A 57671-nucleotide genomic window follows, 5' to 3' on the forward strand; every position below is an offset into this window, starting at 1 on the left:
TGCAGTGCGGCGTGGGCCGGACCGGACGGCTTTTTGCACATGAATGGGCGGGCATCACTCCCGACATCATGATGGTCGCCAAAGGCATCGGCGGAGGGTTCCCTCTGGGTGCGGTTCTGGCCACAGAGGATGCGGCATCGGGCATGACCGCGGGCACGCATGGATCGACCTATGGCGGTAACCCGCTGGCCTGCGCAGTCGGCTGTGCGGTTATGGATCATGTGGCCGACCCTGAATTTCTGGACGGGGTCAATGCCCGTGCCGGCCTGTTGCGCCAAAAACTGGAAGGGTTGGTCGCGGCACATCCCGATATCTTTGAAGGTGTGCGCGGATCGGGCCTGATGCTTGGTCTGAAATGCAAGGCGACCAATATGGACGTGGTCAACGCCGGATATTCCGCCGAGGTGATCACCGTACCGGCAGCGGACAACATCGTCCGCCTCTTGCCGCCGCTCACGATCACCGAAGACGACATATCCGAAGCAATCACACGGCTTGATGCCGCTGCGACCATCTTGGAAAGCAATTCAAAGCCGACCTGAGACCGGTCTTTTCCTTCACTCGACAATATCGCCTGCGGTCCGGGGCCTGCCCCGAACCGCAGCCTGACAAAAGTATGACGCCATGAACCATTTTCTCGACATTCACAAAACTGACAAAGCCGATCTGCGCGCGATCATTGACGGCGCCCGTGACATGAAAGATCGCCGAAACGGACGGCCCAAGGCCGCGACAGACGACGAAACACCACTCAAGGATCATATGGTTGCACTGATCTTTGAAAAACCTTCCACACGCACACGCGTTTCGTTCGATGTCGGTGTCCGGCAGCTGGGTGGGCAAACCATGGTGCTTTCGGGCGCTGACATGCAGTTGGGTCACGGTGAAACCATCGCAGATACGGCACGGGTTCTTTCGCGCTACGTTGATCTGATCATGATCCGGACATTCGACGAATCCGTTCTCGAAGAAATGGCGGAATATGCCTCGGTCCCGGTGATCAACGGGCTGACCGACCGGTCCCACCCTTGCCAGATCATGGCTGACGTCATGACCTTCGAAGAACATCGCGGGCCGATCAAGGGCAAGAAAGTTGTCTGGTGCGGTGATGGCAACAACGTCTGCGCATCGTTCCTGCATGCCGCCGGGCAATTCGGGTTTGACCTGACCTTCACCGGTCCGGTGCAATTGGATCCGGAAATGGAGTTCGTGGGATTTGCACGCGGAGAAGGCAGCAAGGTCTTGATTGAGCGGGATCCATTCAAAGCGGTCGAAGGCGCAGATCTGGTACTGGCTGACACATGGGTATCCATGCATGACGCCCAATCAGCCCGCGAGCGCCGGCACAACATGCTGCGGCCCTATCAGGTCAATCGTGAGCTTATGGACGCGGCCAAACCGGATGCACTGTTCATGCACTGCCTGCCAGCGCATCGGGGCGAAGAGGTGACATCCGAGGTGATGGATGGGCCAAACTCGGTAATCTGGGACGAAGCCGAAAACCGCCTGCACGCCCAAAAGGCGATCATGCGCTGGTGCCTGAACAAATAGTCCAACTCACCGCAAATATGGCCCGCCCGCGAAACGGGGCGGGCCTTTTCTTTAGGCCTGCGAACCTGCGTTGCGATGCACATAGTCCAGCAATTGCGCGGTCGAGCCATCCTTGCCCTCGACGGCCTGCTCGCCTGTGACCATTGGGCCCAGTGCCGTTGCCAGTTCCTTGCCCAACTCAACGCCCCATTGATCGTAGGAATTGATGTTCAAGATCACTCCTTCGACAAAAACGCGGTGTTCATAGAGCGCGATGATCTTTCCCAGTGTTTCCGGGTCAAGCAGCGGATAGATCAGCGTCGTCGAAGGCCGGTTGCCGGGGAAGACGCGGTGACGTGCCTGCCGCTCCAGTTCATCACCTTTGAATTTGTCGGCAACCTTACTGCGCGCCTCGTCAAGGCCACGGCCACGCATCAAGGCCTCGGACTGCGCCAGACAATTGGCGACCAGCAAATGGTGATGGTGTTCTAGATCCTCTTCGTGACCCGCCGCGGCCAGCATGAATTCGCACGGCACAACGCGCGTTCCCTGATGAATCAACTGGTAAAAGGCGTGTTGACCATTGGTGCCGGGCTCGCCCCAGACCACAGGGCCGGAATGGCTGGTCAAATCTGCGCCATCCATGCTGACGCCCTTGCCGTTGCTTTCCATCTCGAGCTGCTGAAGATAGGCGGGCAGCCGCGACAACCGATTGTCGTAGGGCAGCACGGCGCGGGTGGCATAACCAAGCCCCTGATTGTGCCAGATTCCCACCAGCGCCAGCATCAGCGCCATGTTTTCCTCAGGCGCGGCATTCAGGAAATGCCGGTCCATCGCCTGTCCGCCACGCAGAAACGCGCGGAATGCTTGGGGACCAACGGCAATCATCAACGACAGCCCAATCGGACCCCACATGGAATAGCGCCCCCCCACCCAGTCTTCGAAGCCAAAGACACGGTCCGCAGGGATGCCAAAAGCTTCAGCCTTTTCAACGGCAGAGGACAGCGCGATGAACTTACCGTCCGCGCTAGTCCCGTGCGCGGCCAGCCAAGCCTTGGCCGTCCGTGCGTTGGTCATGGTCTCGATGGTGGTAAAGGTCTTGGACGCGACAATGAAAAGCGTTGTTTCCGGATCGCATTTGCGCAGCGTGTCCGCAATGTCGGCGCCGTCTACGTTGGACACGAAATGGCAACGCGGACCGTCGTGATAAGGTGCCAGCGCCAGCGTTGCCATGGCGGGTCCCAGATCTGAGCCGCCGATTCCGATGTTCACCACATCCTTGATGGCGCTGCCGCGCAACTCCTTGGCCAGTGTTTCCATCCGGTCCAGTGTTTCCAAAACCTCGGGCATGACGTCGGCGCCGTCCACGAGAACCGCATCACCATCAAGATTGCGCAGCGCCGTATGCAGAACCGCGCGGCCTTCGGTTTCATTGATCTTCTCACCGGAGAACATGGCTTTGGCCCGTTCGGCAACACCCGCGCGTTGCGCCATTGCAATAAGATCATCCCTGAGCGGAGCATCAATTTGTGTTTTTGAGTAGTCGAACAGCATCCCCAAGGCATCCACACTGAAGGTGCTGGCCCGCTGCGCATCATCTTGGAAAAGCGTTTCGATACGGCGCTCACCAATGCGGGCCGCTTGTTTTTTCAGATCATCAAACATGATGTGCCTCTGTTCTAATGTCTTTGCCCTATGAATTAGGCTGCCCAATGTACCTTGGCGCCGGAAAGGACCGCGTTGATCGGCGCGTCGCGTTCGCTCAGACCGCGTGCTCCGTCCAGTGCCGCGCGTTTGTCAGCACCGAAAATCAATACATGCTTGCGCAGCGCGCCATTCAGAACCTGTGCGCTGAGTGTCACACGCGGCTCTGGCGCGCCCGGCGCACGCATCGGGACCAGAATTGGTGCCTTGGGATCCAGTGCTTCGTCCAGCCTGTCGGCTTCAGGAAAGATCGATGCCGTGTGCATATCCAATCCCATACCCAGCAAGACCACACCCAAAGGCAATTCGTTCTTGATGGTTTCACCCAAAGCGGCAACGGCGGTGTCGCAGTCCTGACCATCTGCATAGAGCGGCAGCAACCGGGCCTGAGCGGCGCGTTCAACCAACAGCCGTTCACGCAGCAACCGTGTGTTTGAGCGTTCGCTTTGTTCCGGCACCCATCGTTCGTCGCTCAGCATCACATCGACGCGGCTCCAATCCAGATCGGCAGCACAAAGATCGTCGAACACCGGACCGGGTGACGTCCCGCCGGGAACCGCCAGCGCAACCCGGTCCTCGTGGCGCAAAAGCGCACGCAGATCGCCGGCAATCTGGTTGGCCAGATCAATGACCAACATTTCTCTGTCCGGGTACTCGATGAATTCATAGCTCATGGCGTATCGCCCTTGTTGTTGGCCAGGCCCCGAGCCTAGCTCAGTCCTTGATCTCGCGCCACTTGCGACCGTCGCGATGCATCAGCATCAGGGAATCCTCTGGCCCTGCACTGCCCACGTCATAGGGTTTGGGAAAGTCGCCACGCTTCTGCCAGCCCTCGATGATCGGATCCGTCCATGCCCAGGCTGCTTCGACCTCGTCGCCGCGCATGAACAGCGTCTGATTGCCTCGGATCACGTCCATGATCAAACGCTCATAGGCATCTGGTACTTCTTCGGCTTCGGGCCCGAATTCCTCGGCAAAGCTCATGTCCAGTGGAACATCCATAAGGCGCATCCCGCCCGGTCCCGGCTCCTTGATGGTGACCCCCAAGGTCATACCTTCGTTCGGCTGCAGGCGGATTGACAGCACATTGGAATGCCGCCCAGCCTCTTCTCCAAAGATCGAATGCGGCGCGTCTTTGAACACCACCGCGATTTCGGATGCGCGTGCGCGCAGCTTCTTGCCCGTTCTAATGTAAAACGGCGTGTTGGCCCAACGCCAGTTAGAGACATGGCATTTCATCGCCACAAAGCTTTCAGTGCTGGATCTCGGGTTTTCTACATCCGTGCGATAATCCGGTTCGTCGCCTTGTTTGGCGTATTGCCCCCGCACGATGTGGTGCGGCAGGACCGGATCCAAGGCACGGATCACCTTGAGCTTTTCATCGCGCACGGCATTCGGCTCGAACCGCGCTGGCGGTTCCATCGCAATCAGACACAGCAATTGCATCAGGTGGTTCTGCACCATGTCGCGCATGGCGCCCGATTTGTCATAGTAACCGCCACGCCCGCCGACACCGACCGTTTCAGCAACCGTGATCTGAATGTGATCGACATACTGGGCGTTCCACAACGGCTCGAACAGCATGTTGCCGAACCGAACGGCCATCAGGTTCTGGACCGTTTCCTTGCCCAGATAGTGGTCAATGCGGTAAATCTGTTCTTCGTCAAAATGCTTGGCCAGCGTGGCGTTCAGCGCCTTGGCCGTCTCTAGGTCATGACCAAAAGGCTTTTCGACAACGATCCGGCTTTGTTCGGACGCCAGACCAAAGCTGTGCAGACGTTCTGCCAAATCACCAAAAAGGCTGGGCCCAACCGAAAAATAGAACGCCCGGACCGGCACTTCGTCGCGCATCCGGCTGGCCAGTTCCTTCCAGCCGCCCTCGCCTTTGGCATCAACCGCAACATAGCCAACCCGCTCCAGAAACCCGTCCAGTGTTCCGTCATCGCAGGATCGGCCACCGCCGAATTCGCGGATCGCGGCGGCAACCATATCGCGGAAGCCAGCGTCATCCATATCCGTCCGCGCCGCGCCAATGATACGGGCGTCCGAAGGCATCTGCCCCGAACAATAGCGGCGAAACAAACCCGGCAGGATCTTGCGGCGGGCCAGATCACCGGTTCCTCCGAAAATGACCAGATCAAAGGGTTCTACGGGAATGACTCTCGAAACCATGCGGGTCTGCCTTCTGCTATCAGCAATGCGCCACCGACTCGGAATAGTTAGCGCTAACGGGTGCGTATTACCCCCTTCTGTCACCAATGTCTAACATGCAACTGCCCTTCACAATGGTGTCAGAGCAAAATTACAGCACTGGCCAAGAGCGCGCGCGCGTCCTAGCACTATCGCCAAGCAAAAGGATGAACGCGATGAAAGACCTTTCAGGCGCAAACTCAGGCAAATTTCAGGACCCGGCTCTTACGGCGACCGGAGAAGCCCGCGCGACGGTTGCCCTCAGCAACCCGCAAACGCTTTGGTTCAACACAGGCACCCTGTGCAACATCACCTGCGTGAATTGCTACATCGAAAGCTCACCAGAAAACGATCGCCTGGTTTATATCACAGCGGACGAAGTGCGCGACTATCTCGATCAGTTGGAAGCCCGCAATTGGGGCGTTCAGGAAATCGCCTTTACCGGCGGTGAGCCGTTCATGAACCCTCAGATGATCGAGATTACGCGCGCTTCACTTGAACGTGGCTATGATGTTCTGATCCTGACAAACGCCATGCGCCCCATGATGCGCAAGCGGGTCCAGAGCGGGTTGCTTGAACTGAACGAAGCCTTCCCCGGCAAGCTCACAATGCGCATTTCCGTCGATCACTGGTCGGCTGATCTGCATGACACCGAGCGCGGCAAAGGCAGTTTCGAAATCACGCTGCAGGGCATGCGTTGGCTGCGGGACAACAAGTTCCAGATGGCTGTTGCCGGTCGGACCATGTGGGACGAAACGGATCAGGGCAGCCGTGCGGGCTATGCGTCGCTTTTCGAAGCAGAAGGTTTTGACATCGACGCGACAAACCCCGGCCAAACGGTTCTGTTCCCTGAGATGGATGAAAATGTCGAAGTGCCAGAAATCACGACGGCATGTTGGGGAATTCTCAACAAGTCCCCGTCCGAGGTCATGTGTTCGTCATCGCGGATGGTGGTGAAACGCCGCGGCGCGGATAAGCCAACGGTTCTGGCCTGCACGCTTCTACCCTATGATCCGCAGTTCGAATTGGGCAGCACGCTGGAAGAAGCCGAACGGGACGTGGCCCTGAACCACCCCCACTGTGCCAAGTTCTGCGTTTTGGGCGGCGCGTCCTGTTCCGCCTAACCGCTGAACACCGCCGGTATTCGGCTCCTATCTCGCGCAAAGGCTAATTACACGGACCATTGACCGCATCACCGGGTCGGCAGCGTGCCGCTGCCCGTCGTCTGCGGCCTTGCGCCTGTTCGCAACCCATGCAAACTGCCCTCAAGCTGACAGGAGAGCCCATGCCCCCGCGTAAAATCATTATCGATACGGATCCTGGTCAGGATGATGCGGTTGCCATCCTGCTGGCACTGGCCAGCCCCGAAGACGTAGAGGTTCTGGGCATTACCGCCGTTGCCGGCAATGTGCCCCTGCCCCTCACACAGAAAAACGCACGCATTGTATGCGAGCTGGCGGGCAAGCCGGACACCCGCGTTTTCGCAGGCTGTGACGCGCCGATCGCGCGCCCCTTGGTAACGGCCGAACATGTGCACGGCAAAACAGGACTGGATGGCCCGGATCTGCCAGACCCGGTCATGGCGTTGCAGGACCAGCATGGCGTTGATTTCATTATCGACACGCTGCGCAATGAGCCTGAAGGCACCGTTACGCTCTGCCCGCTCGGCCCTTTGACCAATATTGCCACGGCGCTGCAACGTGCTCCGGATATCGCAACACGCATCGCGGAAATCGTTCTCATGGGCGGCGCTTACTTCGAAGTGGGTAACATTACCCCCGCTGCCGAATTCAACATCTACGTCGACCCCGAAGCCGCCGCTGTTGTTTTCGCCTGCGGCGCGCCCATCACCGTGATGCCTCTGGATGTCACGCACAAGGCACTGGTCACGGCTGAACGCAACAATACCTTTCGGGCGCTGAATACGCCCGTTGGTCTGGCCGTCGCACAAATGACCGACTTTTTCGAACGGTTCGACAAGGAAAAATACGGCTCGGCCGGGGCACCTCTGCATGACCCCTGCGTCACCGCCTATCTGATCAAACCTACACTTTTCACAGGCCGCCACATCAACGTGGAAATTGAAACCCAAAGCGCGCTTACGCTGGGAATGACCGTCGCGGACTGGTGGCGCGTGACCGATCGCGCTCCGAATGCCACCTTTATGGGTGACATTGACGCGCAGGGTTTCTTTGATCTGCTGACAGAAAGGCTGGCCCGGCTTTGAACGCCCTGCACCTCGCCACACTCGACGATCTGGACAAACTGGAACCGCTGGTGACAGCCTTTCACAGCGAACAGGGCTTTGACACCGCCGAGGGCCATGCCGCACAGGCGATTGCGCCGCTTCTGGAAGGCTCGCCTCATGGTGCCATCTGGTTGATCGGGCCCAGACGTGCGCCGGTCGGATACATCGCCATCACCTTCGGCTGGTCGCTTGAATTCGGTGGACTGGACGCCATCGTTGACGAACTCTACATCCGCCCAGCCGTGCGGCGTCGCGGAATGGGTTTTGAGGCCCTGAACGGCGTCAGCCGCGCTCTCAAAGAGGCAGGCGTGCGGGCTTTGCACCTCGAAGCACGTCGCAGCGATGCACGTCTACAGGAATTCTACCGACGTGCGCGATTTGTGCCGCGGGACGACTATATGTTCATGAGCCGGGTTCTGTGATCCCGGACTGTGACCAAGCTGGGCCGCCACGCCCGAGCCCGACAAACGCACGATCATTCAACAGGTTGACCCCATGACGGTGAAGATTCCTTTCGACAACAGCTATGCGCGTCTGCCCGACGGGTTCTTTTCCCGCGTCGCGCCAACGCCCGTGCGGGATCCCTCCCTGATCGTGTACAACACCGCGCTCGCCGATGAACTGGGGATTTCCAGCGACAACCGCAATGAACTGGCCGTTTTGTTTTCCGGCAATGGCAAACCCGACGGCGCAGAACCGATCGCCCAGCTCTATGCGGGTCATCAATTCGGGCACTACAATCCGCAACTGGGCGATGGGCGGGCAATCCTGTTGGGCGAAGTGATCGACCAGACTGGCACAAGACGCGATATTCAACTCAAAGGCTCAGGCCCCACCCCATTTTCCCGCATGGGCGACGGCCGCGCTTGGTTGGGCCCGGTTCTGCGCGAATATCTGGTGTCCGAAGCGATGCATGCGCTCGGCGTGCCGACCACGCGTGCTCTGGCAGCGGTCAGAACCGGCGATGTGGTACTGCGCGAAACGCCGCTGCCGGGGGCCGTGCTTACCCGTGTGGCCGCCAGCCATATCCGCGTCGGCACCTTTCAGATCTTTGCCGCGCGCCAGCAATGGGACGCGCTGGAAACGCTGTTCGACTACACCGTCGCCCGCCACTATCCCGAGGCCCGCGATCCGCATGATCTGTTGGATCACGTCATGGACCGTCAGGCCGATCTGGTGGCCAGATGGATGTCATTCGGCTTTATCCATGGCGTGATGAACACCGACAACTGCACCCTATCCGGCGAAACCATCGACTACGGCCCCTGCGCTTTCATGGACCGCTATGATCCGGACACGGTTTTCTCATCCATCGACCGACACGGCCGCTACGCCTATAGCGCACAGGCCGACATAATCGTCTGGAACATGGCACAGCTGGCAACAGCGCTTGTACCGCTGCTGCCCGATCAGGACGCGGCCGTCGAACGCTTTACAAAGCAGGTGCATGCGATGCCCGACAGGATCCGAGCAAAGTGGCTGGATCACTTTGCCGCCAAGATCGGCATCTCCGCGCCCCGCCCGGAGGACGCCGACCTGATTGGCGATCTGCTCAACATCATGCAGCACGGCCAGGCCGACTTCACCAATACGTTCAGAGCCCTGCCCCAAGCGGCGGCGCGCGATCAATTCATCGACCCAACCCTGTTCGACGCCTGGGCTGCACGCTGGAACACACGTCTTGAGTCCGAAAACGATCCGACCGCACTCATGCGACGAACCAACCCGGCCTATATTCCGCGCAACCACCGGATTGAACAAATGATCGCCGCAGCCGTAGACGGCGACGATGCACCGTTCCACCGCTTGCTCGAAGTCTTGTCACGCCCCTATCACGACCAGCCCGAGCACGCCGACCTGCAACGCCCCCCCGCCCAGGACGAGATCGTCCCGGCTACCTTCTGCGGGACCTGAGCGTTTCTTCGTGCTGAAAATATCCCGGGGAATCGCGGCTTGCCGCGATGGGGCAGCGCCCCGTTAGGCGTCGGTCAGTCCCGGCGCGGAGGGATCGAATAGGTCAGACTGGCGTGGGCAACCGCCTGATCACTGCCTTCGGAGAACAGCAGAACATCAGTCACGCTGAGCGACCGGCCCATTTTCAGAACACGTGCTTCGGCCAGAATATCGCGGCCCGCTTCGGGTTTGCGCATGAAATCAATGCTGCAATGGGTGGTCACGGTCAGCGCTTCAGGGCCGATCCGGGCCATGGTCGCCACGTAAGCAGCCACATCAGCCAAAGAAAACATCGCCGGGCCGGACACCGTCCCTCCGGGCCGCAGGTGCCTTTCGTCATTGAACAGCCGCATCACCAGCAAGGCGTCGTCCATCTGATCAATGCCGAACATGCCTTCGACTTGCGGGAAAACCTCTTTAAGAAAGCTCTCCATCTCCGGAATGGTAAATTTCAACATGCGCGTCCTCCCTATTGGCGCTAGAGTTCCCGCAAATCAGCCGGGAGAACAAGATGGCATTGCTGGAACGCACCGACGCAGATGGGATTGCCCATCTTCATATGAACGCGCCCGAACGGCTCAATGCCCTGTCGGATGAGATGCTGGCGGCCTTTCAGGCCCAGATCGACGCGCTTCACGACGACCGCGACACCCGCGTGGTGGTGATCTCAGGCGCGGGCAAGGCGTTTTGCGCGGGCCATGACCTCAAGCAGATGCAGGCTGGCCGTCAGGCCGAAGACGGCGGAAAGGCCTATTTCGCCGATTTGTTCACCCGCTGCGCGTCGGTCATGACCGGCCTGACCCGCCTGCCTCAGCCTGTGATCGCACAGGTCCACGGCATCGCCACCGCCGCTGGCTGCCAGATGGTGGCGTCCTGCGACATGGCCGTGGCGGCAGAAGGCACAAAATTCGGCGTCAACGGCGTGAACATCGGGCTTTTCTGCTCAACCCCCATGGTCGCCCTGTCACGCAACATCCCCCGCAAACGGGCCTTTGAGATGCTGACCACCGGACAGTTCATGTCCGCCGAAGAGGCGGTCGAGCGCGGGTTGATCAACCGCACCGTCCCCGCCGACCAGTTACAGACCAACACCGCAGAGCTGGCCCAAACCGTCGCCACCAAACTCTCCGCCGCCGTAAAAATCGGCAAATCCGCCTTCTACGAGCAAATGCAAATGGATCTGGACGCGGCCTATGCCTACACCGGTCAGGTGATGGTCGAAAACATGCTCTGGCGCGATACAGAAGAGGGCATCAGCGCATTCCTGGAAAAACGCCCGCCGGATTGGGCGTGAGCGCAGGATTGACGGTTTGATTGGCGGCTACGCGGGACGAAGCAGGCTTTCACGAAGTCACGCGAATGTCCGCTTGTCAGCAACACTAATTCTTAAATCAGCCGAGCATGACGCAAATGGCTTGTCATGCTGTGCACGAATACCTAGTTTCGGCCCAAGCTTGAGGGAAGGGCCTCAGGCAATGGAGATTTTATGCGAGAGCCCCGGGCATAAGCCCGTTCCCGATCAAAATTTTCGGGAACGCCAGAAGCAAAAGGACACTCACGCGTTACGCTGAGTGATCCCATTTCTGCAATCTCATGAAATCGAGACCCTCCCTTGAATATATCAAAGCACGAACAGCGTGTTTTGCACGAACTCGCCCTTGGTGGAGCCATCCATCACGAACGGTGTGATAACGGCAAGATACACGCTGTAACTTGTTTCACACGCGATGGTCATGTCCTGGCGGACTGCACCTTCGACGTATTTCTTCGCCTCAAGAAACGGCGCTTCATCCGCTCGCAGAATGGCAAGCCGTATCGCGTATCGCGGCAAGGCATCAAAGCCGTGCGAGCCCAGCTTAACCAACGATGAAAGGAACATATCATGGAGTTTACGACGACTTACCTGGATCGAACTGGCGAAATCACAGATCTTTTCCGATCAACCTTCACAAACTCCGAAGGAGCTGAGGAAGGTGAGCTGATCGGTGCGCTGGTGGAACGGATGCTGGCCACGGTGGAGACGCCGGACATCTTTGTCTTCTGCGCTCTTGAAGAAGATAAGCTCGCCGGATCGGCGATTTTTTCGCGCATGACCTACACGGAAGACGAGCGCATAGTTTTCATTCTCTCGCCAATGGCCGTGGCCACCGAACACCAGGGCAAAGGGATCGGGCAGAAGTTGCTAATATTCGGCCTGAATGAGTTGCGTCGAAACGGGGTCGACGTTGCGCTGACCTATGGCGACATCAACTTCTACTCAAGGGTTGGGTTCGAGCAGATCTCCCCAGCCGTGGCGCCGCCACCCTTGCCGCTGGCATACCCTGAAGGTTGGCTTGGGCAATCGCTGACAAGTCGGCCGCTCGACCCGCTCAAGGGTGCGTCCAGCTGCGTTGCGGCACTCAGCAATCCAGACCTATGGTAATCTGCTAATTTGGGACGAGAGGCATCCGGGAACCTTCCCGGATGTCTTTCTCAAAGCTGCCATTCATGCGGTGTGCAGCATAAGACGAACTGGGCTCAAACTAGTCTTTCGCTGCAAATCGCAAAAACGCCCACTGCCAATAACACGCACAGCTTGCTTCTGGGCCGCTGTTTCACTACCTCCCACCTCATGACACAAGAACTCCACATCGTCGGCGGCGGCATGGCCGGGTCCGAGGCGGCCTGGCAGGCTGCAAACATGGGCGTTAGGGTCGTGATCCACGAGATGCGCCCCAAGGTCGAAACCTTTGCCCACCAGACCGGAAATCTGGGCGAGATGGTCTGTTCCAACTCCTTCCGCTCGGACGATGATGAACAGAACGCCGTGGGCCTGCTGCATTGGGAAATGATGCAGGCAGGCGGGCTGATCATGCGCACGGCCCACGCACATCGTTTGCCCGCCGGGGGCGCTTTAGCGGTGGACCGAGAAGCCTTTGCCGAAGCGGTGACCGCCGCGCTGCACGCCCATCCGAACGTGCGCATCAGCTATGACGAAGTCACCGATCTGCCGGATCAAGGCACGTGGATCTTTGCCACCGGCCCACTGACCTCTCCGGATTTGGGCGCAGCCATCCAGCAAGAGACCGGCACAGACAGACTTGCGTTTTTCGATGCCATCGCCCCGATCGTCTATGCCGACAGCATCGACATGAGCACCGCATGGCTGCAATCGCGCTATGACAAGGGCGAGACCGAAGAAGAGCAAAAAGCCTATATCAACTGCCCCATGACCAAGGACCAGTACGAGGCCTTTATCGACGCGCTTCTGGCGGCCGACAAGACCGAGTTTCACGAGGGCGAAACCGCCGGGTATTTCGACGGCTGCCTGCCGATCGAAGTCATGGCTGAACGCGGCCGCGAAACCCTGCGCCACGGGCCGATGAAACCTGTGGGGCTGACCAATCCACATGCACCCGATGTGAAACCCTGGGCCGTGGTCCAACTTCGCCGCGACAATGCGCTTGGCACGCTCTACAACATCGTGGGCTTCCAGACTAAGATGAAGTACGGCGCGCAAACGGCTGTTTTCAAAATGATTCCGGGCCTGCAGGATGCCGGTTTTGCCCGCCTTGGCGGCATTCACCGTAACACCTTTCTGAACAGCCCCACACTGCTGGATGCGCAGATGCGTCTGCGGTCAAAGCCCAACATCCGCTTTGCCGGGCAAGTCACAGGCGTCGAAGGCTATGTCGAAAGCGCCGCCATGGGTCTTCTGGCGGGCCGCATGGCCGCCGCTGAACTCACCGGTGCGCCCCTGCCCGAAGTCCCGCAGGATACGGCCCATGGTGCACTGATCCATCACATCACCGGTGGCGCCGAAGCCAAGACGTTCCAGCCGATGAATGTGAACTTTGGCCTCTTTCGCCCGGTCGATGGGCTCAAGGGCGGGCGTCGCGGCCGCAAGGATCGCTACAAAGCCTATACGGACCGCGCCAAGGCCGCATGGTCCGACTGGTTGGCACAACAAAGGCTTGACGGCGCTGCGGCAGAATAGGCAGGCTGTCGGTATGACCGATGCCTTTCTCGATAAAGTCTACAGCGCCCGCAGCGCCGACGAGACCCGCGCGCTCTATGACGCCTGGTCGAAAAGCTACGAAGCAGAGGTGGCCGAGAATGGCTATGTCACGCCGGAACGCTGCGCCAAGGCACTCTACAGCGCCACGAGCGACCCAAGCATGTCGATCCTCGATTTTGGATGTGGCACTGGCCTGTCCGGGCTTGCGCTGAAGCTCGCCGGGTTTCAGGCAATCGACGGCTGCGATTTATCGCCCGGCATGCTGGAACAGGCCCGGGACAAGGACGTTTACCGCAACCTGAGCCAAATCGGCGCTGGCGACTCGCTCCCGGGTGGCTATGCGGCCATTGCCGCGATCGGGGTCATCGGCTCCGGCGCGGCGCCGCTTGAAGTGCTCGATCGCATTCTCGATGCTCTTGAAAGCGGCGGCCTGACGGTCTTTTCTTTCAACGATCACACGCTCGAAGACCCGGGCTATCAGGCACGGGTTGACGCGTTGATCGCGTCGGGACGGGTGCAGGAACTCACCCGCGAACACGGACCACACCTGCCTGCCCGAGACATGAACTCCACAGTATACGTGCTTGAAAAAACGTGACTTTCACCACACGGTTTGCACCATCCCCAACTGGCCCTTTGCACCTGGGCCACGCCTATAGCGCATTGCTGGCCCATGGTATGGCACGGGCGGCCGGCGGCCGCTTTTTGCTGCGCATCGACGATCTGGACCAAAGCCGCGCCCGCGCGCATTGGGAAAATCAGATCTACGATGATCTGCGCTGGCTGGGCATCACTTGGGATGGCCCGGTGCGCCGACAGTCAGATCATTTTGACGACTATCGGCATGCCCTCGAAAGACTGTCGCGCAAGGGCGCGGTCTATCCCTGTTCTTGCAAGCGCCGCGACATAGAGGCGGCAGCCTCTGCCCAGCAGGAAGGCGTGCCCTCTCATGGCCCCGATGGTCCGATCTATCCCGGCACGTGCCGCCACCGGCGGTTTGAAGACAGGCAATCGGGGGATGCGCTTCGTTTGAACCTCGATATGGCCTGCGGAGCAAAAATGCCGTCATTTCACGAAACCGGACCAGATCACACGGGCGATCACCAAATTACAGGGCAATACCTCAAGTCCTGCGTTGGCGATCCTGTGCTCGCACGCCCCGGAATGGCCGCCTCATACAACTTTTCCGTGGTACTGGACGACGCGGCAACCGAGATCACCCATGTGGTGCGCGGCGAAGATCTGTTCACCGCCAGCTACATCCAATGCTTTTTCCAATGGGACATGGGCCTGCCCGCGGTAACCTACCACCACCACCGCTTGATCCGGGACGAGTCTGGCAAACGCCTTGCCAAACGCGACGACGCTCGCGCTATTGCCACCTACCGCGCCGATGGTGCCACGCCACAGGACGTCCGCAGACTGGTCGGGCTATAACCCACGTCTTCTTCTTTGATAAAATACTCCGGGGTCCGGGGCAGAGCCCCGGGGGTCATACCGGCATTGGCGCCATCAGTTCGGTTTCCTCATCTCCCACGACGGAAGTGTAGAAACACGATCGGCGGTTGGTGTGACAGGCCGCCCCCTCCTGACGGACCACGGCCAACAGACAATCGCGATCGCAATCCACCCGCAGATCAACCAGTTCCTGCGTGTGGCCCGATGTTTCACCCTTGATCCAAAAAGACTGTCGCGACCGCGACCAATAGGTCACGCGCCCCGTTTCCAGCGTTTTCGCAACCGCCTCGGCATTCATCCAGGCCATCATCAAGACCTCGCCGGTGCCCTCGGCCTGCGCAATACAGGGGATCAGCCCACGGTCGTTATAGACCAAAGTCGAAGGATCGAAGGACATATGCAAAAACCTTTTTGAACCGTGTGTCTGAACGCCTATGTATGGGGCAGCACGGAAAAGGAAAAGCCATGTCTGGCGAGAACGACCTGATCAAGCTCTACTCGGGCAAAATTCTTGAACTGGCTGCGGATATCCCGCACCTGTCACGTCTTGATGCGCCCGGTGCCACCGTCAAGAAACGCTCGCCTCTGTGTGGGTCAACCGTCACTGTTGACCTGACCATGATCGACGGACAGGTTTCGGAATTTGGTCAGGACGTCAAAGCCTGCGCTTTGGGGCAAGCGGCAGCATCGGTTGTCGGTTCTGCCATTGTCGGTTGCACCGCCGAGCAGATCGAGCAGGCCCGCGACGCACTTCGCGCGATGCTCAAAGAAGACGGCCCCACACCACCCGCCCCCTTCGACGGCCTCGAAGTGCTGCGCCCGGCGCAGGCTTACAAGAATCGACACGCTTCCATCCTGCTCGCTCTTGAGGCCGCAAGCGAAGCGGCCCGGCAGAGCGAAAGCGCGCATAGCGCCTAGCGGGTTTTCGGCTTCGCGCCTGTTTGCCTGCACATCGCCACCAATGCAAAAAAAACCGCCGCGCTTCCGTATGGAAGGCGGCGGGCAGTGACGCGTCTTGTTTGATCCCGGGGCGCTTGGCGATCAGGCAGGCCAAGCTGGGGACAGGCAGCGTATCGGGACAGGTGATACGCAACGCCCGGGATGAAAAACGCAGGCAGAAATTGAAACCTCAGACGATGGTGGGCAGGTGCAGCGCGCCGACAAGAATGACCATCAGCGCCGTTGCGCCCAGAGCATCTTGCCAGAGTGTACCGTTCTGACGGGCTAGTGCTGATTTCACTGTCTCGATCATGGTGCGCTCCGTTGCCTTCCTTCGTGTTGCACCTTTGTTCTCATATCCTTAACGCCGTGTAAAGAACTTTTTGAGAACAAAAGCGAACAAAATGGATTTTTATAGAACGCGGCAGGAACAAACAGCGGTCAATTGCGCGGCTCAGCCCACTCCGATCAGACGAATTGCTTCGTCCTGACGCATGAGCCACAGCAACAAACGGGCCGCTTTGCCGCGTTCGCTGCTCAGACCGGGATCCTGTTCCAAAAGCGCGCGCGCGTCGCTTTGGGCAACGGCCATCAGCGCGGCCTGCCGCTCCAGATCTGCGATCTTGAACCGCGGCAACCCCGATTGGGCCGTTCCGATCAGATCACCTGCCCCGCGCATTTCAAGGTCAACCTCAGCGATCCGAAATCCGTCTTCGGTTTCGCGAAGGGTAGTCAGCCGGCGCGATCCGGTTTCCGAAAGCGGAGACTGATACATCAGCAGACAGGTACTCTCCGCTTCTCCGCGCCCGACACGTCCACGCAACTGGTGCAACTGTGCCAGACCAAAGGTCTCGGCGCGCTCGATCACCATGATCGAAGCGTTAGGCACGTTGACACCCACTTCGATGACCGTTGTGGCCACCAGAACCGAGGTTTTGCCAGCCACGAAATCCGCCATGGCCGCGTCTTTTTCCGCAGGCGGCATTTGTCCGTGAACCAGCCCGACAACCCCTTCGCCCAGCGCGGCCCGCAACCGTTTGAACCGCGCTTCGGCCGCGATCAGGTCGGACACTTCGCTTTCTTCAACCAAAGGGCAAACCCAATAGGCCTGTCTGCCCTCGGCTACCGCGCGGCGCAGATGGTCCACGACCTCGTCCATCCGTTCAGTCGACACGAGGGCAGTCTTGACGGGTTTGCGCCCGGGCGGTTTTTCGTCCAACACCGAGACATCCATGTCGCCATATTGCGCCAATGACAGGGATCTGGGGATCGGCGTTGCGGTCATGACCAGAACGTCCGCCCCCTGCCCCTTTTTCCCGAGCTCCAGCCGTTGCCGAACGCCAAAGCGATGTTGTTCGTCCACGATAGCCAGACGCAGGTCAGAAAAAGCCACGTCTTTTTGAAACACAGCATGCGTGCCCACCAAAATCTGGATGTCACCGCGTTCCAGTGCTGCCAGTTTGGCCCGGCGTTCCGCACCCTTGTCGCGCCCTGTCAGCAGCTCGAGCACCACGCCCGCCTCTTCGGCCAAGGGTTGCAGACCCTCCAAATGCTGGCGCGCCAGGATCTCCGTCGGCGCCATCATAACGCCCTGGCCGCCGGCCTCGACCGCGACGAGAAGTGCCATGAAGGCCACCAGTGTTTTGCCAGCCCCCACATCGCCCTGCAACAAACGGTTCATCCGGTCCGGATCCGCCATGTCAGCCGCGATCTCGTCCATGGCGCGCAGCTGCGCACCCGTTGGCTTGTAGGGCAGCTGCGACAAAACCTTTGCCCGCAAGCGACCATCGCCCGTGGACACGATCCCGCTGATCTTGCGCCGGTCCGCCCGCGCCAGAGCCAGCGTCAACTGATGTGCCATCAGTTCATCATAGGCCAGCCTCGCCCGGATCGGAGCGGTGGCTGCCAGATCGCCCTGCCCCTGCGGGTGATGTGCCTCGCGTATCGCCTCGGCCCATGTGGGCCAGCCTTCCTGCTCACGCTGGGATGGATCAATCCACTCGGGCAACTCTGGCACGCGGGTCAAGGCATCGGCGACGGCCTTGACCATCAGCTTTTGAGTCACGCCCGATGTCAGCGGATAAACAGGCTCAAACTCAGGCAGATCGGCGATGTCATCGTCGCGCAGGATATGATCGGGGTGTACCATCTGCGGAACGCTGTCGAACAATTCGACACGCCCTGAAATCACCCGTGTTTGCCCACTGGGCAAAACCCGCCGCAGGTATTCATCGCGGGCATGAAAGAACACGATCTGAAACCGCGTTGCTGCATCATCTGCTTCGATCCGGTATGCGCCCCCCCGGCTGCGCGGGGCCCTGTGCTGGCCAATCTGCGCCCGCACCGTCACGATCCCCGGCAGATCGGCCCCCTGAACCGTGTCGCGAAGCCGGCGGTCAATCACCGAATAGGGCAAGGTATAAAGCAAATCACGCGGTGCCAGCACATCCAGATGCTCCAGCGCGGTCGCGGTCTTGGGGCCGATCCCGTCCAACCCCTTGATGTCCGCAAACAGCGGCCAGAGTGGTTCGGGCCGCCCGCTCATCCGCCGATCAGCTCCAACCAGCCGTCTTCGTCCAGAATGGTCAGGCCGAGATCGCGGGCCTTCTTTTCTTTACTGCCCGCGCCCGGGCCCGCCACGACGATATCGGTCTTGGCCGAAACCGAGCCAGACACCTTGGCCCCAAGGCTCTCGGCGCGTGCTTTGGCCTCGGCGCGGGTCATCTTTTCCAAGGTTCCGGTGAACACCACGGTCTTGCCTGCCACTGGTGATCCATCGGTGTCGGGCCGTTCTTCATCCTGAACGTCAAGATGGGCCACCAACCGGTCAATGGCCGCGCGCTCGTTATCCTGATTGAAGGTCGAGACCAGCGATTCCGCCAACACGCTGCCGACGCCGTCGATGGCCAGCAAATCATCCCAGGCCGGCCCCTCAAGTGGCGCGGCCTGTTCAACCGCCGCTTCAAAACTGGTCCAGTTGCCATAGTGACGGGCCAAAAGGTTGGACACCTGCTCCCCCACATGCCGAATGCCCAGCGCAAAGATGAGACGGCCCAGCCCGATCTTGCGCCGTGTATCAATCGCATCGAACAGGTTCCCGGCTGACTTTTCGCCCCAGCCTTCCTTGTTCCTGAGCTGTTGAAGCCCACTGCCAAAGCGTTCTCGGAGCGTAAATATATCCGCAGGCTCGGCTATCCAGCCGTCGGAATGGAACTGTTCAACCTGTTTGGCCCCCAACCCTTCGATATCGAAGGCAGAGCGCGACACGAAATGTTTGAGCTTTTCGACCGCTTGTGCCGGGCAAATCAGCCCGCCGCTACACCGCCGGACCGCATCACCTGCCTCGCGGATCGCATCCGATCCACATTCGGGGCAGAGCTGTGGAAAGGCATAAGGCACACTATCCGCAGGGCGTTTTGACAAATCAACATCGGCAACCTTGGGGATCACGTCACCGGCGCGGTAGACCTGCACCCAGTCGCCTGCCCGGATGTCCTTGGGCGCGCCCTTTTCATCGGGACGGATCGGCACACCCTTGGCGTCGATACCAGCAATGTAGTCTTCGTTGTGCAATGTGGCGTTCGACACCACCACCCCCCCGACCGTGACCGGGTTCAGTCGCGCAACCGGGCTCAGGGCCCCGGTTCGACCCACCTGAATGTCGATGGCTTCAAGGGTGGTCCAGGCCAGTTCAGCAGGGAACTTGTGTGCGATTGCCCAGCGCGGCGTTGTCGAGCGGAAGCCAAGCCGTGCCTGAAGCGCGAGATCGTCAACCTTGTAGACCACACCGTCGATGTCATAACCCAGCGTGGCCCTGCGTTCCTCGATCAGGCGGTACTGCGCGATCATCGCGCCCGTCGTTTCACAAAGCGCCGTCAATGGATTGGTCTGAAATCCCATATGAGCCAGCCGTTCAATCGCGGCCATCTGCGTTTCTGCCAAGGGGGCGGACAGTTCACCCCATGAATAGGCAAAGAAACGCAAAGGCCGATCACGGGTGATCGAAGAGTCCAACTGCCGCAAGGAACCCGCTGCAGCGTTCCGCGGATTGGCAAACTGTTTGCCACCGCGTGCCTCTTGGCGCGCGTTGAGGTTTTCAAAGTCGACTTGGCTCATGTAAACCTCGCCGCGCACTTCCAGCACATCGGGCGCGTCAGCAATCCGATGTGGGATGTCCGCGATGGTCAGGGCATTGGCCGTGACGTTTTCGCCCTCAGCGCCATCGCCGCGCGTGGCGGCCTGAACAAGGCGCCCCTGCTCATAGCGCAAAGACAATGAAAGACCATCGATCTTCGGCTCAGCCGTGAACCCGAGCGGGGCCGACTCGGCCAATCCCAGATAGCGTTTGATCGAGGCCACAAAGTCAACCACGTCTTCATCTTCGAAAGCATTGGAAAGGGACAGCATGCGCACCGCATGGCTGACTTTGGAAAAACCCTCGGCAGGTGCGGCGCCGACTTGGTCGCTGGGGCTGTCTGAGCGCTTGAGCGTCGGGAACCGTGCTTCAATCGCAGCGTTGCGCTTCTTCAGCGCATCGTAGTCAGCGTCACTCAGATCCGGGGCGTCATTGGTATGATAGGCCGTGTTCGCAGCCAAAAGAGCCTGCGCCAAACGCGCCAGTTCGGCGGCGGCCTCCTGCTCTGTCAGTTCCTCTACGGCTTTCAGCTCCATGGCCCGCCCCCTCGGTTCGCAGCGTTAAGCGAAGTGATAGGCTTGGGCCGGGGTACAGTCCAGTCTTTGGCGCAGGATCGAGCCCCTCAATGACCGGTGGGGGTGCGGGAAACAGGCTCTGCGCCGTTTCCCGCTGTTCTTCAGGCGCTGGCTGCCAGTCTGCCGCTTTGGTCGTGAACCGGATCGGGATCGCGCAGAACATATCCACGCCCCCAGACCGTTTCGATGTAATTGTCGTCCCCTGTCGCCTCGGACAGCTTTTTGCGCAGCTTGCAAATAAAGACATCGATGATCTTGAGTTCAGGTTCATCCATGCCGCCATAGAGATGATTCAAGAACATCTCTTTGGTCAGGGTGGTGCCCTTTCGCAGGCTGAGCAGTTCAAGCATCTGATATTCCTTGCCGGTCAAATGCACCGGCTTTCCGGATACTTCGACTGTTTTGGCATCCAGATTGACCGCCACTTTGCCTGTTCGTATGATGGACTGGGAATGCCCCTTTGAACGGCGAATGATGGCGTGAATGCGCGCAACCAATTCGTCCCTGTGGAAAGGTTTGGTCAGATAGTCATCGGCGCCGAATCCAAAACCCTTGATCTTGTTTTCGGTGTCATCTTCGCCCGACAGGATCAGGATCGGCGTATCAATACGCGCCACCCGCAGCTGCCGCAGAACTTCGTAACCGTTCATATCGGGCAAATTGAGGTCCAAAAGGATCAAATCGTAATCATAAAGCTTCGCCAGATCGATGCCCTCTTCTCCAAGATCGGTGGAATAGACATTGAGGTTGGCATGGCTGAGCATCAGTTCGATACTTTTTGCCGTGGTAGGATCATCTTCCACCAAAAGAATGCGCATGGATGTTCTCCGGAAAGTGAGTGGTTCGTGAACTGAAAAGAACCCTGTTCGAAATTAGTTAACGCCTCCTTACTGTAGTGGAAAAAACCAAACGATCAACTTAAGGTTGTCTAAATTTCTGAATCTGGGTGGTTTTGAGCGCTTCTTCGCCATGCAGAGTCGCGGCCTGCATCCATGACTGCAGTTCTTCTTCGCTCAGACCATAGCGCTCCAGCGCTTCTTCCATTGGCAACAGCCCATATTCCACGGCTTTTACGACCGTTGCCTTGCGCGATGCCACCCAGCGGCGTGTGTTGCGTGGCGGCAGATCAGCCCGTGTCAGATGGCCGCCGTTGGGCAGTTTTACCGCGCGCGGCCCGTCAATTTTCTTGAGATACATGTTATCCCTCGTCCTTTGGCTGATGACATCAAGCCTGCGCGCGCTTAACAGCCTCTAAAACACCCCCTTGAGAATGCTTCGGATTTTCCTATATTTCCGGACAATTCCACGGAGAACTGAATGCCCTATGATGCCGAAAGGCTGAATTCCCTTGGCTTTCCCAAGGCCCCTGCCGAAACCCGCGTGGTTGTGGCCATGTCCGGTGGCGTCGACAGCTCAGTTGTCGCGGCACAGCTAAAGGACGAAGGCTATGACGTTGTCGGCGTGACGCTGCAGCTCTATGACCATGGCGCAGCCCTGGCCAAAAAAGGTGCGTGCTGTGCCGGGATCGACATTCACGATGCGCGGCGCGTGGCCGAGGAAATGGGCTTTCCGCACTATGTGCTGGATTACGAGAATATCTTTCGCGATGCGGTGATCGAAGAGTTCGCAGACAGCTATCTGGGCGGCGCAACCCCGGTGCCTTGCATCCGCTGCAACGAGCGGGTTAAGTTCAAGGACCTGCTGGAGACCGCAAAGGATCTGGAGGCCGATTGCATGGCAACGGGCCACTATATTCAGCGCAAGACCGGAGACCATGGACCCGAGTTGCACTCGGCCGTCGATGCGGGCCGCGATCAGAGCTATTTTCTGTTTTCGACCACCCCCGAACAGCTGTCTTTCCTACGCTTCCCACTGGGGCATCTGCCAACCAAGGACGCAACCCGCGCGCTGGCCGCGAAATACGGTCTGGCCGTTGCAGACAAACCGGACAGTCAGGATATTTGCTTTGTGCCCGATGGCGACTACGCCGGCGTGATTGAAAAGCTACGCCCCGGCGCCGCCGAACCCGGCGAGATCGTACATGCAGACGGGCGGGTGCTCGGCACACATCGCGGCGTTATCCACTACACCATTGGCCAGCGGCGCGGGCTGGGCATCGGCGGCCTGTCTGAGCCGCTCTACGTGGTCAAGCTGGACGTGGATACAAAGACAGTGGTCGTTGGTCCGAAAGAGATGCTGGCAACCCGTACCATCCCGGTGCGCGAAATCAACTGGCTGGGAGACGAGCCGTTTACATCGCGCGATGCATGGCATCTGGCCGTGAAGGTCAGATCAACCCGCCCGCCACGCGACGCCATCATTCGCCCGCTGTCGGACACCGAGGCCGAAGTTGAACTTCTGACACCCGAAGAAGGGGTATCGCCCGGTCAAGCCTGCGTGTTCTACGCGCCCGAAGGATCACGCATTTTCGGCGGTGGCTGGATCTGGCGCGGACACTGATCGTGTAGCGCCCAAGAGCTTGGCGGACCGGCATACGAGAGGGGCACCGTGAAACCGGGGGGCCAGCCCCCCGCGCCCCCCGGGATATTTGCAGCACAAAGAAGCACATGCGAGGGGCGATCAATGAAGATTGACCGCCAAGGTTTCGCGGTCAGCTGCCGGGTTCTTGATACACACCCTGTTCCTTGAGCGCATCCACCACCTCTTTGGGCATGTAGGTTTCGTCGTGCCGTGCCAGGATTTCCTGTGCAACAAAAACGCCATCTACGTAGCGCCCGGTTCCGACCATGCCCTGATTTTCCTCGAAAAGGTCCGGCAGAACGCCGGTATAGGTAACCGGAACCACGGCACCGCCGTCGGTCACATTGAACCGGATCGTTTCGCCGTCGCCGCGCACCAGACTGCCTTCTTCGACGAGACCGCCAATGCGGAACACTTCGTTTGGCTGAGGCGGCTCTTCGACGACCTGACTGGGCGAGCGGAAGAAATTGATCCCGTCGCGCATCGCGTACCCGATCAGCGCAGTCGAAACCACCAACGCCACCGCCGCGAGGGCAATCACCTGAATCCGGCGCTGTTTCTTGAGCGATTTCAGAGCCATGGGGCCCTCCTACATAGGCTTTGCGCTCTATATAATCGAAATGACGCCCAATGGGGAGAGGCCCGCGCGGAATGTCACAGCTTGGCAGTCTGTCCAAGGCACGGTAAGGCGAGTCTAAGGGCAAATCAGAGGACGGCGCGATGAAAGTGGCCATCGCCACATCGGACTATTTCGTGATGGGCGAGACGTTCATCAACCGTCACATCGAACACATGTTCGGCGGCAATACGGCCGTGATCTGCGGGCGCCACAATGGTCAGGATCCACTGGGCAAGCCCCTGTTTACCCGCCGCGCCCCCCTGAGCGCCAAGGACAAGATCCTGGCGCCCTTCGCAGCACTGACCGGCGCGGCCCTGCACGGCACCTCGCGGCTGCCCTTCGGAGACAATCGCCAACGCCTGATGACCTTTCTGAAGGATCAGAAGGTTGACGTGATCCTGGCTGAGTTCGGGACACAGGCGCTGGTTCTGGCCAAACTCGGCAATGACATGGGATTGCCGGTCTACACCTATTGGCGCGGCACAGACGCATCAGCTGCGCTGCGATCGCGTCAGCGGGTTCGGTCCTATCGGTTGATGATGCCCCGACTGGCGGGAATGTTCTCGGTCAGCCAGTTTTTGCTCGACAACCTTGCAGCGCATGGAATTGCGCACACCAATGCGCATGTGGTGCCCTCTGGCGTGGATATCCGCCGCTTTGCGCCCGGAGCCAAAACCGCTGGCAGTTTTCTCGCCGTCGGACGGATGGTTGAAAAGAAAGCGCCTCAGATCACGCTGCGCGCCTTTGCCAAGGCCGCGCAGGACCGGGACGCCCATCTGACCTTTATCGGCGACGGGCCGCTTCTGGAGACCTGCCGCGCGCTGGCCGCAGAGTTGGGCGTGGCTGAACAGGTCACCTTCACCGGCGCCCTGCCCCATGCCGAAGTTCGTGATCACCTGGTCGAAACCGAGGTATTCCTACAGCATTCCATCACCGCCAAGAACGGCAACACCGAAGGTCTGCCCACCGCGATACAGGAGGCTCTGGCCTGCGGCTGCATCACGCTGTCGACACGGCACGCCGGCATCCCCGAAGCCGTGGAGGACGGGCAGAACGGATTGCTGGTGGATGAATGGGATGAGAGCGGATTTGCTGCAAAGATCACTCAGATTCTGGATATGCCGGATAGATCGGCCATGACGCGCGCTGCACGGGCAACCGCCGAGGCCAAATTCGACAATGCGCAAGGTTTGGCACGGGTCGAAGCGGTCATCCGGAACGGACCAAAGCGGTCTGATTGACCTTTTAGCGCAACCATGGGCGCTGCCATCTTGCATGGCGCGCGCGCTTCCGGCACATTCTGAACAACTGTTCAATTCACGCAGACCGGAGGCACCACCATGGATTTTGCCCTTTCCGAAGAACAAACCGCCATCTTCGACATGGCGCAGGCCTTTGGCCAGGAGCATATCGCACCCTATGCGCGCCAGTGGGAAGCCGACGGAACAATCCCCAAGTCACTCTGGCCGCAATTGGCCGAGCTGGGCTTTGGCGGGCTGTATGTATCCGAAGAATCCGGAGGCTCTGGACTGTCGCGGCTCGATGCGACCTTGGTTTTCGAAGCCCTCTCCATGGCATGCCCCTCGGTCGCGGCCTTCCTGTCGATCCACAATATGTGCGCACGCATGATTGACAGCTTCGGGTCGGACGATCTGAAGGCGCGCGTTTTGCCAAAGGCTCTGACCATGGACATGGTGCTGAGTTACTGCCTGACAGAGCCCGGGTCCGGATCGGATGCGGCGGCCCTGAAAACAAGGGCGGAAAAGACCAATGAAGGATACAAGCTGAACGGAACAAAGGCCTTTATTTCAGGCGGCGGCTATTCTGATGCCTATGTGGTCATGTGCCGGACCGGCGAGGACGGGCCAAAAGGGATTTCTACGGTCATCGTCGAAGATGGCGCAGCAGGTCTGAGTTTTGGCGGGCTTGAAGACAAGATGGGCTGGCGTTCGCAGCCGACCGCGCAGGTTCAGTTCGACGACTGCGTAACACCTCATGACATGATGATTGGCGAAGAAGGCCAAGGCTTCAAATACGCCATGGCCGGATTGGATGGCGGGCGCCTGAACATCGCCGCCTGTTCGCTGGGCGCCGCGCAATCCGGTCTGGATGCGACGCTGGCCTATATGGCCGAGCGCAAGGCCTTTGGCAAAAGCATCGACCAATTTCAGGCCCTGCAATTCCGGCTTGCGGATATGGAGATCGAATTGCAGGCGGCGCGCACCTTCCTGCGGCAAGCCGCGTGGAAACTGGATACCGGCGCGCCGGATGCCACCAAGTTCTGTGCCATGGCCAAGAAGTTCGTGACCGAAGCGGGCAGCAAGGTCGTCGACCAATGCCTGCAATTGCACGGCGGCTACGGATACCTTGCCGATTACGGCATCGAGAAACTGGTACGTGATCTTCGTGTGCATCAGATCCTCGAAGGCACCAATGAGATCATGCGCCTGATTGTGGCACGGCAGATGCTCGCGCGGTGAACGTCACCCCACAATGACACTTGCCACCTGACATCGGCCAACCTGGCCATCGGAGTTTTGCACCATGACCGACATTTTGATCCGCACCGAAGGCAAAGCGGGGCGCATTACCCTGAACCGGCCCAAAGCTCTCAACGCGCTCAGCTATGCCATGTGCCTTGCGATTGAAGAGGCACTGGACCGGTGGGCCAAAGATGATTCCGTTGCGCTGGTCGTACTGGACGCCGAAGGCGATCGCGCCTTTTGCGCGGGTGGTGACATTCAGGAAATGTACGACACAGGCACCGCCGGAGACTATGACTATGGCCGCCGGTTCTGGCGCGACGAATACCGGATGAACGCCAAGATCGCCGAGTATCCAAAACCCATCGTCAGTTTCCTGCATGGCTTTACCATGGGTGGCGGTGTGGGCTTGGGCGGGCACTGTAGCCACCGCATCGTTTGTGAAAGCACACAGATCGCCATGCCTGAATGCTCGATCGGTTTTGTACCGGACGTGGGCGGATCCTACATTCTCGCCAAGGCGCCCGGGCGTCTGGGCGAATACCTGGGACTGACTGCAACACGCATGGGTCCGGGGGATGCCATCCACGCAGGTTTCGCCGACGCTTATGTGCCCGAGGCCGAATGGGACGGCCTCAAATCCGATCTTTGCAGCACCGGCGATGTTGCGGCCATTCCCCAGCACCCTGCCCCGGACAGCCCCTTGGCAGATCAGCAGGCCGAGATCGATCGCTTGATGGGCACAGAAGATCTTCAGGGCATGCTCAACCAACTGCGCGGCGACGACAGCGAATTTGCTGCCAAGACCCTGTCCAAACTGGAACGCATCGCGCCGTTGTCATTGGCTGTGACCATCGAGATGCTTCACCGCCTACGCGGGCCGTCGCTCAATATTCGCAAGGCGCTGGAACTGGAATATCGGGTCAGCCACCGGGTCATGGAGCACGGCGATTTTCTGGAAGGCATCCGTGCGGCCATCATCGACAAGGATCGCACCCCGAAATGGCGACACACGCTGGACAAGGTGCCGGCTGTTGATGTCTCTTTCATGCTGCGGCCCCTTGGCAAAGAGGCCTTGCAATTCGAACGGGAGGATACAGGTATGAACATCGGTTTCATCGGACTGGGCAACATGGGTGCACCTATGGCCGCCAATCTGGCCAAGGCTGGGCACACCGTGGTCGGTTTTGACGTCGCCGGGACGGCCGCCGAGGGATGCGCGCAAGCCACCAGCGCAGTCGAGGCCGCCACAAATGCCGATGTGGTTATCACCATGCTACCGAACGGAAATATCCTGCGATCGGTCGCAGACGAGATCGTTCCGGCCATGAAATCCGGGGCTGTCCTGTTGGACTGCTCGACCGTCGACGTCGAAAGCGCACGCGCAGTTGCGGAACAGGCCCAGTCTGCCGGGTTGGGTGCGCTGGATGCGCCCGTGTCGGGCGGCATTGGTGGCGCCGCAGGCGGGACATTGACCTTTATGGTCGGCGGCAGCGGCGACGCCTTTGACATTGCAAAACCGCTGTTCGACATCATGGGGCAAAAGGCCGTGCATTGCGGTCCGGCTGGAAACGGTCAGGCCGCCAAGATCTGCAACAACATGATCCTTGGCGTAACCATGATCGCCACCTGCGAAGCCTTTGCACTCGCTGACAAGCTCGGGCTCGACCGTCAGGCGATGTTCGACGTGGTTAGCACCTCGTCGGGGTATTCCTGGACCATGAATGCCTACTGCCCTGCCCCCGGCGTCGGTCCGCAATCCCCGGCAGACAATGGCTATAAACCCGGGTTCGCCGCAGATTTGATGCTCAAGGATTTGCGTCTCGCACAGCAGGCCGCCGAGTCTGCGGATGCCGACACGCCGATGGGCGCAGCCGCGATGGCGCTCTACCAAACCTTTGTTGAAAACGAAGATGGTGCCGGTCAGGATTTCAGCGCAATGCTGCCCCGCTTCGAAACACGCGGACGCGATTGATTTGTGCAAAAATCGGGACAATTCCGGCGCAAGGCTGGAATTGTCCCGAACCATGCCAAGTGGAAAACAGGCAAATCCGTCAATAAAACAAGGGTTTTTCAACAAACCCAATTGTGGCGCAAACAGCCACAACAAATTTCCGGCTGCCCCAAAGTTAACGTGGAAGTAACCTAAACAAACCACTTCCATTGGCCACTTTGTCCTCAAGAGCGCAACAAATCGCGCCACAGTTGAGGACGAGTAAATGCCAACGGCAACCGAGCTACCGATTGATACAACGGCCACCGCGCTGGACATGGCCAATGAGATTTTTGGCAGTGGCGCGACGGTCAATTCCGCCACCTACTTTGGCGATAACAACGCTTCGGGCATCTACTCGAACGGCGACGTGGTTTCGCCCTTTGCAACGCCGGGTGATACCGGTGTCATTCTGTCGACGGGCAACGTAGCAGATTTCACCAACTCGGACGGCACCACCAACACCAACACCAGCGCAGGCACCAGCACAAACACTGCCGGTGTGGATGGCGACGCGCAGTTCAACGCCCTCGCGGGCGGAAACAACACCTTTGATGCAGCCATCCTGGAAGTCGACTTTACGCCAACCGGTGACACGCTGACCGTCGATTTCGTGATCTCGTCCGAAGAATATCCGGAATACATCAACTCTCAGTACCTCGACGCTGTCGGCGTCTGGGTCAACGGTGTTCAGGCAACTGTCTCGATCGGTGACGGCTCTGCGTCTGTTGGGAACATCAACGGCGCACAGACGCCCAACCTCTATAACGACAACGCCGCTGACCAGTACAACACCGAGATGGATGGCTTTACCATCACCCTGACGTTTGTCGCCCCTGTAAACCCCGGCGTTGTGAATACGCTGCGCATTGGTGTGGCCGATGTCTTTGACTCCAGCTACGATACCAACCTGTTGATTGCAGGCGGCTCTGTTCAGGCAACCATTGTTGCGCAGGACGACTCGGTATCGCTCGGCAACAACGACACCAAGACACTCGACGTGCTGGACAACGACAGCTCAACCGGTGGAACGCTTACCGTCACACAGATCAATGGCACAGCCGTCAGCGCGGGCGATACTGTCACGCTGGCAACCGGGCAGTCCATCACGCTGAACGCCGACGGAACATTCGAGATCACTGGCGACGGCGATGCGGAAACCGTCTACTTCACCTATGAAATTCAAGACGCTTCCGGCAATTTGGATACGGCCGTCGTCGAGGTTACGCAGGTGCCCTGCTTTGTGCATGGCACCTACATCGATACGCCCGAGGGACCCAAGCTGATCGAAGACCTGCGCCCCGGCGATCAGGTCCTGACACTGGACAACGGGGCCCAGCCCATTCGGTGGATTGGCCAGCGCACGGTACCCGCCGTTGGCAATCATCGTCCGATCCGCATTCGCAAGGGTTCCTTTGGCGCATCACGGGACCTGATGCTGTCTCCGCAGCACCGTGTTCTGATTGCGCATTACTGGGCCGAGCTGATGTTTGGATCAGACGAAGTGCTGGTCAAGGTCAAGGATCTGGTGAACGACGCAACCGTGCGCCCTGTAACCGACATGGAAACCGTAACCTATTTCCACATCCTGTTTGACGAACACCATATCCTGACAGCGAACGGTGTGACCTGTGAAAGCTACCTGCCGGGGCCTGCCCTACAGGAACAGTTTGATCCCGACACACAGGCCGAAATCATTTCGTTGTTCCCAGAGCTGAATGAAGGGTTCGAAAACTACGGCCCTGCCGCCAGAACGATCTTGAAAACACCCGAGGCCGCAGCGCTGTGCAGTGCCATTGCGGCATAATGGCAGGATAACGCCAAGGTGATCCTCTAAGTATTCCGTTTTCAGAATGTCTTGGTATGATGATCGCTGTATCAACAGTAGCATCAGACAGGATTGAGATTATGAAAAAGAATGTTGGCGGCCTGGATCGCATCTTGCGCATTGCCTTTGGCGCGGCGCTGCTGCTTGGATTTTTCCTCAACGCAGACGCAGCCTATCGCTGGGCATATCTTTTGGGCATTATTCCACTGGCGACGGGTCTTATTGGCACCTGTCCGCCCTATGCCCTGCTGGGTATCAACACCTGCAAAGTAAAAAACTGAAACGAATGCGCCCCGATCAGGGGCGTTTTCCCATTTCTGCACCCAGCGTTTTCAGCGCGTCTGAAGCGCTGCTTGCGATGCGTTGCCCTTCTGCGATGGCTTCTTCGGCGCGAAACAGCTCCATCACCGAAACCGACGACAAATCTGCATCCAGAACCACATCCGCCGGATCGACCGCGGCGCGAGAAGCGCGCAGAAATTCAGTCAGAATGTCGATCGATGTAGAAACCACATCCATATAGGCCGGGCCGCTTTCCTGCTTTGGCTCGGAAAGCCAATCCGCAACGCCCTGAGGCAGATAGCCACGCAATCCTTCGCCGCCAATGCGGGACAGATAACTGTCTTCTTCCTTGGGCTCCCACAATGTGTTTCCGGATTTCGCATTTGGATTTACCGCGATTGTTCGCGCTGCGCCAAGCGCCCGGCACGCCGAAGTGGGCACCGGGTTAATCAGCCCACCATCCAAAAGCCAGCGGCCGTCATGTTGGCATGGCGAAAATACACCCGGAATGGCAATCGATGCACGTATGGCCGGAATCAAAGGCCCTTGTTTGAGCCAAATCTCGCGGCCCGTGGCCATATCGGTGGCCACCGCAAGAAAAGGTCGGTCGAGGTCTTCGATGCGGTCAGGCAAGCCGATCTCGCTCAGGACCTGCGTGATGGCAGAGCCCTCCACAAGCCCGCCGCGATCCAGACGCAGGTCCAGATACCGCAGAAACCGCGCCTTAGTCAGGCTGCGTGCCCAGTCTTCCAGAGCGTCCAGCTTGCCGGCGGCCCAAACCGCCCCCACCAGCGCACCCATGGAGCACCCGGCAACAACGTCAGGCTCCATTCCTTGGCTCTTTAGCTCCCGGAGCACGCCAATATGGCACCACCCACGCGCACCGCCCGACCCAAGCGCAAGGCCGAGGCTCATTCAGCAGCCACCCGCTTGGGATTGAGCATCGGTCCGAGATAACGCCCTGTATGGGAACGCTCGACCTCGGCAACCTGTTCAGGTGTGCCCTCGGCAACAATTTCGCCGCCTCCATCACCGCCTTCCGGGCCGATGTCGATGATCCAGTCCGCAGTCTTGATCACATCAAGATTGTGTTCGATCACGATCACCGTGTTCCCGCCCTCGACCAGTTCGTGCAGAACCTCGAGCAATTTTCGCACGTCTTCGAAATGCAGGCCGGTCGTGGGTTCATCAAGGATATAGAGCGTACGCCCCGTTGAACGCTTGGCCAGTTCCTTGGACAGCTTCACCCGCTGGGCCTCACCACCAGACAGCGTGGTGGCTTGCTGGCCGACCTTGATATAGCCAAGCCCGACACGCATCAGCGCATCCATCTTTTCCCGGATGCTCGGAACCGCCTTGAAGAACTCTTGTGCATCTTCAACAGTCATATCAAGAACGTCGGCTATGCTCTTGCCTTTAAACTTGATTTCCAGAGTCTCACGGTTGTAGCGCGCGCCTTTGCAGGTCTCGCATTCGACATATACATCCGGCAAGAAGTGCATCTCGATCTTGATGACACCGTCCCCCTGACAGGCCTCACAGCGCCCGCCTTTGACGTTGAAAGAGAACCGTCCCGGCTTGTAGCCACGCGCCTTGGCCTCGGGCAATCCGGCGAACCAATCGCGGATCGGCGTAAAGGCCCCGGTGTATGTCGCTGGGTTGGAGCGCGGCGTGCGGCCAATGGGACGCTGGTCGATGTCGATGACCTTGTCGAGATGTTCGAGCCCCTTGATCGTCTCGCAGGGCGCAGGCGTCTGGCGTGCGCCGTTCAGCGCCATCGAGGCCGTCTTAAACAACGTCTCGATCGTCAGAGTGGACTTCCCGCCCCCCGAAACACCCGTCACGCAAACAAATTTACCCAGCGGGAATTCAGCCGTCACGTTCTTGAGATTGTTCCCGGTCGCCTTGACGACCTTTAGCTTTTTCTTGTTGCCCTTGCGCCGTTCAGCGGGCACCGCCACTTCCCGCCCGCCGGACAAATACTGACCCGTCAGACTGGCAGGATCCGACGCAACCTGATCCGGAGTGCCTTGCGATACCACTTGTCCGCCGTGCACACCCGCGCCCGGGCCAATATCAAAGACATAGTCAGCCTCGCGGATGGCTTCTTCGTCATGTTCAACCACGATCACGGTATTGCCCTGATCGCGCAGGTTCTTAAGCGTGGTAATCAGCCGGTCATTGTCGCGCTGGTGCAGTCCGATGCTCGGCTCGTCCAGCACATAAAGAACCCCCGTCAGGCCAGAACCAATCTGGCTGGCAAGTCGAATGCGCTGGGATTCACCGCCCGACAACGTGCCCGCATTTCGGCTCAGGGTCAGATACTCAAGTCCGACATTGTTCAAAAAGCCGAGCCGTTCGCGAATTTCCTTGAGGATCGCCCGGGCGATTTCGTTTTTCTGATCCGTGAGGTTGTCCGGTACGGTCTGGCACCAGTCAAAAGCCTGCCGGATCGACATCTGGACCACCTGCCCCACGTGCAGCAGGCTGTCCTTGTCTTTGGCTGAGCCGATCTTCACCGCCAGAGCTTCTTCGCGCAGACGGTAACCGCCACAGGTTCCGCAGGACCGATTGTTCTGGTAACGCTCGAATTCTTCGCGGATCCAGTTGCTGTCTGTTTCGCGGTAGCGGCGCTCCATATTCGGGATCACGCCTTCGAAGGCGCGGCTGACCTGATAGACCCGCCCGCCTTCGTCATACCGGAACTGGATCTCTTCTTCGCCGGAGCCATAAAGGAAAACCTGCTGCACGTGCGCTGGCAGGTCTTTCCAGCGGGCGTTCTTGTCGAACTCGTAATGCTTCGCGATGGCTTCGATGGTTTGCAGGAAATACGGGCTCTTGCCCTTACGCCAAGGCGCCAGCGCTCCATCAGAAATCTTGAGCGTCTGATCCGGCACGACCAGCCGTTCATCAAAGAACAACTCAACCCCCAGACCATCACAGTCAGGACACGCGCCAAAAGGCGCGTTGAAGGAAAACAGGCGCGGCTCAATTTCGGGAATCGTGAAACCGCTGACCGGACAGGCAAAGTTTTCGCTGAAAGTGATGCGCTCTGCGTCGGGCGTATTGCCGTCATCATCCGCGCGCGGCGCGGTTTCCAGAATCGCGATGCCATCCGCCAGATCGAGCGCAGTGCGGAAACTGTCAGCCAGACGGGTTTCCATCCCTTCGCGGACGACAATGCGATCTACGACAACGTCGATGTCGTGGCGGAATTTCTTGTCCAGTGTTGGCGGCGTGTCCAGATCGTAGAATTCGCCATCCACTTTAACGCGCTGGAAGCCTTGCTTGCGCAGTTCCAGAAATTCCTTGCGGTACTCACCCTTTCGATCCCGGATGATCGGCGCCAGAAGGTATCCCCGGGTTCCGTCTTCCATGGTCATCACACGGTCAACCATGTCCTGGACCTGCTGCGCCTCGATGGGCTGGCCGGTTGCAGGGCTGTAGGGCGTACCAACCCGCGCGAACAGCAGACGCATATAGTCATAAATCTCGGTCACCGTGCCAACGGTTGAGCGCGGGTTCTTGGAGGTGGTTTTCTGCTCGATTGAAATCGCCGGGCTGAGCCCCGCGATATGATCCACATCGGGTTTTTCCATCATATCGAGGAACTGCCGCGCATAGGCCGACAGCGATTCCACGTAGCGGCGCTGGCCTTCTGCGTAGATGGTATCAAAGGCCAGAGACGACTTGCCCGAACCGGACAAGCCGGTGATGACCACAAGCTGATCACGCGGAATATCCACGTCAATGCTCTTGAGGTTATGTTCACGCGCGCCGCGCACCTCGATCTGTTTCAACTCGGGCATTGAGTCCCCCAAAACTGGTTCAGACACACAGATAGGCCATCCCGTCTTCCGCGCCAACAGAAATATGTGAACGAAATATGAACATACGAGGTCTGCAGGGCAGGTTTTCCACGCCTTGCCCGGGCTTTCAGCCTCTGATTGGATGGCACTGCACAGAAGATAACGGAGTAAGCCATGAAGACCGCCTTGCCTCTTGTCGCAGCCGCCTTCCTTTCAGTTCAACCTGCCTGCCTGTTGGCCGAACAAACCGTTCTGGTGCTGGATGGGTCGGGGTCCATGTGGGGGCAAATCGACGGTGAGGCAAAGATCAGCATCGCACGCGACGTGATTGGTGCATTGCTTGACGACCTATCCCAAGACCGGGCGCTTGGACTGACGGCCTATGGGCACCGACGCGAGGGCGATTGCAATGACATTGAAACGCTGGTCACGCCCGGCCCTGATACCCGGGCTGCAATCGCCGCCGCGGTTGCAACCATCACACCACGGGGCAAAACCCCCATGTCCGCCGCAGTGACCGAAGCTGCTCGCGCCCTGCGCCACACCGATGAAAAGGCGACGGTTATATTGATTTCGGACGGGTTGGAAACCTGCGAGGCGGATCCTTGCGCTGTCGCGGCCGAGCTTGAGGCCTCAGGTGTTGATTTCACTGCGCATGTGGTCGGCTTTGACATCTCGGATCCACTGGCTCTGGAGCAGCTACAGTGTATCGCATCCAAGACCGGCGGAACCTATCAGTCCGCACGCGACGCGGACGAGCTGGGAAAGGCTTTGCGCGATGTGGCCGTCACCCCACAAGAGCCACCCGCCGCGCCCGAGCCACAGGCCCCGCCTGTCGTTCTGAACGCGCCCGACAAAGTTCCGGCCGGAACGATCATCGATGTCGGCGTGACCGGCGACATCCGGGACACCGACTTTGTCGCCATCGTTCCCGCAGGTGCCGAGGCTGCCACAGCCGAGATCTACGTGACCATGGCGCTTGGGAGCCCTGCACGCATTCAGACCCCGACTGCCCCCGGAGCATACCGGCTCCTCTATCTGCAAAACGGTCAGGATGGCCGCGTACTGGCTGAAACCACGCTGACACTCACAGAAGCGGGCCCTGCGCTGAACGCACCGGACAGCGCCGCCGCCGGCTCGCAGATCGAGGTCAGCTGGAGCGGTCCGGGAACAGAGTGGGATTTTCTGACAATCGCACGGCCAGACGCTGGCGGCGGCTACGAAACGGCATCGGACTATCTGGCAACCGGCGGCAACCCGATCGCCATAACAATGCCCTCGGCACCGGGAACCTACGAGCTGCGATACATCTACGGCGAAAACCGCGAAATTCTTGTGAAACGGACAATTTCAGCCAACTGACCATACAAAAAGGCCCGGGAACGAGCCCCGGGCCTTTCATGCACTCAGTACCCGCTCAACGATAAAGCAACGAAGTCCCATTTGCGAAAAGATGCACCTTGTCCGGGCTGGCGGTCAGTTTGACCGACGTCCCACGCACATCCCGGTGAATGCCGGGCAACTTGCCGATCACCGCATCCTCGCCGCCCTGCTTTTCGAAATAGAGCAGCGTGACCTCACCCAACGCTTCGGTGATCTCGACCTTGCCGTCAAAGATTGCCTCGCCGTCGGTCGACACGAAGTCTTCGGGCCGCACACCGACATTAACCTTTAGGCCCATGTCCGCCTCGGTGGTCGGGTAATCCGAAACCGCCGTTCCGCCACCGGCCATTTTGACCGTGGTTTGCGCACCTGTGCCGACGACCTCACCGGGCAGCAGATTCATCGAAGGCGAGCCAATGAACTGGGCCACGAATTCGCTGTTGGGCTTTTCGTAAAGCTCAAGCGGCGTGCCGACCTGTGCAATGCCTTTGTTGGCCAGAACCACGATCCGGCTGGCCAGTGTCATCGCCTCGACCTGATCGTGCGTTACGTAGATCATGGTGCGATCGGGCATCTGTTCCTTGAGTTGCGCAATCTCGATCCGCGTGGCGACACGCAGCGCCGCATCGAGGTTGGAGAGCGGCTCATCAAACAGATAGACCTTTGGATCGCGCACCAAAGACCGCCCAATGGCGACCCGCTGACGCTGGCCGCCGGACAGCGCCTTAGGAAGTCGATCAAGATACTGATCCAACTGCAAAATCCGCGCAGCTTTGTTGACCGCTTCGTCGATTTCGGATGCACTTTTCTTGGCCAGTTTCAGAGCAAAGCTCATGTTCTCGCGTACGGTCATATGCGGATAAAGCGCGTAGGACTGGAAAACCATGGCAATACCGCGCTGCGCGGGCGGCACGTCATTCACCAATTGGCCGTCGATTTCCAGCGTCCCGCCGGTGATCTTTTCAAGACCGGCGATCATGCGCAGCAAGGTGGATTTGCCGCAACCGGACGGTCCAACAAAGACGATCAACTCACCCTGTTCGATATCGAGGTTGATGTTCTTGAGCACATCGACTGTGCCACCATATGTTTTCGCAACATCGGTCAGTTTTAAAGTGGCCATATCCGTCCCCCCTGTTTTCAGTTCTTTTCGGCCAGCAAGGCAAGCGCAGGCTGCCATGGGCCGAGATGAAGCTTGCCGTCCGGCGCTGCCGCCGTGCTGCCGAGTTCCTGACCGATCTGCAGCCAAGCCCCTTTGGGCATTTCCATAACCGCCGGCTCGGCACTCAGATTGATGGCAACGAAAATCTTTTCGCCTTCGTGCTCGCGCATGAAATGCACGATGCTGCCGGTGTTGCGAACATCGCTGTGCTCACCTTTGACCAACGCCTTATGCGCGTGGCGGAAGGCGATAGCTTTGCGATAATGATGGAGCAATGCACCGGGATCTTGTTCCTGCGCGGCGGCGGCGCGGTTCAGATGGTCATGGCTGACCGGCAACCATGGCTGCCCTTCTGAAAACCCGCCGTTTTGATTGTTCTTTTCCCAAACCATCGGGGTCCGGCAGCCATCGCGACCCTTGTATTCTGGCCAGAATTCAATGCCATAGGGGTCCTGCAGGTCCTCAAATGCCACGTCGGCCTCGGGCAGCCCCAACTCTTCGCCCTGATAAAGACAGGCCGAGCCACGCAAACACAAGATCAAGGTGGCATAGGCACGCTGCGCCGCGGGGCCAAGGTTCCAGCGCGACGGATGGCGCGTTACATCGTGGTTCGAAAAGGCCCAGCAAGCCCAGCCATCGGTGGCCACCTCGTCCACGCGCTCCAGCACATCGACCACGCGGTCGGCGGTTGGTTTGGTCTTGGACAGGAACTCAAAGCTGTAACACATCTGAACCTTGTCATCGCCCGACGTGTATTCGCCCATGATCTCAAGACCGCGCTGCGCATCGCCCACTTCGCCCACCGCCGCCGCCGCCGGATATTCCTCCAGCACCGCACGGAACCGGCGCAGAAATTCGAGGTTCTCCGGGCGGTTCTTGGAATACAGGTGTTCCTGATGATTGTAGGGGTTCACCGAAGGCGCGATGGTGTCATCGCGGCGTTCTGGTGCCAGTGCCGGATTAGAGCGCAACTGCTGGTCGTGAACATAGAAGTTGATGGTATCGAGCCGAAAGCCATCGACACCCCGATCCAGCCAGAACCGGACCACATCCAGCAAGGCATCCTGCACCTGCGGTTCGTGGAAGTTCAGATCCGGCTGCGACGTCAGGAAATTGTGCAGGTAATACTGCTCGCGTCGCGCGTCCCACTGCCATGCAGAGCCGCCAAAGATCGACAACCAGTTGTTGGGCGGAGTGCCATCGGGTTGCGGGTCGGCCCAGACGTACCAGTTGGATTTGGCATTATCTCGGCTGGCTCGGCTTTCGGCAAACCAGGCGTGCTGATCCGAGGTATGCGACAGCACCAGATCAATCATCACCCGCAGCCCGTGCTGATGTGCGCCTTCGATCAGCGCATCGAAATCAGCCAGCGAGCCAAACATCGGATCAACGTCGCAATAATCGCTGACGTCGTATCCAAAGTCTTTCATAGGCGACGTAAAGAACGGCGAAATCCAGATCGCATCCACTCCAAGCGAGGCGATATGCGGCAGGCGCTGAGTAATCCCGAGAAGATCGCCAATGCCGTCGCCGTTGCTGTCTTGAAAACTGCGCGGGTATATCTGGTAGATCACCGCACCGCGCCACCAATCCTTGTCAGCCGTCAGAGTTGCAGGCATGTCAAAGTCCGCCTTTGCATTCATAGTCTTGTCCTTACTTCACCGAGCCGGCCAACAGACCGCGCACGAGGTATTTCTGCATCGCAAAGAAAACCACCAGGGGCACCGAGATCGACACAAAGGCCGCCGTTGCCAGGATTTCCCAATTGCCGCCGCGTGTGCCCAGCAATTCAACGATTTGGTTTGTCATTACGGTCGTCTGGCCACTGGCGTCGATCAGGAACACCTTGGCCACCAGCAGATCGTTCCATGTCCACAGGAACTGGAAGATCGCAAAGCTGGCCAGCGCCGGGAATGACAGCGGCAGGATGATCTTGGTAAAGATCTGAAAATCCGTCGCTCCGTCGACGCGCGCGTTTTCGATGATGTCGCGCGGCAGACCAACCATGTAGTTGCGCAGCAAATAGATCGCCAAGGGCAGTCCAAATCCCGTGTGCGCCATCCAGGTGCCCAGATAGCCTTTGCCGATTCCGATGCCCAAATGCAGCTTGAGCAACGGGATCAACGCCAGTTGCAGCGGCACCACAAGCAATGCGACCACGAATGCCACCAGCAGCGCCCTGCCCGGGAAATCCATCCAAGCCAGCGCATAGGCCGCAAAGGCGGCGATCACGATGGGAATGATGGTTGCGGGAATGGTCACGGTCAGCGTGTTGAAGAAGGCCTTGGCCATGCTGTCTTGGCTGTTGCCGGAAAACAAAACCTGCTCATAGTTCTCGAGCGTGAAATCCGGTGGCAATTCCGCATTGACAAAAATGCGGCTGCCGCGCCGACCGCTGAATTCCTCTTCGCTGGTCTGGCGATAGTCACCATTCTCCTGCACCGTCACCTTGGATCCATTGCGCAGCTCGGCCGTGTCACCCGGCTGAAACGCGCCAAGCTCTCGGGCCGAAATGCCCCATGTCCCGATTTTCGCCTGCGGGGCCTCTGCTTCGTCGAACAGGTTTCCTTCGATCACGTAGAGCGCGCCATCCTGAACCTGATCTGCAGGCGCCCCGGCCCGCAGGGTCAGGTTCTGTTCAGACGTGGTCAGCGATTTCCACCATCCCGAGGCAGAAATCTGATCGGCTGTCCGAAACGAGCTTACAAACAGCCCTGCAGTCGGGAAAAGCCACAAGAGAACCAGCGCTACGACCGAGATGTGCACAGCCCATGTGAGCGAGGATTTTGTTCCGGCGATATTGTCCATGACGTATCCTCCCTCAGCGCATTTCTTTGCGCGCGTTGCGCACGTTCCAGATCAGGATGGGTGTCACCAGCAGCATGATCACCATGGCCGATGCACTTCCAACGCCCCAATCGCGCGAAACGAACAATTGCGTGTACATGTAATTGGCCAGAACCTGGGTGCCCCATTGGCCGTTGGTCATAGCAAAAACGATGTCGAAGACCTTCAGAACAACCAGCGTGATGGTGGTCCAGACCACGACGATCGTGCCCATGATCTGGGGCATCTTGATCTTGAAGAAGATCTGGAACGGGTTCGCACCGTCCACGATGGCCGCTTCGATGGTTTCTTCGGGAATGCCGCGCAGGGCCGCCGACAGGATCACCATGGCAAAACCTGTCTGGATCCACACCAGCACGATCATCAAAAAGAAGTTGTTCCAGAAAGGAACGGTGAGCAACTGAACCGGATCGTTGCCGGTCAGGCCAACATAGATGGCATTCACCACACCAATCTGGCTGGTGTCCGGTGGACGGGCATCATAGATCAGCTTCCAGATCACCGCCGCGCCGACGAATGAGATGGCCATCGGCATAAAGATCAATGACTTGGCGATATTTCCCCAGCTGATCCGATCGGTCAGCTGCGCCGCCAGAAGACCAAAGGCCGTCGACAAAGCCGGCACAACGATCAGCCAGAACATGTTGTTGAACATGGCCTCCCAAAACTTGGGGTCTGATGACATCTGGGCGTAGTTTTTCAACCCGACAAATTCATAAACGGTCGTTCCGTCGGTTTGGGTCACGCGCTCTGTTAGCGACAGGCGGATGGTTTCGACGACCGGATAGGCAAGATACAAAGACAGGGCAAAAAGCGCCGGAAACAGAAACAGCCATGGCCGGATCAGATTGGCACGATTGATGTTTCGCCCCGCATTTGGCCCCTTGGCCGGAAACAGGACTTTATCGAGAAATTGGTTCGACAGCCAGAAGTAGCAAAGGCAGCCGCCCACGCCGATAACAATGGTCACAAGACCCGCAAATGCCGGATGCATTACGTCCTCCCCCCGAAAATGGCTTGGAAATACCGGGGATTGTCCCGGTTCTTGGGTCTTTCCCGAACGCGCCGGGAAAGACAGTCTTTTGAGGTGCGGTCAGCCAGCGCTTACTTCAGCGCGTCCCAGCTGTCCTGAATGCCTTTGGCCACTTCGGCTGCATCCTTACCACCAGTGTAGTCAACCATCCCGGTCCAGAACGAACCCGCACCAACGCCACCCGGCATCAGGTCAGAGCCGTCAAAGCGGAAGGTGGTTGCGCCCAGCAGGATTTCGTTCATGCCGCGGCCGGTGTCATCGGCGAACTTGGCTGCATCAACGCCCTTGTGCGGCGTCAGGAAGCCACCCTTGGACATCCAGATTTCGTGTGCAATCGGATCCTGAAGGAAGGCCACGAGTTCATGCGCTGCTTCGGATTCGTTGGTCATCGCAAAGAGCGTGCCCGCACCCAGAACCGGGTTGCCGAGATCCTTGTCCGCGTAGGACGGGAAGTAGAAGAAGTCTGCGTCCAGACCGACTTCGGTGCCTTCTGGGAAGAACGCCGGGATGAACGAAGCCTGACGGTGCATGTAGCACTGTGCCGGCGTGTCAAACAGGCCCTTGGGCGAGTCGCGGAAATCGGTTGTGGCAACAGCACCTGCACCACCGGCAACATAGTCGTCGTTGCGTGCGAAATAGCCGAACTCTTCGATGGCGGCGACGATGGCCGGGTCATCAAAGGAACGCGCGTTGCTGACCCATTCGTCATAAACCGCAGGAGGCTGAGTGCGCAGCAGCAGGTCTTCAACCCAGTCCGTCGCCGGCCAGCCCGTTGCGGCACCGGAACCCAGACCGATACACCATGGTGTTTCACCATCAGCCACGATCTGATCGGTCAGTGCTTTGAGCTCTTCCATCGTAGTCGGGATCTCATAGCCTGCGTCTTCGAAGTTCTCAGGCACATACCAAACGAGCGACTTCAGATCGACGCGGAAGAACATGCCGTAGTGATTCATGTTGCCCGCTGGATCTTTGTAGCTGCCCAGATCAACCCAGGATTGGCCCGCTGCGTAGTTTTCTTTGACCCACTCGGTAACCTGAGGCTTCAGCGGTGTCAGAAAGCCGCGCGCTGCCATGTCCGCAGCCAGACCCGGCTGTGGGAATACGGCCAGATTCGGCGCAGAACCTGCTTCGGCGTCGACAACAATCTGCTGCTCGAAGCTGTCCGAACCGACATAGCTGACTTCGTGGCCAGTCCGCTCTTCGAAGACATCAAAAATCTCTTCAATGATTTCCGCCTCTGGCGACAGCCAAGGGCCTGCAACTGTGATTTTATCAGCGCTGGCCTGACCCGCGACCAAAGCCGACGCCGCCACTCCAAGCAGATACGATTTCTTCATTGGGTTTCCTCCCGTCTAGTTCGCGGCTGCGCCGCGTATGTCACCCCGACACGCTTTCATGGCTTTTCAAATTTGCCAAAGCGCTTTGGATGATTAGACATGACCGAAAACACAAGTCCGAGTCAATGGGGATTGGCATGCTTTTGCCTTGTTTTATGTTGCTGCACCGCAGCTAAACGCATGACTTCAACGCGGACAACAGCACGCACACCATAAGAATATGGCACCTCACCCCTTGACAAATTCGAAGCGCTTTGGGCCTTATCTGCGCATGAACCTGAAAGAACTCTCAGAACACCTTGCCTTGTCGCAGACCACGGTTAGCCGTGCGCTGAACGGCTACCCTGAGGTCAGTGAAAAGACGCGTGAACGGGTTCATCAGGCCGCGAAAGAGCTGAATTACAGCCCCAACGCACGGGCCAAAAGCTTGGCCACGGGGCGTTCACAAACCATCGGTCACGTGATTCCCGTCTCGACCCAGCATGAAATGGTGAACCCGGTCTTTGGCGACTTTGTCGCCGGCGCCGGTGAGGCCTATGTGCAGCAGGGCTTTGACATGATGCTCACCCTTGTGGATGACAACGACGAAGAAGACGCCTATCGCAAGATCAAGGCACGCGGAAACGTCGATGGAATCATCGTGCACGGCCCGCGCATGCAAGACAGCCGGATCGCCCTGCTGACAGAACTGGGCCTGCCCTTCGTAGTTCACGGCCGCGCATCGGACGTCACCACGCCGTACAATTGGCTGGACACCAACAACACGCGCGCCTTTCGTCGCGCAACAGACTTTCTGCTGGATCTGGGGCACCGCCGGATCGCCCTGATCAACGGGCTTGAGGTCATGGATTTCGCCCACCGCCGCCGCGGCGGATACGAGGACGCCTTGAAAAAGCGTGGCGTAGACCCGGACCCGGCCCTGATGCGCAGCGAAGAAATGACCGAAATATTCGGGTATCGCAGCGCATCCGAGATGCTGGCGATGGAATCACCGCCCACCGCCTTTCTGGTCGCTTCGATGATGATCGCCATTGGCGTGCGCCGCGCCATTCACGAAGCTGGCCTCGAAATGGGCCGCGATGTTTCCGTGATCACCCATGATGACGATCTCAGCTACATCAAGAACGGCCATGATGTTCCGATTTTTACCGCGACCCGCTCGTCGGTGCGCACCGCGGGGACGCGGGTTGCAGAAATGCTGATGCAGCAGATCAAGAACCCGGACAGTGATCCCCAAACCGAACTGATGGAGGCCGAATTGATCATCGGAACCTCTACGGGCCCTGCCCCCACCTGATTTATCCCAATTCAACGATTAAGACCCGCACCGTTCGGGCAATCCGAGGCTTGCTATGAAATACACGCGCGCTGATTTTCCCGAGGGCTTTCTCTTCGGAACGGCCACCTCTTCTTATCAGATCGAAGGACATGGATTCGGCGGTGCCGGCCGCACCCATTGGGACGATTTCGCAGCCACACCCGGTAATGTGGTGCGGGCCGAACATGGCATGCGCGCCTGCGATCACTATCACCGCTATGAAGAAGACCTCGACCTGATCGCTGCCGCCGGGTTTGACTGCTATCGGTTTTCGACCTCTTGGGCCCGCGTTATGCCTGACGGCAAGACAGTGAATCCCGAAGGGCTCGATTTTTATGATCGCCTGACGGACGCCATGCTGGAGCGTGGAATCAAGCCCTGCGCGACGCTCTATCATTGGGAATTGCCCTCGCCGCTCGCCGATCTGGGGGGATGGCGCAATCGGGACATCGCCGGGTGGTTCGGCGATTTTACAACCGCCATCATGGAAAAGATCGGCGACCGAATGCATTCCGTCGCGCCCATCAACGAGCCGTGGTGCGTTGCGTTTCTGAGCCACTTCCTTGGCCATCATGCGCCCGGCCTTCGCGACATCCGGGCCACCGCGCGCGCAATGCATCACGTTCTGCTGGCGCATGGCACAGCCATCCAAGCCATGCGGTCACTGGGGCTAGGAAACCTTGGCGGTGTGTTCAACATGGAATGGGCGACGCCCGCAGACGACAGCGAAGCCGCAAAAGCCGCGGCGGCGCTCTATGACGGATACTACAATCACTGGTACATGAGCGGCGTGTTCAAAGGCGAATACCCCCAGATCGTTCTTGATGGCCTCGAAGAGCATCTACCGCAAGGGTGGCATGACGATTTCGGCGTGATCACGTCACCCGTGGATTGGTGTGGGATCAACTACTACACCCGCAAGGTCATCGCCCCGACAAGCGGGCCCTGGCCTGCTCATAAAGAGGTTGAAGGTCCCCTCGTAAAGACCTTTATGAATTGGGAAATTTTTCCTGAAGGTCTCTATAATTTCCTAACAAGAACCGCCCGTGACTACACCGGGGATTTGCCCTTGTTCGTCACAGAAAACGGCATGGCTGCGCCCGACAAAGTCGTCGATGGCTCGGTACCTGACCCAAACCGGACAGAGTACATCAACGCCCATCTTGAGGCCGTACAGCGCGCCATTCAGGACGGCGCCCCAGTGCAGGGATATTTCCTATGGTCCCTTCTCGACAATTACGAATGGGCGCTTGGATATGAAAAACGCTTTGGCCTCGTGCATGTTGATTTCGAAAGCCTTGAACGCACGCCCAAGGCGTCATACCACGCGCTTGCGAAAGCTCTGAAAGGGTAAACCACATGACAGCTGCAAACACTGGGTCGCTCGCCGTTGTCGCAGACGTCGGCGGAACAAACACACGTGTGGCCCTGAGTCACGGCAGCGCAGTTGATGCAAACAGCATCCAGCGCTTTCGCAACAGCGAACATGAATCGCTCGATGCCGTTTTGTCGGCATACCTCAGCCAAACAGGTGCAAAACCCGGCGCGGCCTGCGTGGCTATTGCCGGCCCGGTGCGGGACGGCGTCGGAAGTCTGACAAATCTCGACTGGAGCATTTCGCGCGACACCATCGCATCCGCAACCGGCGCAAGCACGGTCGCCGTTCTGAATGATCTTCAGGCCCAGGGTCACGCAGTGGACCACATCGCGGACGCCAATTTGCAAACGATCTTGCCGGGGCAACCCGCCGGGCAGCATGCCGCCCGCCTGATGATAGGCATCGGCACAGGTTTGAATTCCGCACCGGTATACCGTCTTGGCGGGCAAACTCTGGTCCCGCCCGCCGAGGCCGGCCACATTTCCATTCCCGCCCAAACCGAAACCGAATTGCGGTTGGTCAAAAGCCTGAGCGCACAGCACGGCATGCCAAGCATGGAAGAGGTTCTGTCTGGGCGCGGCTTTGCCAACCTGCACGCGTGGATTTGCCAAGAGGATGGCCACGGTGTGCCGCTCGAGGCCAATGATCTGATGACGGCCTACCAAAACGGTGACCCACAGGCAGACCGGGCGGTTACGATCTTCGTCACCATGCTGGGGCGCTATGCCAGCAACCTTGCTTTGATCAGCCTTCCCTTTGGCGGGATCTATCTGTGCGGCGGTGTTGCGCGCCATTTCGCGCCGCTGCTGTTGAAACACGGGTTCGCCGAGGCTTTTTCTGACAAGGGGCGCTTTTCCGATTTCGTTCAGCAGTTCCCTGTGCATATGATCAGCGATGACTACGCAGCCCTGACGGGATGCGCTGGTCACCTCAGCGAATTGACCGCGTAAAAGTCTTTCACTTTATCAACATTTTTCGAGCATGCGTGCTGATATTTATCCACAAAAATGGATAAATAGGACAAAATCGCATATTTCCTTGTGACCAAGCCCTGTGACCTCTATCCGAGAGAGGCACCGGCTCAGGATCCACACCCACATGCAGCACAACCCCATTCGCGCGATTGGCATCATGGTGCTGGGCATGGCTTTACTGGCAATGAGCGACGCTTTCATTAAGCAGTCCAGCCGCCATGCATCGCTTGGGCAGATCATGCTGATGATGAGCCTTGGCGGAACCTTTCTCTTTGTCGTCGTGACCCGCTTGCGCGGCATTTCACTTTGGACCTCTGACGCACGCCACCCGATGGTTTTGCTGCGCGGCACCTTTGAGATCGTGGGTGCGATTGGCATGATCACCAGCATTGCACATGTCCCATTGTCCGTCTTTGCTGCTATCATGCAGGCGGCACCGCTGGTCGTCACCTTGGGTGCCAGCCTGTTTCTGGGCGAACAGGTCGGCTGGCGTCGCTGGGCCGCCATCGCGGTGGGACTGATTGGCATGCTGATCGTGATCCGGCCGTTTGGATCAGGCTTTACCGGCTACGAATTGTTTGCCGTCCTTGGCGTGTCCGGACTGGCTGCGCGGGATTTGGTGACACGGCTCGCGCCGCCCCATGTCCCGGCGCTGTTCCTGTCGACCTGGGGCTTTGCATCGACGCTTATTCCCGGCGTCCTGCTGCTTGGGCTCTCCGGTGAGGCCATCAATTGGCAGCCATCCGCGCTCTGGCCCATTTTGGGCGCCATCATCGTTACAACAACCGGATATTTTGGCGTTACCGTCGCCATGCGCATGGCGCCCGCATCCATCGTCTCACCGTTTCGCTATAGCAGGCTCATCTTTACCACCGGGCTGGGAATAGCGTTTTTTGGCGACCGACCCGATTTCTGGACACTTGTTGGCGCCGCCCTTATTCTTGCCGCAGGCCTCTACAGTTTCCTGCGCGAAAGACGGCTTGCGCAGTCTTAGGCAATGTTAGCGCTATCATTAGCGGTTTACATCCCTTCCCTGCCTGCTATGAAGCGCGCAAAGTAATTCCGCAGCCACGAAGGGCAAATCCCATGAGCACCATCATTGATATTCACGCGCGCGAAATCCTCGACAGCCGGGGCAATCCCACAGTCGAAGTCGACGTGACCCTTGAAGACGGCACCATGGGCCGCGCCGCCGTGCCATCGGGCGCGTCCACAGGCGCCTACGAAGCGGTTGAACGCCGCGATGGTGACAAGAGCCGCTACATGGGCAAAGGCGTGCTGGAAGCGGTGGCCGCAGTCAACGGTGAGATTGCCGAAGCCGTTCTGGGGCTCGACGCAACCGATCAGGTCGGCATCGATATGGCCATGATCGAACTGGACGGGACCCCGAACAAGGCGCGCCTCGGCGCAAATGCAATCCTTGGCGTATCCATGGCCGTCGCAAAGGCCGCCGCAGATTACTGCGGTCAGCCCCTGTTCCGCTATGTGGGTGGCACATCAGCCCGCGTTTTGCCCGTTCCGATGATGAACATCATCAACGGCGGCGAACATGCGGACAACCCGATCGACATTCAGGAATTCATGATCATGCCTGTGGCGGCCAGCAATATCCGCGAAGCGGTGCGCATGGGCTCCGAAGTCTTCCACACGCTCAAAAAAGAGCTTTCGGCCGCCGGGATGTCCACCGGTCTTGGCGATGAAGGCGGTTTTGCGCCCGAGCTCGGAAGCACCCGCGAAGCCCTCGATTTCATCCTTAAGTCCATTGAAAAGGCTGGCTACAAACCCGGCGAAGAAATCTATCTCGCGCTGGATTGCGCCGCGACTGAATACTTCAAGGACGGAAAATACGAGATGACCGGCGAAGGCATCTCGCTCAGCCCCGCCGAGAATGTCGATTATCTGGCCGCGCTCTGCGCCGACTACCCGATCATCTCGATCGAGGATGGTTGTTCCGAAGATGACTGGGAAGGCTGGAAACTGCTCACTGACAAACTCGGTGAAACCGTACAGCTGGTTGGTGATGACCTGTTCGTAACCAATCCCGAACGTCTGGCCATGGGCATCGAAAGCGGTTGCGCCAATTCTATGCTGGTCAAAGTAAACCAGATCGGATCGCTGACCGAGACCCTCAAGGCTGTGGATATGGCGCACCGTGCGCGCATGACCAACGTGATGTCGCACCGCTCAGGAGAAACTGAAGACGCCACCATCGCCGATCTCGCCGTGGCCACCAATTGCGGGCAAATCAAGACCGGATCACTGGCTCGTTCGGACCGGTTGGCTAAATACAACCAGTTGATCCGTATCGAAGAAATGCTCGAGGAGACCGCCGAATATGCCGGGCGTTCGATCCTGAAAGGCTGAAAGCACAATCCGGGGGCTCTGCCCCCGCCGCGCCTGTCGGCGCGCCTCCCCCGGGATATTTTGGGCACAAAGAAACCAAGTATTAAGGTTAATGCTTCACCATAAGAGATGCGGAACAGGCGGGGACGCCGATGACCGCGCACGGAGAAGCCCAAGGCTTCCGGCCCGCGTTCGAGACATCGGCGCGGGCCTTGCTTGTTTCTTTGTGCCAAAAATATCCCGGGGGTGAGGCCGAAGGCCGAGGGGGCAGCGCCCCCTGTCAGACCCGGCTCAGGGCCAGAACTGCGTTCAGTCCGCCAAAGGCAAAAGCGTTGGACAAGACCACATCGACTTCGGCTTCACGCGCCACGTTGGGTACCACATCCAGCGCGCATTCCGGGTCCGGTTCTTCGTATCCGATTGTTGGAGCGATCACCCCGTCGCGCAACGCCATGATGCAGGCCAGCAATTCCACGGCGCCGGTTCCACCAATCAGATGCCCGTGCATGGATTTGGTCGAGGAAATCATCAGTGCGTCGGCGTGGTGACCAAACACATCCGCAACGGCTGCGCATTCGGTTTTGTCGTTGGCGGCCGTGCCTGTTCCGTGAGCATTGATATAACCCACGCGTTCCTTGGCAATTTTTCCGTCTTCCAGAGCGCCCTTGATGGCCCGCGCGGCACCTTGTTTGGATGGCATGACGATGTCAGCCGCATCCGAGGTCATGGCAAAACCAACCACTTCGCACAGTATTTCGGCGCCGCGGGTTTTTGCGTGTTCGTAGTCCTCGAAGACAAAGACTCCCGCTCCTTCGCCCTGCACCATACCGTTGCGCGTTGCAGAGAACGGACGGCAGGCGTCTTTGGACATGACCCGCAGCCCTTCCCATGCCTTGACCCCACCAAAGCAGAGCATGGATTCCGATCCGCCCGTGATCATGGCCGTACACATGCCATGGCGAACCATTTGAAACGCCTGCCCCATCGCATGGTTGGATGAAGCGCAGGCTGTTGCGACTGTAAACGAAGGGCCGCGCAGATTGAATTCCATGCTGACATGGCTGGCGGCTGCATTGTTCATAAGTTTGGGCACAACGAAGGGATGGACCCGGTTTTTGCCTTCTTCGTAGACGGCTCGGTAGTTGTCATCCTGCGTTGTCAAACCGCCACCGGAGGTGCCCAGCACGACCCCGGATCGATTTGCCAGATCCCCGGCAAACGTCAGCCCTGAGGCAGCCATGGCCTGCCGGGCTGCGATCAGGGTGAACTGCGTAAAGCGGTCATAGAGCGCCAGTTGCTGTCGATTGAAAGCAGCCTCAGGGTCATAGTCGTGAATCTGGCCGCCGATCTTGATCGCCAGTCTGTCCACGTCGCGAAAATCCAGCGGGCCGATACCGCAATGCCCTTCGCGCATGGCATGCAGCGTCGCTGGCACCGAAGCGCCCAGGGGGTTGATCGTCCCCGCCCCCGTGATGACAACGCGTCTCACGCCTTTTGCTCGTCAATCAGCTTTTGAACACCATCGATGATCTTGGCGACCGACGAGATGTCAAAATCCGATTCTCCGGGATTGTTCGCATTGAATGGAACGGAGATGTCGAAAGCTTCTTCGATCGCAAAGATCGACTCGACCAGCCCGAGGCTGTCGATTCCGAGATCTTCGGGTGTGCTGGTCAGGCTAATGTCAGAAGGTTCGAGCAAAGCCTGTTCCGCGACGATCTCGATTACCTTGTCCGATACGTTCATCTGTGGCCCGTAGGTTCCGTGTCCGTTGGCGCTGATTTAGTCATTCCCGTTCAACTTGGAAACCGCTTTCTTCAACGCCGCTACGTCGCGGAACAAACGGGGCAGCCGTCGCAGACCTTTGTAGCTCTCGACGTGGTTGTCCATTTTTATGGCAGGATAACCCAGCATCACCCGCCCTGCGGGCACATTGGACAGCACCACCGAAGCGCCACCCAGGATGGCACGATCCCCAACCACGAGGTTGTCAGAGACCCCCGATTGACCGCCGAGAACCACATTGTTTCCGATCCGCGTGGACCCAGCAACACCCACCTGTGCGCAAATCAGGCAATCGTTGCCGATCACGACGTTATGACCAATCTGAACAAGGTTGTCGAACTTGCAGCCATGGCCCACCTGTGTGTCCCGCACGGTGCCGCGATCGATGCAGCTGCCCGCACCCAGCTCAACGTCGTCGCCGATCCGAACCCCGCCAAGCGAATGAATACGAGCCCAGGATTGCGCGGTTTCTTCATCCGTGCCTTCGTCACCCAGTGAAGCGCGGGCCTTTTCAACGGCAGACGGTTCAGGCGTGACAAAGGAAAAACCATCCGCGCCTACGACAGCGCCGGGCTGAGCAATGAAGCGTTGACCGATGCGCACCCCTGCGCCAATTTTCACGCCGGCATGCAGGATCGACTGCGCGCCAATCTGTGCGTTCCACCCGATATGCACCTGCGGTCCGATCACGCAGCCGTCTGCGATCACGGCATTCGGACCAATAAACGTCAAGGGACCGATGCTGACATCTGAGCCGATCCGTGCGGTCGGATCGATCACCGCCGATGGGTGGATCTCTTTTGCATAGCCCTGCCCCTGATCCATCATGGCCGAAAGACCAGCCATGGCATAGCGCGGGCGCGTTGCAAGAATCGCACCCTTCAGGCCATGAGCCTGCCAGTCGGCGCCCGTCCACATCATGGCAGCCTGCGCCGAGCCATCTTTCAGGCCTTGTGCAAACTCCGGCTTCATCGCCAGTGCCAGATCATGCGATCCGGCCTGCGCGGGCTCTGCCACTGCATCGATCAACAACGAACCATCGCCCTGAACTTCCAGCCCAAGGCTGGCCGCGATCTCAGACAGCGTGTGTGGCATGTTTCCTCCCGCGATTGCGCTGCATCTTGTTACGGCGAACCGCGCAGCTGCGCAACGCCACCTGCCCTATGGGCGTTTCTTATCCAGTAAAGAGGGAAGAAAGTGGCGCGGTTGACGGGGCTCGAACCCGCGACCCCCGGCGTGACAGGCCGGTACTCTAACCAACTGAGCTACAACCGCGCTTTAGCGTCGGCCTCATGGGATCAGGGGCAGTGGTGGCGCGGTTGACGGGGCTCGAACCCGCGACCCCCGGCGTGACAGGCCGGTACTCTAACCAACTGAGCTACAACCGCTCACTGCCGCCCAAACCATTTGGCTTGGCGTGGGGCGTGTTTATGATCCACCCCCGGCCCCGTCAAGCGAATTTCCCGCCCATATCGGGCGATTTTTTCACCCGGCCGGGAAAAAGCGTGGCCCCTGCGCCACGACGCTTTACCGCTTGAGCCAAAGACCTGTGAAAGACCTTGCGAAATAGGCCTCTCACCGGGCTTGTTTACGTGTCTGCCGACGCTGCTTGTACTTTTACCCTGGGGAATTTTTACAATGACCACCTTTTCACGCCGGACATTTCTGTCCGCCGGCACCGCTGCCGTTGCCCTGTCCCGTCCGGATCAGGTGCTGGCCGCCCCTGTCATTGCCTTGCCCAAGGATGTTGCCCAACGCGATGCGGCGACCGTCATGGCGGTTCGGACGACCACACCCGTGGTCGCGATGACCTTTGATGATGGCCCACATCCCAAACTGACGCCCCTGTTGCTGGACATGCTCAAGCAACGAAAGCTGCGCGCCACCTTCTACCTGATTGGCAATCGGGTGGTCACATGGCCGGACATCGTGCGCCGCATCGCCGATGAAGGCCATGAAATCGGCAACCACAGCTGGTCTCATCCCAATCTGGCCAAACGCTCCACGACCTCGGTGCTCAATGAGATCGACAGAACATCGGACGCCATTTTCAAGATTACCGGCCGCCCGCCGGTCACATTCCGTCCGCCCTACGGATCCTTCACCCGTCGTCAGCGCCTGATGCTCTACGAAGAGCGGAACCTGCCAACGATCCTTTGGTCAGTGGATCCGCAGGATTGGCGGCGTCCGGGTGCCTCGGTGGTGGCCAGCCGAATTCTCAAGGGCTCCCGGCCCGGCGCAATCATCCTGAGCCACGATATTCAAAGCGGAACCGTCAAAGCCATGCCGCGCACCTTGGACGGATTGTCTGACCGCGGGATGAAATTTGGCACCGTCAGTCAGATGATGGGCTGGCCGCTTTGGCAAAAGCGCAATTTCCGTCGGGTGAACAGCAAAGGCTGATCCGAAGCGACAGATCACGCCTCTGGTAGCGGTATAAACTCCTGATCATCGCCCGCAGGCAGACGGAACCGGCCGTCTGCCCAATCCTCACGGCGCCACGCTTCTTTTGCCTCTTCGATACGTTCTTTCGAAGAGGCGACAAAATTCCACCAGATATGGCGCGGTCCTTCCAGCGTCGCGCCGCCAAGCATCATGAGCCGCGCCCCGGTTTCACCGGCCCGGACAGACATGCGATCACCGGGGCGAAACACCATCATCTGACCGGCCTCGTAGGTCTGACCTGCGACCACGATGCTGCCTTCAACAACATAGAGTCCGCGATCTTCATGATCATCCGGCAAAGGCAGAACCGCGCCTGCTTGCAGAACGGCATCCGCATAGAACATCTCAGACGCTGTCTTGACCGGAGCCGTTTCTCCATAGGCACTGCCCAGGATCAACCGCACCTCTTTGCCGTCCGCATTCAAGACTGGCAGCGCGTCCTTGCCCACGTGTTCAAAGGCGGGCGCCCGGTCTTCGTGATCCTTTGGAAGCGCGACCCAGGTCTGGATGCCAAAGAACGGCATCGGTTCAGACTGGGTTTCATCGTCCGTGCGTTCGGAATGCGTGATGCCATTGCCTGCGACCATCCAGTTCACAGCCCCTGGCTCGATCCAACGATCAGTTCCAAGGCTGTCCCGGTGATGCATACGTCCGCGATACAGATAGCTGACAGTCGCAAGCCCGATATGTGGATGAGGCCGCACATCCAGGCCCTTGGTTGGCAGGAATTCCGCTGGTCCCATCTGATCGAAAAAGATGAATGGTCCCACCATCTGGCGTTTGGGCGCAGGCAGTGCGCGCCGCACTTCGAAGCCGCCCAGATCACGGGCCCGCGGAATGATAACGGTGTCGATCGCGTCAACATCGTCGCCGGTCGGGCAATGCGGGTCGAGCGCAGGATTCCAGCTCATGTCAGGCTCCTTGAGGCAGTTGATGCCACCAAGATGCCCAATATGAAGCACCACCACAATTACGCACATCGATAACCAAAATGTGCAAAAATGCACATAGTTTGACGGTTAGGCTTTGGCCTTTTGCAAATGCACGTAGGTTTCGTTGAACCGGCGCGACAGATGCTCACCTGCACGGATCACATCACCCGAGCCCATTGGCGCGACATTCGCCTCATAGTTCGGGTTAAAGAAAAGTGGCACAGACAGACGTTCTTCGGTGGTGCCGCGCACCCGATGCGGAGTGGCCTTGACCCGGCCTTCCGTCCACATCTCGAGCATCTCACCAAAATTGATTATGAACTCACCGGGCCCCGCAACAACCGGTATCCAGCCGCCGCCCCGTTTGCGCACCTCAAGCCCTGGCACCCCGTCGCTGCCAAGCAAGGTCAGGCAGCCGTAGTCGGTATGCGTAGCAATCCCGAAATCCTTGTCCCCGGCCCATTCCGGACGCGGGGGATAATAGTTGCCCCGCAGCAAAGCCATCGGGCGATCAAATTTGTCGTCGAAATAGTGGCGGTCTTCGCCAATCGCCTCGGCGATACCGCGCAGCAGGATCATCGAAACCCCAAGGGCATCGCGGTAGTAGGCCTTGATCACCGTGCGGAAGCCGTCGGGTTGCTCCGGCCACAGATTGGGCGCGTAGATCGGCAGGCCTGTCTCGGGCGCCTCAAAGCCGCAATCGAAGTACTGCTTGTAGTCCGGGTTGGCATCAGGATCGACCTGCTCGGACCCGGCCGCCCCCCAACCGCGGCTTGCGTCCGTTCCTGCCATATCGACCCGACGTTTCACCCGGTCCGGCAATGCAAAAAAGGCCCGATAGGCGGCCAGAACAAACCGCATGCGCGCCGCACCAATCGCTGTATTGTGCACGGTCAGGAACCCGACGCCTTCGGCGCCTTCGCGCAGCGCTTCCAGTGTTTCGGGATCGCGCGCAGCGATCTTTTCGGCGTCCAGCCTCGGGATCATGACAAGCCTCCTTCTGGGGCAACAGAAACTGGGCGCGGGCATGCCACGTCTGCTTTGGGGCTGCAACCGCTCTTGACGCCGCGCCCCCAGCCGCGATGATGGCGCAAACATATCAAGCAGGAGATCCCATGCGACGCAAACTGGCCGCAGGCAATTGGAAAATGAATGGCACGACCGCTGATCTGGCTGAGTTGTCAGCGATGGCGGATGCCGCTGTTCGCGGCGATGCCGAGGTGCTGATTTGCCCGCCAGCCACCCTGATCAGCGCAGCCAAGTCCGCGGCCACCGAGATTGCCATCGGCGGTCAGGATTGCCACGCGCAAAGCGCCGGGGCGCATACCGGTGATCTGGCTGCCGGAATGCTGTCAGATGCGGGTGCAAGCCATGTCATTCTGGGCCATTCAGAGCGCCGGGCCGACCATGACGAACATGACGACGACGTGCGCGCCAAATGCCGCGCCGCCTGGGATGCCGGGCTGGTTGCCGTGGTTTGTGTCGGCGAAACACTGGCCGAACGCGAGGCACAGAACACACTGGACATTATCGGTGGCCAGATGGCCGGATCGATTCCGGACGGCGCGACCGGGCACAACACTGTCATCGCCTATGAACCTGTCTGGGCAATCGGAACTGGCAAGGTGCCGACAACAGACCAGATCGGCGATGTGCATGACTTCATCCGGGCGCGGCTCGAACGCCGCTTCGGAGCCGGTGTCGGGCGCTCGGTGCGCTTGCTCTATGGCGGCTCGGTCAAAGCAGGCAATGCAGCGGACATCTTCGCTGTCTCCAATGTGGACGGCGCATTGGTTGGCGGCGCATCGCTCAAGGCTGCGGATTTTGTCCCGATCATCGAGGCTCTGAACGCCAGTTCGACCTAAAGACGACGGCCCTTAACAGGGCTGCGCTTCTTCTTTTTAAAAATACGCAATCGGTCAATGGCCAAGAAAAACGGCGCCCCGTCTCTGGGGCGCCGTCTTTTTGCGTTTGCCGCCGCGCCTGACGGCGCTGTGCGGGCGCGTGCCTACTTGATAATGATCTCAGGCCCCATGAAGTAGTTCGGCAGGAAGGTCGAAATCGCCGGTATGTAGGTCACCATGATCAGGAAGACGAACAGAACCGCAAGGAAAGGCAGTGCTGCCCGAACAACCCGCATCATCGGCATTCCGGCCACACCCGAGGTGACAAAGAGGTTCAGGCCAACCGGCGGTGTAATCATGCCGATTTCCATGTTCACCACCATGATGATGCCGAGGTGGATCGGGTCGATCCCCAGTTCGATCGCAATCGGGAACACCAGCGGCGCCACGATGACCAGCAGTCCCGAAGGCTCCATGAACTGACCACCAATCAGCAAGATCACGTTCACGATCACAAGGAACATCACCGGCCCAAATCCAGCGTCCAGCATGGCGCCGGCGATCTGTTGCGGGATTTGCTCGTCCGTCAGCACATGTTTCAGGATCAGCGCGTTTGCGATGATGAACATCAGCGTGACCGTCAGTTTACCGGCTTCAAACAAGGTGTCCTTGGTATCCTTGTGAAAGAACGCGGTCACGATGGCATGCGGCTTGCGCCACAGCGGCAGGTTTGGCGCACCGTCCTTGCCTGCCAGCGGGCCCATGTCCCGATAGACAAAGCTGGCAATAAAGAAGGCGTAAACCGCTGCAACGGCAGCCGCTTCTGTTGGCGTAAAGACACCGCCATAGATGCCACCCAGAATGATCACGATCAGGAACAGGCCCCAGGCCGCTTCCATGCCCGATTGCCAGATTTCGCCCCAGCCCTTCCATTCGCCCTTGGGCAGGTTGCGCATGCGGGCGATGACATAGATCGTCACCATCAACATACCGCCCGCCAGCAGGCCCGGAATGACCCCGGCCAGGAACATGCGACCGACAGAGACTTCAACCGCTGAGGCGTAAACAACCATCACGATCGAAGGTGGGATCAGGATTCCAAGCGTACCGGCATTTGCGATCACGCCTGCGGCAAAATCCTTGGAATAGCCGACCTGCCGCATACCGGCGATCACGATAGAGCCAATGGCAACAACCGTCGCAGGCGAGGAACCGGACAAGGCGGCGAACAGCATACAGGCAAAGACACCCGCAATGGCCAGACCGCCGTGGAAATGCCCCACAACCGCAATCGAAAAGCGGATGATCCGCTTGGCCACGCCGCCAGTGGACATGAAGCTCGACGCGAGGATGAAAAACGGGATCGCAAGCAAGGTATAGTGCCCCGCCATCGCCTGGAAAAAGCTCTGCGCAATCGAGGCCAGCGACGTGTCGCTGAGCACCAGCAGGAAGATCGTCGAGGAAAACCCAAGCGCGACCGCGATCGGCACACCGATCAGCATCAGGCCGATCACCATGGAAAACAGAATTACGACATCCATGTTATCAGTCCTTGTTCATCTTGGCGGCGTCTTCGACCGCATCTTCGACTTCGTGTGAAACAATCAGGCTGTCTTCCTGCCCGGTCCAGATTCTCCATCCGGCCTGACAAAAGCGCAGCAGCAGCAGAGCGGCCCCGAACGGCAACATGGCATAGGGGATAAAGCGCGGAACCTTTTCATAGGCCTCGCCCTCGTTGATCCATGGCTCGATAAAGCGCAGCCATTCCGGCATGCGGATATCGTTCACTTCGTACCAAGACCGATAAGAGGTACGGCCCATGTCCTCGAACCCGGTGGGAAACCAGCGGCCCGTGGTCTGCGGCAAGTTGGCAAAGTTAGCCCAGTAGTCCCAAGCCCCTTTTGTCAGCAAAAAGGCATAGGCGATACAGACCGCTACCGCGACAAGTGCCAGCACGCGGCGCACGGTTTCCGGAACGATGTTGATAATCGCATCCACACCAAGGTTCGATGTCTTCTTGACTGCGTAGCTCATGCCGAACAACACCAGCCAGGCGAACAGAAAGACCGTGGCTTCAAGCCCCCAGATCACTGTATTCGGAAAATCGATACCGGTCATTTCCTCGAAGGCGCGCCACCACTTTGCGTTGAACACGTAGCGCACGATCACCGTGACCAATGTGATGATGGTCATTGCGCCCAAGATGATTGCGATGATTGTCTCTTCCAGCTCGTCGATGAACCGACCGAATGCTGACTTTGAGACGGAATTCGAAGACATGCTCCCCTCCCGCATAACTGCAAACGCACGCCCCCGGAGAGCGCCCGACCCTTGCTTGGCTTTTGGATAGTGTCCGGGTCTTCTCGGCTGCGACAGCCGAGACCGGGTCAAACCCCGGTCGAGAGGCCGGCTCGGTTACGAGCCGGCCCTTGCTTTTTACATAGACGCGTTGATTGCCTGCGCTGCGTCGATGTTTTCCTGACCCACGTCATCGCGGAACTGGTCCCAAACGGGCTTCATCACTTCGACCCATTCGTTACGCTGCTCGGCCGTCAGCGAGCGAACGACACCACCCGCGTCGATTACGGCCTGCTTGGCTTCTTCGTTCACCTTGGTGGACTCGCCATTCCGCATCTCGGTCACTTCGGCCAGGATCGCGCCCA

Annotated in this window: 53 protein-coding genes, 2 tRNA genes and 1 pseudogene (2 of these 56 only partly in view); 28 read left to right on the forward strand and 28 right to left on the reverse strand. The window is 58.9% G+C overall.

What is annotated here, in order from left to right; all coding sequences use genetic code 11:
• Window positions 1–542, forward strand: the final stretch of a protein-coding gene (locus PFY00_RS07595; protein ID WP_271431936.1) for an aspartate aminotransferase family protein. Its footprint begins 646 nt before the window's first position; only the last 542 of its 1188 coding nucleotides appear in the window; its start codon lies off the left edge, out of view; its stop codon occupies window positions 540–542.
• A gap of 82 nt (window positions 543–624) precedes the next feature.
• Window positions 625–1551, forward strand: coding sequence for an ornithine carbamoyltransferase (argF, locus tag PFY00_RS07600; protein WP_271431937.1), 927 nt, complete (start codon window positions 625–627; stop codon window positions 1549–1551).
• A gap of 51 nt (window positions 1552–1602) precedes the next feature.
• Here argF and pgi read toward each other — a convergent pair whose 3' ends face one another.
• From pgi to zwf, 3 genes are read right to left on the reverse strand one after another with little or no spacing between them, the layout of a single operon-like run.
• On the reverse strand, window positions 1603–3195 hold the full coding sequence (gene pgi, locus PFY00_RS07605; RefSeq protein ID WP_271431938.1) for a glucose-6-phosphate isomerase: 1593 nt from the start codon (window positions 3193–3195) through the stop codon (window positions 1603–1605).
• A 35-nt stretch (window positions 3196–3230) separates the two neighbouring features.
• The gene (gene pgl / locus PFY00_RS07610; RefSeq protein ID WP_271431939.1) at window positions 3231–3908 is read right to left on the reverse strand and encodes a 6-phosphogluconolactonase; all 678 of its coding nucleotides are present in this window, start codon (window positions 3906–3908) and stop codon (window positions 3231–3233) included.
• Between the two features lie 40 nt (window positions 3909–3948).
• A complete protein-coding gene (gene zwf / locus PFY00_RS07615) occupies window positions 3949–5406 on the reverse strand; it encodes a glucose-6-phosphate dehydrogenase (protein ID WP_271431940.1) in 1458 nt (485 codons plus the stop codon).
• A 194-nt stretch (window positions 5407–5600) separates the two neighbouring features.
• Between zwf and PFY00_RS07620 the strand changes: the two genes are divergently transcribed.
• The 4 genes from PFY00_RS07620 to PFY00_RS07635 all read left to right on the forward strand — a co-directional run bounded on the left by PFY00_RS07620 (window position 5601) and on the right by PFY00_RS07635 (window position 9586).
• Window positions 5601–6548 carry a radical SAM protein gene (locus PFY00_RS07620; protein ID WP_271431941.1) on the forward strand — a complete coding sequence of 316 codons (948 nt, stop codon included), beginning with the start codon at window positions 5601–5603 and terminating at the stop codon, window positions 6546–6548.
• Window positions 6549–6709: 161 nt separating this feature from the next.
• Window positions 6710–7651: a nucleoside hydrolase gene (locus tag PFY00_RS07625; RefSeq protein ID WP_271431942.1), complete on the forward strand. Its 942-nt coding sequence runs from the start codon at window positions 6710–6712 to the stop codon at window positions 7649–7651.
• Window positions 7648–8094 carry a GNAT family N-acetyltransferase gene (locus PFY00_RS07630; RefSeq protein ID WP_271431943.1) on the forward strand — a complete coding sequence of 149 codons (447 nt, stop codon included), beginning with the start codon at window positions 7648–7650 and terminating at the stop codon, window positions 8092–8094. The genes PFY00_RS07625 and PFY00_RS07630 overlap by 4 nt, the downstream gene beginning before the upstream one ends.
• 73 nt (window positions 8095–8167) lie before the next feature.
• Window positions 8168–9586: a protein adenylyltransferase SelO gene (locus PFY00_RS07635; protein WP_271431944.1), complete on the forward strand. Its 1419-nt coding sequence runs from the start codon at window positions 8168–8170 to the stop codon at window positions 9584–9586.
• 74 nt (window positions 9587–9660) lie between these two features.
• Here the strand turns inward: PFY00_RS07635 and PFY00_RS07640 are convergent, their stop codons facing one another.
• On the reverse strand, window positions 9661–10083 hold the full coding sequence (locus PFY00_RS07640; RefSeq protein WP_271431945.1) for a PaaI family thioesterase: 423 nt from the start codon (window positions 10081–10083) through the stop codon (window positions 9661–9663).
• A gap of 53 nt (window positions 10084–10136) precedes the next feature.
• Between PFY00_RS07640 and PFY00_RS07645 the strand changes: the two genes are divergently transcribed.
• The 6 genes from PFY00_RS07645 to gluQRS all read left to right on the forward strand — a co-directional run bounded on the left by PFY00_RS07645 (window position 10137) and on the right by gluQRS (window position 15059).
• Window positions 10137–10919, forward strand: coding sequence for an enoyl-CoA hydratase (locus PFY00_RS07645; protein WP_271431946.1), 783 nt, complete (start codon window positions 10137–10139; stop codon window positions 10917–10919).
• 348 nt (window positions 10920–11267) lie between these two features.
• Window positions 11268–11495 carry a YjhX family toxin gene (locus PFY00_RS07650; protein ID WP_333908203.1) on the forward strand — a complete coding sequence of 76 codons (228 nt, stop codon included), beginning with the start codon at window positions 11268–11270 and terminating at the stop codon, window positions 11493–11495.
• A 12-nt stretch (window positions 11496–11507) separates the two neighbouring features.
• Entirely contained in the window at window positions 11508–12047 is a 540-nt protein-coding gene (locus PFY00_RS07655) for a GNAT family N-acetyltransferase (RefSeq protein ID WP_271431948.1), read from the forward strand.
• A 189-nt stretch (window positions 12048–12236) separates the two neighbouring features.
• A complete protein-coding gene (gene trmFO / locus PFY00_RS07660) occupies window positions 12237–13601 on the forward strand; it encodes a methylenetetrahydrofolate--tRNA-(uracil(54)-C(5))-methyltransferase (FADH(2)-oxidizing) TrmFO (RefSeq protein ID WP_271431949.1) in 1365 nt (454 codons plus the stop codon).
• Between the two features lie 13 nt (window positions 13602–13614).
• On the forward strand, window positions 13615–14220 hold the full coding sequence (locus PFY00_RS07665; protein WP_271431950.1) for a class I SAM-dependent DNA methyltransferase: 606 nt from the start codon (window positions 13615–13617) through the stop codon (window positions 14218–14220).
• Window positions 14217–15059: a tRNA glutamyl-Q(34) synthetase GluQRS gene (gene gluQRS / locus PFY00_RS07670; protein ID WP_271431951.1), complete on the forward strand. Its 843-nt coding sequence runs from the start codon at window positions 14217–14219 to the stop codon at window positions 15057–15059. The genes PFY00_RS07665 and gluQRS overlap by 4 nt, the downstream gene beginning before the upstream one ends.
• 55 nt (window positions 15060–15114) lie before the next feature.
• Here gluQRS and hisI read toward each other — a convergent pair whose 3' ends face one another.
• Complete coding sequence (hisI, locus tag PFY00_RS07675) at window positions 15115–15477, reverse strand: phosphoribosyl-AMP cyclohydrolase (RefSeq protein ID WP_271431952.1); 363 nt, start codon at window positions 15475–15477, stop codon at window positions 15115–15117.
• Between the two features lie 68 nt (window positions 15478–15545).
• Between hisI and PFY00_RS07680 the strand changes: the two genes are divergently transcribed.
• A complete protein-coding gene (locus PFY00_RS07680; RefSeq protein WP_271431953.1) occupies window positions 15546–15998 on the forward strand; it encodes an iron-sulfur cluster assembly scaffold protein in 453 nt (150 codons plus the stop codon).
• A 211-nt stretch (window positions 15999–16209) separates the two neighbouring features.
• Here PFY00_RS07680 and PFY00_RS07685 read toward each other — a convergent pair whose 3' ends face one another.
• The 5 genes from PFY00_RS07685 to sciP form a co-directional block, all read right to left on the reverse strand.
• Window positions 16210–16332 (reverse strand): hypothetical protein, encoded by a 123-nt coding sequence (locus PFY00_RS07685; protein WP_271431954.1) that lies wholly within the window; start codon window positions 16330–16332, stop codon window positions 16210–16212.
• Window positions 16333–16473: 141 nt separating this feature from the next.
• Entirely contained in the window at window positions 16474–18564 is a 2091-nt protein-coding gene (gene recG, locus PFY00_RS07690) for an ATP-dependent DNA helicase RecG (RefSeq protein WP_271431955.1), read from the reverse strand.
• Window positions 18561–20690, reverse strand: coding sequence for an NAD-dependent DNA ligase LigA (ligA, locus tag PFY00_RS07695; protein WP_271431956.1), 2130 nt, complete (start codon window positions 20688–20690; stop codon window positions 18561–18563). The genes recG and ligA overlap by 4 nt, the downstream gene beginning before the upstream one ends.
• 140 nt (window positions 20691–20830) lie before the next feature.
• A complete protein-coding gene (gene ctrA, locus PFY00_RS07700; RefSeq protein WP_271431957.1) occupies window positions 20831–21547 on the reverse strand; it encodes a response regulator transcription factor CtrA in 717 nt (238 codons plus the stop codon).
• 100 nt (window positions 21548–21647) lie between these two features.
• The gene (gene sciP, locus PFY00_RS07705; protein ID WP_271431958.1) at window positions 21648–21926 is read right to left on the reverse strand and encodes a CtrA inhibitor SciP; all 279 of its coding nucleotides are present in this window, start codon (window positions 21924–21926) and stop codon (window positions 21648–21650) included.
• Between the two features lie 120 nt (window positions 21927–22046).
• Here sciP and mnmA point away from each other — a divergent pair, with 120 nt between their 5' ends.
• On the forward strand, window positions 22047–23189 hold the full coding sequence (mnmA, locus tag PFY00_RS07710; protein ID WP_271431959.1) for a tRNA 2-thiouridine(34) synthase MnmA: 1143 nt from the start codon (window positions 22047–22049) through the stop codon (window positions 23187–23189).
• 151 nt (window positions 23190–23340) lie between these two features.
• On the opposite strand, the gene ccmE is transcribed toward mnmA, so the two are convergent.
• Window positions 23341–23790: a cytochrome c maturation protein CcmE gene (gene ccmE / locus PFY00_RS07715; RefSeq protein ID WP_271431960.1), complete on the reverse strand. Its 450-nt coding sequence runs from the start codon at window positions 23788–23790 to the stop codon at window positions 23341–23343.
• A 140-nt stretch (window positions 23791–23930) separates the two neighbouring features.
• Here ccmE and PFY00_RS07720 point away from each other — a divergent pair, with 140 nt between their 5' ends.
• The 6 genes and pseudogenes from PFY00_RS07720 to PFY00_RS07740 all read left to right on the forward strand — a co-directional run bounded on the left by PFY00_RS07720 (window position 23931) and on the right by PFY00_RS07740 (window position 30414).
• Window positions 23931–25070, forward strand: coding sequence for a glycosyltransferase (locus tag PFY00_RS07720; protein WP_271431961.1), 1140 nt, complete (start codon window positions 23931–23933; stop codon window positions 25068–25070).
• A 99-nt stretch (window positions 25071–25169) separates the two neighbouring features.
• Window positions 25170–26309: an acyl-CoA dehydrogenase family protein gene (locus tag PFY00_RS07725; RefSeq protein ID WP_271431962.1), complete on the forward strand. Its 1140-nt coding sequence runs from the start codon at window positions 25170–25172 to the stop codon at window positions 26307–26309.
• Window positions 26310–26373: 64 nt separating this feature from the next.
• A pseudogene (locus tag PFY00_RS18970) lies at window positions 26374–27333 on the forward strand (enoyl-CoA hydratase/isomerase family protein); the annotation flags it as partial.
• A 27-nt stretch (window positions 27334–27360) separates the two neighbouring features.
• Window positions 27361–28287, forward strand: coding sequence for a 3-hydroxyisobutyrate dehydrogenase (mmsB, locus tag PFY00_RS18975; RefSeq protein WP_333908204.1), 927 nt, complete (start codon window positions 27361–27363; stop codon window positions 28285–28287).
• Window positions 28288–28531: 244 nt separating this feature from the next.
• The gene (locus PFY00_RS07735) at window positions 28532–30112 is read left to right on the forward strand and encodes a Hint domain-containing protein (RefSeq protein ID WP_271431964.1); all 1581 of its coding nucleotides are present in this window, start codon (window positions 28532–28534) and stop codon (window positions 30110–30112) included.
• Window positions 30113–30210: 98 nt separating this feature from the next.
• Complete coding sequence (locus tag PFY00_RS07740; protein WP_271432216.1) at window positions 30211–30414, forward strand: YgaP family membrane protein; 204 nt, start codon at window positions 30211–30213, stop codon at window positions 30412–30414.
• Window positions 30415–30430: 16 nt separating this feature from the next.
• Here the strand turns inward: PFY00_RS07740 and PFY00_RS07745 are convergent, their stop codons facing one another.
• Together PFY00_RS07745 and uvrA are read right to left on the reverse strand one after the other, a co-directional pair.
• A complete protein-coding gene (locus tag PFY00_RS07745; RefSeq protein WP_271431965.1) occupies window positions 30431–31330 on the reverse strand; it encodes a patatin-like phospholipase family protein in 900 nt (299 codons plus the stop codon).
• Entirely contained in the window at window positions 31327–34224 is a 2898-nt protein-coding gene (gene uvrA / locus PFY00_RS07750; protein ID WP_271431966.1) for an excinuclease ABC subunit UvrA, read from the reverse strand. Before uvrA ends, PFY00_RS07745 begins: the two co-directional genes overlap by 4 nt.
• A gap of 174 nt (window positions 34225–34398) precedes the next feature.
• Here uvrA and PFY00_RS07755 point away from each other — a divergent pair, with 174 nt between their 5' ends.
• Window positions 34399–35586, forward strand: coding sequence for a vWA domain-containing protein (locus PFY00_RS07755; protein WP_271431967.1), 1188 nt, complete (start codon window positions 34399–34401; stop codon window positions 35584–35586).
• A gap of 55 nt (window positions 35587–35641) precedes the next feature.
• Here PFY00_RS07755 and PFY00_RS07760 read toward each other — a convergent pair whose 3' ends face one another.
• From PFY00_RS07760 to PFY00_RS07780, 5 genes are all read right to left on the reverse strand, one after another.
• Window positions 35642–36730: an ABC transporter ATP-binding protein gene (locus tag PFY00_RS07760; protein ID WP_271431968.1), complete on the reverse strand. Its 1089-nt coding sequence runs from the start codon at window positions 36728–36730 to the stop codon at window positions 35642–35644.
• Between the two features lie 17 nt (window positions 36731–36747).
• Window positions 36748–38412, reverse strand: a complete 1665-nt coding sequence (gene bglA, locus PFY00_RS07765; RefSeq protein WP_271431969.1) for a beta-galactosidase BglA — start codon at window positions 38410–38412, stop codon at window positions 36748–36750.
• A gap of 10 nt (window positions 38413–38422) precedes the next feature.
• Entirely contained in the window at window positions 38423–39577 is a 1155-nt protein-coding gene (locus PFY00_RS07770; protein ID WP_271431970.1) for a carbohydrate ABC transporter permease, read from the reverse strand.
• Window positions 39578–39590: 13 nt separating this feature from the next.
• Entirely contained in the window at window positions 39591–40610 is a 1020-nt protein-coding gene (locus PFY00_RS07775; RefSeq protein WP_271431971.1) for a carbohydrate ABC transporter permease, read from the reverse strand.
• A 110-nt stretch (window positions 40611–40720) separates the two neighbouring features.
• Window positions 40721–41989, reverse strand: coding sequence for an ABC transporter substrate-binding protein (locus tag PFY00_RS07780; RefSeq protein WP_271431972.1), 1269 nt, complete (start codon window positions 41987–41989; stop codon window positions 40721–40723).
• A 271-nt stretch (window positions 41990–42260) separates the two neighbouring features.
• Here PFY00_RS07780 and PFY00_RS07785 point away from each other — a divergent pair, with 271 nt between their 5' ends.
• The 5 genes from PFY00_RS07785 to eno all read left to right on the forward strand — a co-directional run bounded on the left by PFY00_RS07785 (window position 42261) and on the right by eno (window position 48023).
• Window positions 42261–43286: a substrate-binding domain-containing protein gene (locus PFY00_RS07785; RefSeq protein WP_271431973.1), complete on the forward strand. Its 1026-nt coding sequence runs from the start codon at window positions 42261–42263 to the stop codon at window positions 43284–43286.
• A 55-nt stretch (window positions 43287–43341) separates the two neighbouring features.
• Window positions 43342–44661 carry a GH1 family beta-glucosidase gene (locus PFY00_RS07790; protein WP_271431974.1) on the forward strand — a complete coding sequence of 440 codons (1320 nt, stop codon included), beginning with the start codon at window positions 43342–43344 and terminating at the stop codon, window positions 44659–44661.
• Window positions 44662–44666: 5 nt separating this feature from the next.
• Window positions 44667–45635, forward strand: a complete 969-nt coding sequence (locus PFY00_RS07795; RefSeq protein WP_271431975.1) for a glucokinase — start codon at window positions 44667–44669, stop codon at window positions 45633–45635.
• Window positions 45636–45783: 148 nt separating this feature from the next.
• A complete protein-coding gene (locus PFY00_RS07800; protein ID WP_271431976.1) occupies window positions 45784–46653 on the forward strand; it encodes a DMT family transporter in 870 nt (289 codons plus the stop codon).
• A 92-nt stretch (window positions 46654–46745) separates the two neighbouring features.
• Complete coding sequence (gene eno, locus PFY00_RS07805) at window positions 46746–48023, forward strand: phosphopyruvate hydratase (RefSeq protein WP_271431977.1); 1278 nt, start codon at window positions 46746–46748, stop codon at window positions 48021–48023.
• Between the two features lie 259 nt (window positions 48024–48282).
• Here eno and PFY00_RS07810 read toward each other — a convergent pair whose 3' ends face one another.
• From PFY00_RS07810 to PFY00_RS07830, 5 genes are all read right to left on the reverse strand, one after another.
• A complete protein-coding gene (locus PFY00_RS07810; RefSeq protein ID WP_271431978.1) occupies window positions 48283–49491 on the reverse strand; it encodes a beta-ketoacyl-[acyl-carrier-protein] synthase family protein in 1209 nt (402 codons plus the stop codon).
• Window positions 49488–49748, reverse strand: a complete 261-nt coding sequence (locus PFY00_RS07815; protein WP_271431979.1) for an acyl carrier protein — start codon at window positions 49746–49748, stop codon at window positions 49488–49490. The genes PFY00_RS07810 and PFY00_RS07815 overlap by 4 nt, the downstream gene beginning before the upstream one ends.
• Before the next feature lie 36 nt (window positions 49749–49784).
• The gene (locus PFY00_RS07820) at window positions 49785–50882 is read right to left on the reverse strand and encodes a UDP-3-O-(3-hydroxymyristoyl)glucosamine N-acyltransferase (protein WP_271431980.1); all 1098 of its coding nucleotides are present in this window, start codon (window positions 50880–50882) and stop codon (window positions 49785–49787) included.
• Window positions 50883–50985: 103 nt separating this feature from the next.
• A tRNA-Asp gene (locus tag PFY00_RS07825) sits at window positions 50986–51062 on the reverse strand.
• Window positions 51063–51098: 36 nt separating this feature from the next.
• Window positions 51099–51175 (reverse strand) — tRNA-Asp (locus PFY00_RS07830).
• A 250-nt stretch (window positions 51176–51425) separates the two neighbouring features.
• Here PFY00_RS07830 and PFY00_RS07835 point away from each other — a divergent pair.
• Window positions 51426–52190: a polysaccharide deacetylase family protein gene (locus PFY00_RS07835; RefSeq protein ID WP_271431981.1), complete on the forward strand. Its 765-nt coding sequence runs from the start codon at window positions 51426–51428 to the stop codon at window positions 52188–52190.
• Between the two features lie 14 nt (window positions 52191–52204).
• Here PFY00_RS07835 and PFY00_RS07840 read toward each other — a convergent pair whose 3' ends face one another.
• Both PFY00_RS07840 and PFY00_RS07845 read right to left on the reverse strand, forming a co-directional pair.
• Window positions 52205–53143 carry a pirin family protein gene (locus PFY00_RS07840; RefSeq protein ID WP_271431982.1) on the reverse strand — a complete coding sequence of 313 codons (939 nt, stop codon included), beginning with the start codon at window positions 53141–53143 and terminating at the stop codon, window positions 52205–52207.
• A 108-nt stretch (window positions 53144–53251) separates the two neighbouring features.
• Window positions 53252–54151: an isopenicillin N synthase family dioxygenase gene (locus tag PFY00_RS07845; RefSeq protein WP_271431983.1), complete on the reverse strand. Its 900-nt coding sequence runs from the start codon at window positions 54149–54151 to the stop codon at window positions 53252–53254.
• 128 nt (window positions 54152–54279) lie between these two features.
• Between PFY00_RS07845 and tpiA the strand changes: the two genes are divergently transcribed.
• Window positions 54280–55029, forward strand: a complete 750-nt coding sequence (gene tpiA, locus PFY00_RS07850) for a triose-phosphate isomerase (protein ID WP_271431984.1) — start codon at window positions 54280–54282, stop codon at window positions 55027–55029.
• Between the two features lie 143 nt (window positions 55030–55172).
• On the opposite strand, the gene PFY00_RS07855 is transcribed toward tpiA, so the two are convergent.
• The 3 genes from PFY00_RS07855 to PFY00_RS07865 all read right to left on the reverse strand — a co-directional run.
• Window positions 55173–56549 (reverse strand): TRAP transporter large permease, encoded by a 1377-nt coding sequence (locus PFY00_RS07855; RefSeq protein WP_271431985.1) that lies wholly within the window; start codon window positions 56547–56549, stop codon window positions 55173–55175.
• Between the two features lie 4 nt (window positions 56550–56553).
• Window positions 56554–57288: a TRAP transporter small permease gene (locus PFY00_RS07860; RefSeq protein ID WP_271431986.1), complete on the reverse strand. Its 735-nt coding sequence runs from the start codon at window positions 57286–57288 to the stop codon at window positions 56554–56556.
• Between the two features lie 156 nt (window positions 57289–57444).
• Window positions 57445–57671 carry the 3' end of a DctP family TRAP transporter solute-binding subunit gene (locus PFY00_RS07865; protein ID WP_408648448.1) on the reverse strand. It continues 778 nt past the right edge of the window, so 227 of the gene's 1005 nt are visible here — the last part of the coding sequence; the start codon falls outside the window, past its right edge; it ends in the stop codon at window positions 57445–57447.

The sequence above is a fragment of the Thalassococcus lentus genome (assembly GCF_028023555.1).
GTDB classification, from domain to species: domain Bacteria; phylum Pseudomonadota; class Alphaproteobacteria; order Rhodobacterales; family Rhodobacteraceae; genus Thalassococcus_A; species Thalassococcus_A lentus.

Excerpts from the sequence above, each read along its gene's own strand:
- argF (WP_271431937.1), top strand. The coding sequence starts at position 625 with ATGAACCATTTTCTCGACATTCACAAAACTGACAAAGCCGATCTGCGC.
- pgi (WP_271431938.1), bottom strand. The coding sequence starts at position 3,195 with ATGTTTGATGATCTGAAAAAACAAGCGGCCCGCATTGGTGAGCGCCGT.
- pgl (WP_271431939.1), bottom strand. The coding sequence starts at position 3,908 with ATGAGCTATGAATTCATCGAGTACCCGGACAGAGAAATGTTGGTCATT.
- zwf (WP_271431940.1), bottom strand. The coding sequence starts at position 5,406 with ATGGTTTCGAGAGTCATTCCCGTAGAACCCTTTGATCTGGTCATTTTC.
- PFY00_RS07620 (WP_271431941.1), top strand. The coding sequence starts at position 5,601 with ATGAAAGACCTTTCAGGCGCAAACTCAGGCAAATTTCAGGACCCGGCT.
- PFY00_RS07625 (WP_271431942.1), top strand. The coding sequence starts at position 6,710 with ATGCCCCCGCGTAAAATCATTATCGATACGGATCCTGGTCAGGATGAT.
- PFY00_RS07635 (WP_271431944.1), top strand. The coding sequence starts at position 8,168 with ATGACGGTGAAGATTCCTTTCGACAACAGCTATGCGCGTCTGCCCGAC.
- PFY00_RS07640 (WP_271431945.1), bottom strand. The coding sequence starts at position 10,083 with ATGTTGAAATTTACCATTCCGGAGATGGAGAGCTTTCTTAAAGAGGTT.
- PFY00_RS07645 (WP_271431946.1), top strand. The coding sequence starts at position 10,137 with ATGGCATTGCTGGAACGCACCGACGCAGATGGGATTGCCCATCTTCAT.
- PFY00_RS07655 (WP_271431948.1), top strand. The coding sequence starts at position 11,508 with ATGGAGTTTACGACGACTTACCTGGATCGAACTGGCGAAATCACAGAT.
- trmFO (WP_271431949.1), top strand. The coding sequence starts at position 12,237 with ATGACACAAGAACTCCACATCGTCGGCGGCGGCATGGCCGGGTCCGAG.
- PFY00_RS07665 (WP_271431950.1), top strand. The coding sequence starts at position 13,615 with ATGACCGATGCCTTTCTCGATAAAGTCTACAGCGCCCGCAGCGCCGAC.
- hisI (WP_271431952.1), bottom strand. The coding sequence starts at position 15,477 with ATGTCCTTCGATCCTTCGACTTTGGTCTATAACGACCGTGGGCTGATC.
- PFY00_RS07680 (WP_271431953.1), top strand. The coding sequence starts at position 15,546 with ATGTCTGGCGAGAACGACCTGATCAAGCTCTACTCGGGCAAAATTCTT.
- PFY00_RS07685 (WP_271431954.1), bottom strand. The coding sequence starts at position 16,332 with ATGATCGAGACAGTGAAATCAGCACTAGCCCGTCAGAACGGTACACTC.
- recG (WP_271431955.1), bottom strand. The coding sequence starts at position 18,564 with ATGAGCGGGCGGCCCGAACCACTCTGGCCGCTGTTTGCGGACATCAAG.
- ligA (WP_271431956.1), bottom strand. The coding sequence starts at position 20,690 with ATGGAGCTGAAAGCCGTAGAGGAACTGACAGAGCAGGAGGCCGCCGCC.
- ctrA (WP_271431957.1), bottom strand. The coding sequence starts at position 21,547 with ATGCGCATTCTTTTGGTGGAAGATGATCCTACCACGGCAAAAAGTATC.
- sciP (WP_271431958.1), bottom strand. The coding sequence starts at position 21,926 with ATGTATCTCAAGAAAATTGACGGGCCGCGCGCGGTAAAACTGCCCAAC.
- mnmA (WP_271431959.1), top strand. The coding sequence starts at position 22,047 with ATGCCCTATGATGCCGAAAGGCTGAATTCCCTTGGCTTTCCCAAGGCC.
- ccmE (WP_271431960.1), bottom strand. The coding sequence starts at position 23,790 with ATGGCTCTGAAATCGCTCAAGAAACAGCGCCGGATTCAGGTGATTGCC.
- PFY00_RS07720 (WP_271431961.1), top strand. The coding sequence starts at position 23,931 with ATGAAAGTGGCCATCGCCACATCGGACTATTTCGTGATGGGCGAGACG.
- PFY00_RS07725 (WP_271431962.1), top strand. The coding sequence starts at position 25,170 with ATGGATTTTGCCCTTTCCGAAGAACAAACCGCCATCTTCGACATGGCG.
- mmsB (WP_333908204.1), top strand. The coding sequence starts at position 27,361 with ATGCTGCGGCCCCTTGGCAAAGAGGCCTTGCAATTCGAACGGGAGGAT.
- PFY00_RS07735 (WP_271431964.1), top strand. The coding sequence starts at position 28,532 with ATGCCAACGGCAACCGAGCTACCGATTGATACAACGGCCACCGCGCTG.
- PFY00_RS07745 (WP_271431965.1), bottom strand. The coding sequence starts at position 31,330 with ATGAGCCTCGGCCTTGCGCTTGGGTCGGGCGGTGCGCGTGGGTGGTGC.
- uvrA (WP_271431966.1), bottom strand. The coding sequence starts at position 34,224 with ATGCCCGAGTTGAAACAGATCGAGGTGCGCGGCGCGCGTGAACATAAC.
- PFY00_RS07755 (WP_271431967.1), top strand. The coding sequence starts at position 34,399 with ATGAAGACCGCCTTGCCTCTTGTCGCAGCCGCCTTCCTTTCAGTTCAA.
- PFY00_RS07760 (WP_271431968.1), bottom strand. The coding sequence starts at position 36,730 with ATGGCCACTTTAAAACTGACCGATGTTGCGAAAACATATGGTGGCACA.
- bglA (WP_271431969.1), bottom strand. The coding sequence starts at position 38,412 with ATGAATGCAAAGGCGGACTTTGACATGCCTGCAACTCTGACGGCTGAC.
- PFY00_RS07770 (WP_271431970.1), bottom strand. The coding sequence starts at position 39,577 with ATGGACAATATCGCCGGAACAAAATCCTCGCTCACATGGGCTGTGCAC.
- PFY00_RS07775 (WP_271431971.1), bottom strand. The coding sequence starts at position 40,610 with ATGCATCCGGCATTTGCGGGTCTTGTGACCATTGTTATCGGCGTGGGC.
- PFY00_RS07780 (WP_271431972.1), bottom strand. The coding sequence starts at position 41,989 with ATGAAGAAATCGTATCTGCTTGGAGTGGCGGCGTCGGCTTTGGTCGCG.
- PFY00_RS07785 (WP_271431973.1), top strand. The coding sequence starts at position 42,261 with ATGAACCTGAAAGAACTCTCAGAACACCTTGCCTTGTCGCAGACCACG.
- PFY00_RS07790 (WP_271431974.1), top strand. The coding sequence starts at position 43,342 with ATGAAATACACGCGCGCTGATTTTCCCGAGGGCTTTCTCTTCGGAACG.
- PFY00_RS07795 (WP_271431975.1), top strand. The coding sequence starts at position 44,667 with ATGACAGCTGCAAACACTGGGTCGCTCGCCGTTGTCGCAGACGTCGGC.
- PFY00_RS07800 (WP_271431976.1), top strand. The coding sequence starts at position 45,784 with ATGCAGCACAACCCCATTCGCGCGATTGGCATCATGGTGCTGGGCATG.
- eno (WP_271431977.1), top strand. The coding sequence starts at position 46,746 with ATGAGCACCATCATTGATATTCACGCGCGCGAAATCCTCGACAGCCGG.
- PFY00_RS07815 (WP_271431979.1), bottom strand. The coding sequence starts at position 49,748 with ATGAACGTATCGGACAAGGTAATCGAGATCGTCGCGGAACAGGCTTTG.
- PFY00_RS07820 (WP_271431980.1), bottom strand. The coding sequence starts at position 50,882 with ATGCCACACACGCTGTCTGAGATCGCGGCCAGCCTTGGGCTGGAAGTT.
- PFY00_RS07835 (WP_271431981.1), top strand. The coding sequence starts at position 51,426 with ATGACCACCTTTTCACGCCGGACATTTCTGTCCGCCGGCACCGCTGCC.
- PFY00_RS07840 (WP_271431982.1), bottom strand. The coding sequence starts at position 53,143 with ATGAGCTGGAATCCTGCGCTCGACCCGCATTGCCCGACCGGCGACGAT.
- PFY00_RS07845 (WP_271431983.1), bottom strand. The coding sequence starts at position 54,151 with ATGATCCCGAGGCTGGACGCCGAAAAGATCGCTGCGCGCGATCCCGAA.
- tpiA (WP_271431984.1), top strand. The coding sequence starts at position 54,280 with ATGCGACGCAAACTGGCCGCAGGCAATTGGAAAATGAATGGCACGACC.
- PFY00_RS07855 (WP_271431985.1), bottom strand. The coding sequence starts at position 56,549 with ATGGATGTCGTAATTCTGTTTTCCATGGTGATCGGCCTGATGCTGATC.
- PFY00_RS07860 (WP_271431986.1), bottom strand. The coding sequence starts at position 57,288 with ATGTCTTCGAATTCCGTCTCAAAGTCAGCATTCGGTCGGTTCATCGAC.